The following is a 57671-nucleotide window of genomic DNA, read 5'->3' on the forward strand; positions in this document are numbered from 1 at the left end:
CAAGTTATAACGGTAGTTTGTCTACGGTCTGAAACCTTGCTGCGAGAGCAAGGTTTCATTACTTTATTAAATTAATCGCTTGAGCGTGCAATTAAGATAAATCTTAATAATTCTGCAACTGCAACAGCTGTTGAAGCTACATATGTCATTGCTGCAGCACTCAATACTTTGCGTGCATGTTTATATTCTTTGTCATTAACGATATGCAATGATTTGATATTATTCATCGCACGTTTACTTGCATCAAATTCTACAGGTAATGTGATGATTGAGAACAACACTGCAAATGCCATTAAGAAAATCCCAATCCATAACGCTGTAGAACCGATTGCCATTTGCATCGAAGTTAATACGATACCTGCCATAATTAAAATGTATGACAAGCTGCTACCGATATTAGCTAATGGGAACAATGCGTGTCTGAATCTCAAGTAGAAATAACCTTGAGCGTCTTGAATCGCATGCCCTACTTCGTGTGCCGCAATCGCTGTTGCAGCAACACTTGGACGATTGTAGTTCGCAGGAGATAAACGAATTACTTTTTTAGTCGGGTCATAGTGGTCTGATAAGAAACCTTGACCTTCTAGTACTTCAACATCATTGATACCATTGGCGTGTAATATTTCTTCAGCCACTTCTCGTCCAGTTTTACCACTTGTCGATCTGACTTGTGAATATTTTTCGTAGTTAGATTTAACTTTATGTTGTGCCCAAAGCGGCAAAATCATTAATATTGCAAAATAAATTATCATACTTACTAAAGACAAAATGCTCACTCCTTTATAACATTATTTTACTGAGAACGTAAACTTTGGTCAATTAATTTGCGTCGTATCAAAGGTTTTAAATAAAAATATAAAATGATGCATAGCGTACTTAATATAAACGCAATATATGCAACAAGTTCTAAATGCGTATCGATAAACGGATAGTATGGAAACTGCATAAAGACATAGTCTATTAAGTCATTATGGAATATCCAAATAATCGCAATGAGACCTGCACCTAAAGTGATTTTGAAGCGTGGATAAAATAATATGGCCTCAAATGCCATGATGCCATGTGACACTAATAACATCATCCCGCTGATTGTAATTTCATCGTATTGATAAAATAAAATCAAATTCATGATAACAGCCCATACACCATACTTGATGAGCGTCATAAATGCTAATGCTTCTATGATAGAACACTGTTTATTCAACAAGAACAACAAAATGGCAATACACAAAAAGAGCGAAGCTGTGGGACTATCTGGAATAAATATCCAATAATACCATGCAGCTTCTTTTAACTGACTGCCATACCATATGTAACCGTAAATTGTGCCTAAAATATTACAAACTAAAACTAATAAAAGAAATGGGCGTGCATATAACGCCCATCTCCACCACTGCAAGATACTCATCGCTTTCATTCCTTTGTTGGGAAATTATAAGATTTCGCTTTAATCGTATTTAATAAGTGAGACAGTCGATAGAAGTATTCAGGATCATTGATTTGCAAACTTAAATCTATTGTATTTTGTAGACGGTGAATCAATGATAATTCAGCTTGCGGTGTCGTTGTGACCGCATGCAGATCGCTCAAATGAGACGTATATTCTGGTGAAGTTAACAATTGTGCTAATAAAATTTCATCAATACGTATATCTCTTTTAGGGATATGAATTTTGATATCCAACACAGGCTTATCATATGCGATAAGACGGAAGATTTCATTGGTATTATGATACTGCTTCTGATCAAGCGTAAGTTTAATTCCAATACTTGAGGTTTCATTCACCGCAAGTTCAAGTGTATTACGATGTGATAATGGTTCATCTACAAAATATACGCTCTCTAAACGCTGAATATCAGACTTGATTAAATTCAATATCCATACGCTGATCCTAGATTTAAATTCATATTGAAAGAGTAAATAATCAATCAAGTTTTTCTTCTGCAGATTTAAACTTTCATAATCTCTCATTAAAATTCACCAACACCTTAATCGTATTGCAGTCGTTCAGCTTCTTGTTGCCATTCATCATTGTTTGGATCAAGTTCTAATAATTTAGGTAATAATTGTTTAGCTTGTGCAATTTGTCCTGTTTCAATTAAGAAGAAGTAATAATCTCCTAAGAAATCAGGATTATTTTCAAATGTAGGATAAGCGAGATCGAAGAAATGCTGCGCTTCTTTATCACGTTCTTCTGCTCCTAACGCATAAGCTAAGTTCCACATAAAGCGAGGATCTAAATCGTCTTCGCTCGCATATTGTAAGAGCGCGATAATCGATTCATTATCTTCTTTAGTACGATAATAGCTACTAAGTTCAATTAAAGGTTCTTGATAAGCGTTATCTACTTCTAATGCGTTAAGTAAGAGTTTTACCCCTTTTTCAGCATCTCCTTGATCTAATTCGAGTTTACCTGTTGATAACATTAGCTCTTTGTAGAAAACATTAAGTCGTAAACCTTCGTGACCGACTTCAATGGCTGACTTATAATCTCTTTGATGTAAATAAAGCTGTTGGAGATAAAAATAGCCTTGAATGTAATCAGGGTCTTTTTCCATTAATGTGCTCATAATTTTAATGGCTTCTTGAACTAATTCATTTTTTTCATATGCTAATGCTTTCTTCATATAGTCTTCTGGGGTCATGTCTTGCTCATGAATGTCGTCATATAGTTTAATTGCGTCGTCATAGTTACCGCTTTGTAAAGCACTATCTGCAAGTCGCGCATACAAGTTGACCCCGTTTACCATATATTCACCAGTTTCTAGAACTGTTTCATATTCTGCAGACGCACGTAAATATTGCCCATCGAAGTACATCAATTCAGCAAGGGCGAAATGCAGAACGGGATCATTCGGTTCTAACTCAATCGCTTCTTGGACTTTATCAATGGCTACTTCAAGCATATTAATTTGTTGATATAAATCTGCTTCTAACATTAAACGTTCTGTAGTCAGGTCTGCTTGGCTCAAATATTCTAAAGCTTCATCTGTCTTATCCTCAGAAATCAATCCATCAATGAAATAAATCAATAATTCTGGTTCGTTTGGATATTTATTATATAAGGCTCTAAATACTTCTAAACCTTGAGGAGTTAAACCATAGTTATAGAGTGTTTCTCCTAACATGAATAATGTATCGTCATCAGCTGTTGAAATTGCTTGCTCAACTCTGCTGTCTAAGTTATCTATTTTTTGCAGATGAATATCATCAATTAATTTTTGTGTATCTTCCATACTTTCAAATTATCCTTTCTGTGCTATCGATTTAAGTAAAGGTAAGAATTCTGGGAATGAAGTGTTGACTGAATCGAATCGTTTGATGTGAAGCGGTTCAGTTCCTAATAGTGACGCAATTGCCAAGGTCATTCCAATGCGATGATCAGTGTAAGAACTTACCTCTGCTGCATGTTCGAATGTAGATGGATGAATCACAAAACCATCATTGGTTGGATGAACTTCAAAGCCGAGTAAGCCGAGTTCATCTGAAGTTGTTTCAATTCGATTCGTTTCTTTGTATTTTAACTCTTCTGCATCTTTAATCACGCTTGAACCTTGTGCTTGTGTACATAACAAAGCAACGATTGGAATCTCATCGATTGCGCGTGTAATTAATTCGCCTGATATGTCGAGTGGTTTTAAATCGGGTGTGTATTTGATGCGTAAAGAAGCTGTAGGTTCCGCCCCTTCTGTCACATTGAAAATTTCAATGTTCGCATTCATTTTCTGTACTATATCTATAATACCAGAACGTGTCTCATTCATTCCTACATTATGAATTGTAATATCGCTGTCTGGTGTAATTAATGCTGCAACAATAAAGAAAGCAGCTGATGAAATATCACCCGGCACTTTAAAATCTCTGGCTTGAATAGAATCAATCGCACGTGGTGTCGTTTCAATTGTCATACCATCAGTTTTAATCGGTATTTGATAATGTGCAAACATGGTTTCCGTGTGGTTGCGTGTAATACCTATCTCGTGAGTTATAGAAGACGCATCAGAAAATAAGCTCGCAAATAGAATGGCACTTTTAACTTGTGCACTTGCTACTGGCATTTTATAATCGATGCCTTTAATTTGTCCTTTATTGATAATTAAAGGTGTATAATTGCCATCAATACCGCGAATTGCAGCGCCCATCTCAGTTAAAGGATCAATGACTCTGTTCATAGGTCGTTTGCCGATAGATTCGTCACCAGATAATACAGAATCAATTCCTAATCCACTAAGTAATCCAGCCATGATACGTGTCGTCGTACCTGAATTACCCGTATACAAGGTTTGATGTGGTGTAACGAATTTTTGATAACCTGGAGAATTTACAATTACTTTATCATCTTCAACTTTAAACTCAACACCAAGTTGGCGAAATATTTGAATTGTACGTAGGCAGTCTTCTGCCAATAAAGGTTTATAAATAGTTGATTGTCCTTCTGCTAATGAACTTAACATAATCGCACGGTGTGTCATAGATTTATCACCAGGTACTTCTATTTCACCGCGTAAAGGACCTTGAACATTGATTTCTTCAGTTTTACTCATTAGTTTCACTCACTTTAACAGGTTTTGTAGTTGTTCAAATGCATTTTTGAGCACAGTATTATCAACATGTGTCACCACTGGTTTGCCAATTTCAGACAAGAGCACCATCTGAACGCCATTTTGATCGTTTTTCTTATCTTTTAACATTAAATTTAATAAAGGTTGGAATTCAGCATTTAAAACAACATTAATCGGATATTCCAATTTTTGCATATAATCTACGAAGTGTTGGACATCATAATTTGTGTTTAAAATGAGATTAGAAACAATGAATTGATAAATGATACCAATCATTACTGCGTGACCATGTGGTATTTTCTCATGATATTCAACCGCATGTCCAAAGGTATGACCAAGATTTAAGAATTTGCGTTTCCCTTGTTCATGTTCATCAGCAACAACGATATTCAGTTTTGTTTCAATACCTTTAAGTAAGAAATCATCTAATTGGTTAAGTTCTGATAATGCAGTTTTATTTGGATAAGCTGCTTCAATTTCACTTAGCGCACTTTCGCCGTTCAATAATGCGTGTTTATATACTTCAGCATAGCCACTGCTGATTTCAACATAAGGTAATGATGTTAAAAAGTCTAAGTCATATATAACAGCTTTAGGACGATGGAAAGCACCTACTAAGTTTTTACCTTGAGACGTATTGATACCTACTTTACCGCCAACGCTTGAATCATGTGCAAGAATGGTTGTTGGTACTTGTATAAAATCTACGCCACGTAATAATGTTGCAGCTACAAATCCGGCAAAATCTCCAACCACGCCTCCCCCGATAGCGACTATACATGTATTACGTGTGATACCTGTTTCTAAAAGTTGTTCAAGCACAGACTCATAAACAGAAAAGGACTTCGTTTGTTCGTTTCCTTCTACTGAAATCATATGTGAAATCTGATTTGATTTGATAGCTGAAGTTGCTTGTTCTATTTTGGTTGGATGAAAACTTGCTACATTTTTATCAACAATGAAAGCGACATCTCTGTATTGTGACAAAAAAGTACTTAAATGAGTCATTGCATCATGCTGAATAATAATAGGATAGTTATTGTCTTGATATGTTGTCATCAGTTGCATCTTAATCACCTTTGATTTTAAAATTCAATGTTACGTTGTCTGCGTTCTTCTACTTGTGCTTGAAGTTGTTCCATATAGTTTGATTGGAATTCTTCTAATAATGATTTCGTAATTTCAAATGCTACTGCATGTTCACAAACGATACTTGCTGCTGGTACGGCGCAGCTGTCTGAACGTTCAATTGTAGCTTTGAATGGCTCTTTTGTTTCAATATCTACAGAAGCTAATGGTTTATAAAGAGTTGGGATAGGCTTCATCACACCGTTGACTACAATCGGCATACCATTGCTCATTCCGCCTTCTAAACCGCCGAGATGGTTCGAAGCACGTGTATAGCCTGTTTCTTCATTATAAAGAATTGGATCTTGGATTTGACTGCCTGGTTTTTCGGCTGCTTTAAATCCTTCGCCGAAGCTTACACCTTTAAAGGCATTGATACCGACTACCCCCTGAGCAATTCTGCCGTCTAATTTACGATCGTAATGAACATAACTGCCGACACCGACTGGCATATGATCAACAATTACTTGTACGACACCACCAAGTGAATCGCCGTCTTTTTTAGCTTGATCGATTTTATCTCTGATTGCTTGTGCTTTTTCTTCATTGACAACACGAACATCATTACTATCTTCATGAGATTTAATTGTTTCCAAATCATATTCAGCGTCATCTTTGATACCACCGATTTCAACGACACGGCTGTATATATCAATACCTAATTGTTTTAATAAAATTTTACATAAGGCACCGACAGCTACACGCGCAGCTGTTTCTCTTGCAGATGAACGCTCTAAGACGTTTCTTAAATCACGATGATTGTATTTAATACCGCCGACAAGGTCTGCATGACCAGGTCTTGGTTTTGAAATTTTACGTTTCATTTGTTCTTGTTCTTCTTCAGAAATAGGAGCAACACCCATAATATTTCTCCAATGTGTAAAGTCGTCGTTTGTCACTACAAAAGTAATTGGGCTTCCTAATGTATAACCATTACGCACACCAGAAACAATCTCTACTGCATCTTTTTCAATTTTCATTCGACGACCACGACCATAACCGCCTTGACGTTTAAACATTTCTACGTTGATATCTTCAGCTGTTACAGCTAAATTAGCTGGAACGCCCTCAACAATTACAGTCAGTTGCGGTCCATGGGATTCTCCAGAAGTTAAAAATCTCATTATGCAATCACTCCATCTCAAATTAGTAATAATAAGTATACCTACTATCATAGCACACGTGAAATACGGACAGAAACAATTAAAATGATTTAATAGTAAAATTTTTCTGACTATTATAGCGGGTAAAAAATAAAACCAGACTGAATAAGTAATTCAATCTGGTTTACATTGGATAAAATGAATTTAATTTGTATACTCTATATTATTATTCGTATAACCATTCTTCATTGTTGGCTGTGTAAACACTTAGTTCATTAGGTTCGAACCATAAGCTGATTTCTCTTTTCGCAGATTCTGGAGAATCTGAACCATGAATAACATTTCTGCCTACAGTTAAGCCTAGGTCACCTCTGATAGTACCTGGTGCTGCTTCAGTTGGATTTGTTTTACCAATCATATTTCTTGTTACTTCTACTACATTTTCACCTTCAACTACCATCGCAAATACTGGTGCTGAAGTAATAAATGAAACAAGACCTTCGTAGAATGGTTTATCAGCATGTTCACCGTAATGTGTTTCTGCTAATTCTTTGGAAACAGTCATAAATTTACCGCCAACGAGTTTTAATCCTTTTTTCTCTAAACGAGTGATGATTTCTCCAACGATATTACGTTGAACACCATCTGGTTTAATCATTAGAAAAGTTCTTTCCATTTCGCAAATCCTCCTGAAAATAGATGTGTATTTTTATGAATCTAAATAAATACATTTTTAGTTTAACAGTTTATTTAAGCGCTTTCAATATTTTGTGATTGTTTTTTATACATTTCTAGATTCCATACGCTTAATTAGCTTTTTAAACCATGTTGTAGCTGTGTTTTCTTCTAATTCATCTAACAAACGTACTGCTTTTTGTAAATAATGACGACTCACTTGCTTAGATTGGTCGATGCTGTCAGATTGTCTAATATAATTAACACAATAAATAAAATCTTCTTTTGGGCTATTTGGTTGTAATGCATCAATCTTTTGTTTGAATGATGGATTATTTCTGATTTCTAATAGCACTGGTAACGTTATATGACCATTCATTAAGTCGCTGCCAACTGGTTTACCTAGTTGTTTCTCAGTACTTGTAAAGTCTAGAATATCATCGACAATCTGAAAACTCATTCCAATATAATGTCCGATTCTTTTCATTTTATTAGCCGTTTTAGTATCTGCATGTGCAGATAATGCACCTAGTTCTGTCGCTAATTGAATCAACAAAGCTGTTTTGCGGTTAATTCGACGTAAATAATTTGTGACAGGTTGGTTGGAGTTGAATTGATCTTGGAATTGGAAGAGTTCCCCACGACATACATCTACAATAGCATGTGATAAAATTGTATGTATTCTTTTGTCTTCAATTGATGCAATGTGTTTTAATGCTAAAGCTAATAAGTAATTCCCTGTTAATATCGCTGTATCTTGATCCCATTTTTTACTGATAGTCAAACGGCCTCTGCGTTTATCACTTTTATCAATCACATCGTCATGCACTAAAGTTGCCATATGAATCAATTCTAACGAAACAGCAATCTTATAAGTATCTTTGTTTCTAGGTGAATCCCCATATTCACTGCTTAAAATAACAAAAGACGGACGCACACGTTTACCGCCTGATGAAAGTAAATGGTGTGCCGCCTCTTCTAATACAACATTATTGCTTTTTATTGTGTCCTTCAGTTGTCTTTCAATTTTTTTAACTTCTCTATTAATGTTCAGCTTATCCACATTAATCACCTTTTGCTGTTTCTTTTTCCTTATACCCTAAATGCATTGCGGCAACTCCGCCAGTGAAACTTTTAACTTCAATATCTCTGAACCCTGCTAATCGGAACAGCGCTTTAAGTTCATCACGATCTGGGAAGTTGAAAGCTGACTGTTGAAGCCATTCATATTCTTCTTTAGATTTAGCGAAAAACTTACCGAAAATCGGCATAACAAATTTAAAGTATAATTGATAAAGTTGTTTGAAAACTGGGATTGTAGGTTGGCTTGTTTCTAAGCAGACCACCATGCCACCTGGTTTTAAAACACGGTTCATTTCTTTAAGTGCAATGACATAATCAGGGATATTTCTTAATCCGAAACCAATTGTTACGTAATCAAATTCATTATCATCAAAAGGTAATTCCATGGCATCGCCTTGTACAAGTTGAATGTTAGCCATATTTTTAGTCTTTTCTTCTCCAACTTTTAACATGTTTTCACTGAAATCTAGACCAATGACTTCACCTGTAGGACCGACAGCCTTGCTTAATGAAATTGTCCAGTCCGCTGTACCGCAACAAACATCTAATGCTTTGCTGCCAGGTTTAACTTGCATTGATTTCATGACGCGTTTACGCCATACTTTGTGCTGTTCAAAACTGATAATATTATTGAGTCGATCATACTTAGTGGAAATGTTTTGAAAGACTTTGTGCACTTTTTCTTTATCTGCTTTATTTTTAGCCATATATATTACCTCTACTTTATTTTATATTACTGCGCAATTCATTAAAAATAGCTTCGAGTTCTGTTTCACTATAATCTTTAAGATACGCTGGATAATTTTCTGAAGCGTATTGAATTAAACTATCTTTTGCGTTGCTTAATTCAACATTTGGATTGAAATGCTGGATGGTAATTGCAGGGAAAATAGTTTCAATATATCGAACTGCGTCTTTTATCGCGTCATGAGAAAGCGTTTTGTAATGCAAAGCGGTTTTTAATTCGTTTACTTTAATGATTGCATTGCTCATAGCTTCTAGATATTCTGAATCATTGATAGATGCTGTCAACGTATAAAAATGTGCACTGATCAAATCCCCTATCAGAATCGCATTTTTAGAAAGATGACTACTCGTGATTGAATCAAGATGACTCATGGATGTATCAATTGCGAGGCATGCTAATTTTGCGTCAGGCAAAATATCTTGCGCATCAAGTACATGAGCCAATTGATGATTATACTGAATTGGTTCATGACTATGTATACCATTAAGCTTACGATCTATTTGGTTTTTTAATGTACTTAATGTTGAATCCATGTCTGCACCTCACGTTATTAATCAATAATCATCTTAACATTATATATAGAAAAATAAAATCACTTTTGTTCAACTGCTTGCAATATCTAGCAATTTCAGTCGTAAAAGTAATTCAATGTAAAAGTATGTAATAAAAAGAAAAGCCCCGAAAAGGGCTTTTCTGTTAAGTATTGAATTCATTATTTAACTGCATCTTTTAAAGCTTTACCAGCTTTGAATGCTGGAACTTTGCTTGCTGGGATGTCGATTTCTTTACCAGTTTGCGGGTTGCGACCTTTACGGGCTGCACGTTCGCGAACTTCAAAGTTACCGAAACCAATCAATTGTACTTTTTCACCGTTTGATAGTGAGTTTTGAATTGATTCGAATACAGCATCAACTGCTAAACCAGCTTCTTTTTTAGTTAATTCAGCTTGTTCTGCAACAGCATTAATTAAGTCTGTTTTGTTCATTATGAGTCACCTCCCAAGGGTTTGCTAATGATAACTTAATATCATTATGCTATGACTTTAACACAACGGCTCTTACTATCGCAATTATTTATAAGCATAAAACCGCGATTTATAAGGTTTTTTAGCCACCTATGTGTAAATATACAATAATAGTAAATTAATTTAATTTCTATTCTGACTTTTTGTCTCTATCCATTAATAATTTTAAACTTTTCTCTAGTGGCACATTTTCAAACAATACGCCATATAATGCAGATGTTATCGGCATATCAATGTGTTTTTCTTTAGCTAAATTATGCACAGATTCAGTTGTATAGAATCCTTCAGCAACCATGTTCATTTCTGAAAGTGCTTCTTCTACTGTTTTACCTTGGCCGATTTTATACCCAAGTGTATAGTTTCTTGAATGCGTTGAAGTACAAGTTACAATTAGGTCCCCGATACCGCCGAGACCTAAAAACGTCATCGGATCTGCGCCAAGTGCTTCCCCTAATCTGCTGATTTCAGCTAATCCACGTGTCATTAAGGCTGCTTTAGCATTATCGCCGAACCCCATACCAGCTACAATACCACTAGCCACGGCAATAATGTTTTTTAAAGCGCCTCCTAATTCTACGCCGACCAAATCGTTATTCGTGTATACACGCAGGTATTCATTCATAAATAAATCTTGTGTTAATTTACTGATTTCTGGGTCTTTAGAAGAAGCTGCAACAGTTGTTGGTTGTTGAATAACTACCTCTTCCGCGTGACTTGGTCCAGATAATACAGCAACACCGCCATTATGTTCTGGCGCTACAGAATCTTCAATCATTTCTGATACACGTTTGAATGTTGAGTTTTCAATTCCTTTTGCGACATGGATAAACACTTTTTTCGAATCTAATTTCTCATCGATTTGTTTAACTACTTCTCTAATAGCTTTTGTTGGTAACGCAATCAGATACGTATCTGAAAAATTGACAGCTTCTTCTAAATCAGAAGTGGCTTTAATTGTCTCTTCTAATTTAGCTTCGTTTAGATAGCGTGAATTTGTATGATAAGTATTGATTTCCTCAATGCTTTGTTTATTTTTACCCCACATTAAGACCTCGTGACCGTTTTGTGCGAGTACATTCGCTAATGCTGTACCAAAACTGCCCATACCAAAAACGGCAACCTTACTCATATACTTCATCCTTTCAATACTAATTTCGTTTTCTTGGAATTATTTTGATTGGTGTTCCTTCGAAACCAAATGCATCTCGAATCTGATTTTCTAAGTAGCGTTTATATGAGAAGTGCATTAGTTCTTCATCGTTAACAAATACCACAAATGTTGGTGGTTCAATAGCAACTTGTGTTGCATAGAACACTTTTAATCTGCGACCTTTATCAGTCGGTGTTGGATTCATTGCGATAGCATCTGTGATGACTTCATTCAATGTTGAGCTTTGAACACGTTTTTTATGGTTTTCGCTCGCTTCATTGATTAATGGGAACAATGTACGTAAACGTTGTTTTTCTTTCGCAGAAACAAATGCGATTGGTGCATAATCTAAGAATTGGAAGTTTTTACGAACTTCGTCTTCGAATTTTTTCATGGTTTTACTGTCTTTTTCAAGCGTATCCCATTTATTTACTACTATAACAATAGCTTTACCCTCTTCGTGTGCATACCCTGCAACACGCTTGTCTTGTTCAATAATACCCTCTTCAGCATCTAAGACAACAAGTACGACATTAGAGCGCTCTATGGCCTTTAATGCGCGTAATACAGAGTATTTCTCTGTTGATTCATATACTTTACCTTTTTTACGCATACCTGCTGTATCAATTAAGACATAATCTTGTCCTTCATAAGAATATTCTGTGTCAATGGCATCGCGTGTTGTGCCGGCGATATTAGAAACAATAACACGATCTTCCCCAAGAATTGCATTGACTAAGCTGGATTTACCAACATTAGGACGTCCGATTAAAGATAATCTGATAGTGTCTTCATCATAAAGATCATCGCCTTCATCTTTGAAGTGTTTAGCTACTTCATCTAACAAATCCCCTAAACCAAGTCCATGTGAACCTGAAATTGGGAATGGTTCTCCGAAACCAAGTGCATAGAAATCATAAATGTCTGCTCTCATTTCTGGATTATCAACTTTGTTGACAGCTAAAACGACAGGTTTATTTGTTTTATAAAGCATCTGCGCAATCATTTCGTCAGTTTGCGTTAATCCTTCACGTTGGTTAACCATGAAAATAATAACATCTGCTTCATCAATTGCGACTTCAGCTTGTGCTCTGATTTGTGTTTGGAATGGTGCATCAGATAATTCAATACCGCCTGTATCAATGATATTGAAGTCATGTGTCAACCATTCACCGCTAGAATAGATGCGGTCTCTTGTAACGCCGGGTGTATCTTCTACAATCGATACACGCTCTCCGACAATTCTATTGAATATTGTGGATTTACCGACATTCGGTCGACCTACAATAGCAATAACAGGTTTAGTCATAAGCTAACTTCCTCTCTTTCATATATCTAGTTAATTTTATCACATGACTTATTTAAAGCAAAAGAAATTTAGGCAATAAAAAAGTCAAGACTGTAAAGTGTGAAGTTAGGACACTTACTACAGTCTTGACTGATGTTAGCGAATTACTTATTAAAATTTAAGGTTTTTCAATTTGTCGCCGAACATTTCACCTAATGTTGGGTTATCATTGTCTTCTTCATCATGTTTACCTTCAACATAGTCACGTGATTCGTCATCGTCGATTTGAAGTACTTCTTCTTCAGCTGGTACAGCTGCTTTGATAGAAAGTGAAATTCTTTCATTTTCTTCATCAACGCTTAGTACTTTCACAGTAACTGTTTGGTTAGGTGCTAGTACATCGCTAGGTTTAGCGATATGTTTGCGACTGATTTCTGAAATATGAACAAGTCCTTGAACGCCAGCAGAAATTTCTACAAATGCGCCGAAGTCAGTTAATCTTACCACGCGACCTTCAATAACTGAATCCGCATGGATTTCACCTTTAATACTTTCGAATGGGCTTGGTAAAGTATCTTTAATTGAAAGTGAGATTCTTTCTGAGTCTCTTTCAACAGATTTTACTTTTACTTTAACTTTTTCGCCCACTGAAACAACGTCTTCCGGTTTATCAACGTGTTCGTGAGAAAGTTCAGATACGTGAACTAAACCATCAACACCGCCGATATCTACGAAAGCACCAAAGTTAGTTAAACGTGCGATTGTACCTTCAATTACATCGCCTTCATTAAGAGATTCTAGTAATTCAGCTTTTTTAGCTTCATTACGCTCTTGTTCAACTGCTTTACGGCTAAGGATGACGCGATTATTTTCTGGATCAAGTTCTTCAACACGTAGTTCTAAAACTTGTCCATCAAAGCTTGAAAAGTCTTCAATGAAATCAGTAGAAATTAATGAAGCTGGGACAAACCCTCTTTGTCCTACGTCTACAACTAAACCGCCTTTAACGACTTCAGTTACTTTTGCTTCGATAATTTCGTTATTTTCTTGTTTCTCTTGTAAATATTGATAAGACTTCTCTTGTTCTAATTGACGAATTGAAAGGATATATGCACCTGTTTCATTTTCTTCGTCATTTTCTACCTTAGTCACATAAGCTTCTACCGCATCTCCTTCTTTGACAACCTCATTTGGGCTATCAATATGATGAGTAGATAATTGACTAATCGGTACAATACCGCTAAATTTGCCACCGTCGACATCAACAATCACTTGTTTTTCTTCGACTTTTTGGACTTGTCCAGAGATTTTATCTCCTTCTTTAATTTCATTAATCATTGATTCATTGAATTCTTCAGTCATCTTGTATGCCTCCTTGTACACTACATAATTATAACATCTTACAAACTGACAGAATTGTCAAGAAATTCACCTCTATTCACAAAAAGTGAAGAATTCTCTCAAGTTCTGCAGTAAAAAAGTATTATTTTTACGTTCCAATGTACGTATTTATTCTCACTATAATATATACCACAAAAACTCATTTATTATTCACAGTATGGCATAATTATTTGAATCTGTTAGCATCGCCATAGAATGATTATGAATTTTTATAATCAAATTAATATAATTAACATCAGCCTAACATCTGAAATTATGACTGCTTGTTTTGTGTTTCACTGATAAGTTGATTAATTACTTCAGCTACTTCTTCGATAGATTTTCCAGTTGTGTTCACAGTAATTGCATCATCTGCTTGACGTAATGGAGATATTTCACGAGACATGTCGTAATCATCACGTGCTTTGATTTCTTTTTTTAATTGATCTAAAGAGGAAGGAATTCCGCTTGCTTCATTTTCTTTTTGTCTGCGTTCAGCACGTTCATCAACAGATGCAATCATATATACTTTTAATTCAGCATCTGGTAACACTACTGTGCCAATGTCACGTCCATCCATCACAATCCCTTTCTCAGCAGCTAATTGTTGCTGTACTTCAACCGCAAATGTTCTAACTGGTTCTTTAGATGCTACGTAAGAAACATTTTGTGTGACTTCGTTAGAACGTAAGAAATCTGTAATATCTTCATCATTTAACAACACACGTTGACCTTTCACATCATCATAAACCAATTTTAATGTTACATTTTCAATAAGAGATTGAAAGTCTTCTGGTTTACCTTCTTTTAAATATTTATAGGTAATTGCACGATACATCGCGCCTGTATCTACATAGATCATAGAATGGCTTTCAGCAACCTTTCGTGCAATGGTACTCTTGCCCGCTGCTGCAGGGCCATCAATAGCTATATTAATTAAACTCATATCTAGAAAACCTTCCCTTGTCGTTTATTCATATTTATTTTATCATAAAAACGTATTATAGAGATAGGAGCGATGACATTGAAAAAGATTTTAGTCATGCATACCGGTGGTACAATCAGTATGTCTGAAGATGAAAGCAATAAAGTAGTAGAAAATGAAGAAAATCCCATTTCAAAGCACCATGATATTATCAAACAATATGCAGACGTTACTGAGATTAACCCTATTAATCTGCCGTCTCCCCATGTGACAATTGCAGATGTTGTTAAGCTCAGGGATGTTATTGAAGAAAACAGCAAGCATGATCAATACGATGGTTTTGTAATTACACATGGTACAGATACTTTAGAAGAAACAGCATACTTATTAGATTTAATTACACAAACTGACAAACCTATTGTAATCACAGGTGCAATGCGCTCCTCTAACGAAATCGGTTCAGATGGATTGTATAATTTCATTTCAGCACTTCGTGTGGCTGCTTCAGATGATTCATCTGATAAAGGTGTAATGGTTGTATTTAATGATGAAATTCACACTGCGCGAAATGTAACTAAAACACATACATCAAATACGAATACTTTCCAAAGTCCTAACCATGGACCATTAGGTGTATTAACAAAAACGAGTGTACAGTTTCACCATAAACCATACAGACATAAAATTTTAGATAAAATCAATCCGAAATTAGATGTACCTATTGTTAAAGCTTATATGGATATGCCGAGTGATATTTTCTTGTTTTACAGTGAAAGAGCAGTTGACGGTATTGTAGTTGAAGCCCTTGGACAAGGTAATTTACCCCCTACTGCTTTAAAAGGATTAATGGCTTGTTTAGATAAAGGTATTCCTATAATCCTGGTATCAAGATCATTTAACGGTATTGTTGGTCCTATCTATGCTTACGAAGGTGGCGGATACGATTTAGCACAAAGAGGCGTCATCTTTTCAAACGGTTTGAATGGTCAAAAAGCACGTCTTAAGCTCCTTGTTGCGATGAGCAATCATTATGATAAAGAACAACTTAAAGCATACTTTGATGCACAAGTATAATTGGATATAACTAAAAACCGAGAAGCAGCTAGTACTGTTTCTCGGTTTTTTGAGTATTGAATTAAGATTCAAGCGGTGTTTGTTTTTTAGCAACAATATTTTGTGCAATAATGCCACCGTGGAACTTGCCATTTTCAATGAAAATAGTATTTGCATCATTACCAGCTGCAATAACACCTGCAATATAGCAATTTTCTACATTTGTTTCGTAGGTTTCTCTATCATACACAGGTGCAGTACCGAATTCATTTGTATTAATATCGATACCAATCGTTTGTAAGAAGTCATAGTCTGGATGATAACCGATCATCGCAAAGACATAATCGTTAGGAATTGTATAAGATTCGCCTTCTTGTTCAAATGTTAGGCTATCCTCATCAATCTTAGTCACGTTTGCATTAAAATGCATATCGATTTTTTCATGTCTTACTAATGATTCGAAGTTAGGTAAAATCCATGGTTTGATTGCTGATGAATAATCTGAGCCACGGTAAAGTACTGTCACATTTGCACCTGCTTTTTCTAGTTCAAGCGCCGCATCAACTGCTGAGTTTTTACCTCCAATGATCACAACGTTTTGGTCAAAATAAGGATGTGCTTCTTTGAAGTAATGGAAGACTTTTGGTAATTTAGCACCCTCTACTTCTAATTCGTTATGTTGACCGTAATAGCCTGTCGCAACAGTCAAGAAACGACATTGATACGTATCTTTGGTTGTTGTAATTGTGAAGCGTTTACCCATTTTTTTAACTGTAAGCACTTCTTCAAATGCATGAATATTTAATTGATGATACTTAACAACTTCTCTATAGTACACCAACGCTTGATTTCTTCTTGGTTTATACTCTTCAACGATGAATGGTACATCGCCGATACTTAATTTATCACTAGAAGAAAAGAATGTTTGATGCGTAGGGTAATTATAAATAGACTCTACAACATTCCCTTTTTCTATTACTAATGTTTCAATTCCTTTTTTCTTTTGTTCAATCGCAGCACTTAACCCACAAGGTCCGCCGCCGATAATGATACTTTCTACTGTTTGCATACAGTTGACCTCCTTCTTCACACCCCTAATATTATATCAGTCATACAAATTTTTAAAAGGTATTCATCTTTTTTCATCTAAGAAAGATTAGAAATTGTGAAGCATTAATGAAAGAAAAAACCTCACTACCATTTTGTAGTGAGGCTAATATCATTATTGTGGAATAACTAGTTGTTGTCCATTTGAAATATTATTGTTGCTTAAACCATTTGCACGTTTGATTTTTTCAACATTTTCTGGTGTACCTTCACCATAGTATTGGATTGCAATTCTATATAAGTTTTCTTTACCGTATACTGTATGTGTTTGGCCACCTTGATTATGTTGTTGTGCTTGTTGTGCTTGTTGGTTTTGGTTGTATTGATTGTTTTGTTGACCTTGCTGATTTTGATTATATTGACCGTTTTGGTTTTGTGCAGCGTTTTGTTGTTGATCATAAGCATTTTGGTCTTGATCTTGTGCTTGTGATTCGTCAGTTGCTTCTGAATCTGAAGCGGCATGATGTTTAGAATGATCGTGTTTTGCTTCATCAGATTTTTTATCTTTGTTTTTGTTTGCTGCTTTTTTATCTTTATCTTCATTTTTATCTTTAGCTGCATCTTTATTTTTGTCTTTATCCGATTTTTGTGCAACTTTGTTGTCGTCTTGTGCTTTATGACTGCCTTGTTCTGTTAATGCTAAACCAGCAAAAATTGCGATAGCTGCGATTAATAATAAGCCTAAAAGTAAAGGAAGTAATTTTTTTAATCCACCTTTATTCTTTTTAGGCGGTTCTCCGTCATTGCCAGCACTGCCGTTTCCGGAACTACCATTGCCAGAACCGCCATTACCTGCGCCTCCGTTTCCAGTACCTGCATGCGCTGATTTGCTTGCAGCAGCGCATGCAGGTACACCGGCTGCACCAGCAGCAGCAGCTTTTTTACCGGAGTTGTCTTTTTTCGCAGTGTCTTTCTCTTTAGGTTGTTCATCAGCTTTTTGTTTTTCGGCCTTTTTCTTATCAGAATGTTTTTGAGCGGCTTTACCAGCAGCAGCGCCTCCAGCTACACCAGCTGCACCGGCAGCAGCAGCTTTTTTACCAGAGTTGTCTTTTTTTGTTGTGTCTTTCTCTTTAGGTTGCTCTTCAGTTTTTTGCTTTTCATCTTTTTTCTTATCAGAATGTTTTTGAGCAGCTTTACCAGCAGCAGCACCTCCAGCTACACCAGTTGCACCAGCAGCTGCAGCTTTTTTACCAGAGTTGTCTTTTTCAGTATTTGTGGGTTCTTCTTTTTTGATATCTTTATCTTTCTTATCATCTTTAGATTCAGAAGCTTTTTCATGATTTTTTTCTAAATCTTTACCGATAATACCGCCGCCAACACTGCCTGCTGCTGTACCTGCAGCTTTTTTCTTGCCGTTTTGTTGACCTTTTACAGTTTCAGAAATATGACCTTTTGACTCTTTTTTCGTTGGTTCTTCTTCTTGGCTATGTAAGTCATTTGGTTTTTCTGTCTTTTCTTCACGTTGATGTGTTGCAGTAGCACGTCTTCTTTGACGTCTTTTATGCGCGTTTCTCGGTGGGAAATGTTGTTCCTGCTTTTCTTTTATAGGTTCTTCTTGATGATTTGTTTCTGTGTCAACTGACTCGTCTAAATGATCAGGCTTTTTATGAGATGGTTTAGGATCAATCGATTGACGGTTGCGTTCAAAATCATCTTTGAAATTGTTGTTTGACAACGTCATCATCCTTTCTATATTAAAAATATTTTTATTTACATATGTAGTGTTCATACCCTAAATGAAGAGGTTGAAAAACACATCTTGTAAGTTAATTATAACTTGCAATACATACTAAGCAAAGAGAATTATACCCTATCTGCAACTTGTTTTTCAAAATAAAGTATCCATTTAACTACGTTGTCACAAGTTTATATTATTTCTACTAATATCTCTAGGATGTAAGTGGTTATTCACTAACCATAACATTAAATCAAAGGATAATGATTAATATTAAGTAAATATTTGGTTTAATTTTTCTAAATAATCCATTTTTCTTGCGACTTTCTTTTTATTCAATACATTTATAGGTTGAATTGTATTATCATTGTCACAACATTTTTCTGTCGGAGTGATCGTTTCTCCGAAATATGACATTAAATAATGACGTCTGCAAGTTGTTAAGTTTTTGTATCCCATCATGGTTAATAACCCTTCTTTTTTGCGTTGTTCTGAGATTGAGAAAATCGTTTTTATTTGTTCGATTGTATATTGAGTTGCTAAAACATCAAGAATTTCTGCCTTTTGTTCAGGTAAGTTGGCACCTTGATCAAATGCATCAATATCAGCTTCAGTTATGATATCCGCAAAAAGAATAGTTTCTAATAAGAAATAGTCGTCTGGTTGATAAAGACTGATAGCTTGGCTAAGTTGTCCATCCCTTCCGGCACGACCAATTTCTTGAAGGTAACTTGAAGGGCTGACCGGTAAATGATAATGAATGACTGTGCGGATATCAGGTTTGTTAATTCCCATGCCAAATGCACTTGTTGCGACAATCATAGGAATTTTATTTTGTATGAATTGTTGTTGTACAGTTTGTCTTTCTTGATATGATAAATCACCATGGTATATGCCGGTAAGGTAACCTTCATCATAAATCATTTGCGCTAGTTCCCTACACTTTTTCTTTGAAGATACATAAATAATAGTTGGTCCTGAATGTTCTATGAAAGATTTTAACCATTCATTTTTCTCGGCGTTATTTTCAAAGTTGAGATGAGATAACATAATATTATCTCTGCTCATTTTGGTTTTGACCACCTTCAATTTTGTCTGTACGATACCTTCTATATCCTCTTGTAAATGTAATGGTGCAGTTGCAGTCAGTGCGAGCAATGTCGCTTTTGGAAATTTTTTAGTGATCCTGCCAATTAACGCGTAATGCGGTCTGAAATCATACCCCCACTCTGTAATACAGTGTGCTTCATCAAGCACAATCATACCCAAATCTATCGAATCAATCCATTTAATATTATCTTGATGCAAGATAAATTCAGGACTTAAAAAGATAAACTTTGATGATTTCAATTGTTTTAAATTCTTCATCTTTTCTTCATAACTCATACCAGAGTGAATGTAACTGACAGAACGCTCTCCGTTCTTTCGCATCTGCATAACTTGATCATCCATTAATGAAATTAGAGGAGAAATGATAAGTGTGGGTTTTTGTTTAATATAAGTCGGCAGTTGATAGCACAAACTTTTACCACTACCAGTAGGTAAAATGCCTAAAGTGTGCTGATGATTCAATACATTTTCGATAATAGGTTTTTGACCTTCTTTAAATGAATCAAAGCCAAACCATTTTTTTAAAGCTTCTTCCAGCATCAAATCCCCTCCCTCGCTAATATGGTAATCGCAAGTTTAATTTCGAAATAGCTCATATTAGGAAACGCTGCCTTAAAATTTCGTAATCGTTCTTCTTGGCGGTCAATATAAAATGTTTTAAATTCATTTAAATCTTCCTTATCCAAATACAAGCTGTAATCAGTAAAATATCCTTTAATATATAGCTCAATGATATGGTCTTCAATTGTATTTAATTTTACGCCTTCTTTTTGTGCAATTGCTTCTAACGATAAACCGTTATTTACTAACTTTAATGTATCTTTAGTATTGATAGAAAGCGCAGGTAAGATAATAGCTTGGTGCAAGGTAGGAAAAGTCTCTTGATCTTCCAATAAATGCATCATCTCGACTAAATCATTCATTTTAATGATGGCTAACTCTGACATTTTTAAATTTTCGATTAAGCTGACTTGTTGGTTCGTATACATGACTTCATCATAACCTTGTAAGAAATAATGCAATATAGAACGCGGCTGTGCTTGGTTTAATAGTTCGAAAAGCTGATATATCTCTGTTTTAAATGCATCTAAGCTTTGCTGTGCTTCAAGCTTAAAATAAATAGTTTTTACTCGCTTTTGTACTTTACTGATTTCTGAAACGGGTATAAAAGAAAGCGTGTGATGTTGTTTGAATGAAATGGTTTGTATTAACAACTGCAAAACTTGAAAAGTCTGTTGGATACTTTCAAAGGTATAACGTGTTGAAACTTTTAACGGAATTGATGATAAATCTTCGTTATTCTGATGATAGATTCGTTCGAATGACGTATATTTTAAATCAGGTTGACTATGATATAATGATAAAAGTTGTTGGCTACATGCATCAAAGTAGGTTTGATGCGTTTTAGCACCAATCAGTATATTGTAGATACTTTTGTCAGTTTTATAATGAAATGCATTTTTTTTTATGTATTGAATTATTTCGTTCAAATCCATCATCACCTATGACTTATAGTATTGAAAAAAGATAAACTGGTGTTAAAATATAAATTACGTTATCAGTGTAGCATTTTTAGAGAAGGAGGCGAAGTAAATTGGCTAAATATACGATTGTAGATATGGATACATGCATTGCTTGTGGCGCATGCGGTGCTGCAGCACCTGACATTTATGATTATGATGATGAAGGTATTGCATATGTTATCTTAGATGATAATGAAGGGACAGCGCCTGTTCCAGAAGAATTATACGAAGACTTAGAAGATGCAGACGAAGGTTGCCCAACAGATTCTATTAAAATTGCAGACGAACCGTTTGATGGTGATGCATTAAAATTCGAATAGTATCAATCGTGAGACCAGTTGGCTGTCTTCGCTTAACATAGATTGATAAAACAAGACAGATGATGTCTTAAAAAATCCCCCGGAAAAATATTTCCGGGGGTTTCGTTAGTTTGTTATTAATAACGCAGTGCTTTCTTTAATCGTTTATATAACAATAAGAAAACGATAGATACTACGATACCTTTAATAATATTGAACGGTATAATACCAGATACTATTATGATTTTTAAGTTTTTCATGACATCGCTTAAGTTCATAATCATACCGTAAAGCGGTAATAATACGAAGTAGTTTAAAACGCTTAATACCAATGTCATGACGATTGTACCTACAATGAGGCCAATGATGATATTGAAGCGGCTTTTAACGGCTTTGCTGACATAGTACGCAGTTAATAATAAACTTACTGCTGCTACAAAGTTTGCTAAAGGCCCAATTGGATCTCCCATGTTAAATAAGAAATTCAATAAGTTTTTAATCAATTCGACGATGATGCCTGCTATAGGTCCAAAAATAAAGGTTGCTAATAAAGCAGGTACATCACTAAAATCTAAAGTTAAGTACGGAGGCAAAAATGGTAAAGGAAATTTGATAAACATCAAAATAAAAGCAATTGCACTCAACATACTTATGACGATGAAACGTTTGTTGTTTTGTTGATTCATAAAGGCTCCTTCCATTCATCTACGTGAATAGGAGGATTTCATTGCACAACAAATAAACCCTCCATCTTCTCCCATCCAGACTATACTGTCGGCTCTAGAATCTCACTAGATCAGCCATATCTATCAATCGATAAATACAGGTCGCAGGCTTAAATTACTGCCGGTTGGGAATTGCACCCGACCCCGAAGATGAATTTCGTTAATATTTTATTTTCCTATTTATTGTAGCCGATTTATCTTAAAAGTTCAATCCGATTGCTTAACTAGGAAAATTAAAAAAACTTGGGCGAAACGCCCAAGTTAAATGATTATGCTTCATGATGATGTGGTTTTGGTAATTTAATAATGAACGTCGTGCCTTTACCTAATTCACTCGTTAAATTAATTGTACCTTCTTGTGCTTCAATAATCATACGACTGATGAATAGACCAAGTCCTGTTCCCTCTTTGCCGCGTTTTCTAGAAGCATCTACTTTATAGAATCTATCGAAAACTAATTCTACATGTTCAGGTGCAATACCACTGCCAGTATCTGAGATATATAAAATATCGTAATTATCATCTTCGCCAGTTGTGATTTTAATGGAATCTCCAGGACCAGTATATCTTGTCGCATTATCGACTAGGTTTGTTAGTACTTGTTCCATTCGATCCGAATCATAGAACCATAATTGGTTGTGTGTCTCTGGCGCGAGATCTATATCAATTTCTAATTCACTTGCTTGTTGACGATATTTCAACTGCATGCGATCAAGCAATTGGCTGATAGGTTGCACTTCTTTGTGAATAGATAAGCCTTCAGCATCCATTCTCGCAACATTTAACAACTCATTGACTAATCGATTCAAACGCTGTGTCTCATCTAAGACAATAGAAAGCGAATCTCTAATTTCTTCAGGTTCTGAAACTACACCGTCTACAATCGATTCCGTATAACCTTGCAATAAGGCAATTGGTGTTCTAAGTTCATGTGAAACTGTCGCAATAAAGTCTTTTTTCATTTGATCCAGTTTGTGTTCATTTGTCATATCTCGAATGATTGCGACAATACCACTGCTGCCGTTTGGTTGGAATTGATCAATATAACTCATAATTACCACATAATAACGGTTATTGACTTCATATTCTTCAAACTGTGTTTCCTTATCTGTGAAAGTATTATTCATTTGTTCAACGAATAATGCTTTGTTTTCTCCATCAAGCTCATTTTCCATTTGCTGAGCGAGTTGGTTAGATAGGATGATTTCCCTATTCTCATTAATACCCAATACACCTTCTACCATCGAATTGATTAAACTTTCTCTAATATTTTTAGAGGCTGAGATTTCATCAATATGACGTTGGATTTCATTGCTCATCAGGTTGAATGAGTGTGCGAGTTCACCTATTTCATCTTTTGTATGAATATCGTTCACTAAAGAATAATTGCCTTTAGAAACGCCGGTTGCTTGGGTTCTGAGTTGGCGAAGCGGTTTTGTGATTCGTGATGATAAGAAGAAAGCGAATACAGTGGTCACGATTAAGAAAATAACCGCTGTAACAAGTATGATAATGGTAATAACATTATTTGTATCATCGATGCTTTTTAGGTCTTGGTAAATAAAGACTGCACCATTAGGATGTGTGTTATCAACTTTTGTTGGATATCCTACTAAAACATACGTATGTTTTTGACCATCAACAGTCATTTTAATATGTTCAGATGCTTTTTGTTTATTGTCGAATACTTGCGCAAAGTCTTTATCTTTTTGAATCACATCCATCATTTGTTCTTTGAATTTTGAATGTGAGTTATAATATTCATCCTTTTTATTTTTCATTATAATCAAACCGCTTGGGCCTTCGATAAGCATTTTACTATGTTTGATAGCTAATGATTTATTATCTGACTCCTCAAGCAGATTACTGATACGATGTGCATCGTTGACTAAAGAATGTTCAGTATCTTGCGTATAATACTGTTGGATGAATGTGATTAATGCAGCACTAAGTAAAATTAAAACTGTCGTTACTATTAAAATAATAGTTAACCACAGTTTTATGACGACATTATTGAGTCGTTTCATCGTTGTTGTCGACCTCAAATTTATAACCAACGCCCCATACAGTTTGAATCATTTGAGCTGCATCTTTTGAGACACGGTTTAATTTTTCTCTGAGTCGTTTAACATGAGTATCTACAGTACGCAAGTCTCCATAGAACTCATAATGCCAAACATCTTTTAATAATTGTTCACGGTCGAATACTTTGTTAGGTGTTTTCGCTAAGAAAATTAATAATTCGTATTCTTTAGGTGTTAAATTGACTTGTGTACCATCTGCAAGTACACGGTGTGCATCATTATCAATAACCAAATGCTTAAATTCTATTAAATCTCTAGCATGTGGTTCATTTTGATCTGAAGTTGCTGTTAGCGTGCGTCGTAATAAAGCTTTTACTCTAAGTACGACTTCTCTTGGAGAGAATGGTTTGACGATATAATCATCTGCACCTGATTCAAATCCTTCTACACGGTTCGTTTCTTCCCCTTTTGCAGTTAACATAATGATTGGAGTTTCTTTGTACTCTCTCAAACGGTTTGCAACTTCAATACCATCGATTTCGGGAAGCATCAAGTCTAACAAGATACAAGCATAGTCATGATTTAAAGCTAAATCTAATGCTTCTTTGCCGTCTCGAGCTTCTTCGATATCAAAAGATTCTCGTTCTAAATATAATTTTAATAGTCTGCGAATTCTTTCTTCATCATCAACGACAAGAATTTTTGTCATAATTTTATGTACCTCCCATATGAGCATTCAACAATAGTTGTCCAATAAGAAAGACAGACAAGTCCTAAAACATCATAAACATCATGAATGATTTCCTGTATTGATAAAATATCTGTCATAACTTTCTCGGATTTAATAATTTGAGTATCGTCTTCGTATTTTTATTATATATAAAGGTTGTAAAAAAAGACGATTTTTCACTACAAAGCATATTATAACATAAGCATATATCAACAAGTTAATTGTAACCTTGTGAATAAAAATAGATTAACATAATTTGTGCATAATTTCACAAACTTTTATGCTGTTGCTACAAGTTTTAACCATTTGCGGCTAAATTGCGAAGTTTTTTCACTTCATGTGGCGTTAAGACACGTCCTTCTCCAGCGTTCAAGCCTTTTAATGTCAGACCACCCATTTCAATACGCGTCAATTTTGTTACTTCATGACCGAAATGTTCGAACATACGACGTACTTGTCGATTTCTACCTTCTGAAATTGTAATTTCAACAAGTGTTGTATTTTTTTCTTTATCTTGATTTTTAATTTTAACTTCTGCTGGATGTGTTTTTCCGTCTTCTAATTGAATTCCTTTTTCAAGTTGTTTCACTTCATCGCGCATCAAATAACCTTTTAATTTAGCTACATATTTCTTTTTAATTTTATAACGAGGATGTGTCATTAAGTTTGTAAACTCGCCATCATTAGTTAAGATAAGCAATCCAGATGTATCGTAGTCTAAACGGCCAACTGGATAAATACGTGTTTCTAAGTCCTCGAAATAATCAGTTACGACTGTTCTGCCTCGATCATCAGATACACTTGTGATAACTTGTGCTGGTTTGTAGAATAAAATATAAAGTTTGTCTTCTTGTTCTAATTTAACGCCTTCAACTTCAACATTATCTGAAGGTTTTACTTTAGTACCTAATTCAGTTACAATTTCCCCGTTCACTTTAACTTTACCTTCTGTAATTAATGTTTCTGCTTTTCTTCTAGACGTATAACCGCTATTTGCGATACGCTTTTGTAATCTCTCTAATTCTTTACTCATTATTATCTCCTTTTTGGTTAATTAAATTGTTGAAGAATGATTCTATTTCTTCTTCCTCTTCTTCGGTCGTTGGTAATTCATCTATATTTTTCATGCCGAATACATTTAAGAATAACGGCGTAGTATATAATTGTTGGCTTCTTGAATTGTCTTCATCTTTAGCTTCGATTAACCCTCTAGCAATCAATGTTTTGGCAGCACCATCAGAATTAATTCCTCGTATGACTTCAATATCACTTCTTGTGACAGGTTGGTTGTAAGCAATGATTGAAAGGACTTCCATGGCTGCTTGAGACAGTTTCATATTAGATTGTTGCTTCACAAGTTGTTCGATATAATCGGCTAATGCTTGTTTAGTTGTCAGAACTAATGTGTTTCCATATTGATGAATCATGAGTCCGGGTGATTCATAGTCAGCTACTAATGCAAGCAATTCTTCCTCAGAGACATCTAATATGTCTTGCAGCTGAGTTATTTCTAACCCCTCATCCCCTGCTGTATATAATAAACCTTCTAATATTCCGATTTGCTTAAGCGCCATAATTTACACCTCGAGTTATATTAATGTCTGCGAATTCTTTATCTTGTGTAATTTGAATAATGCCTGATTTAGACAATTCTAAAATTGCTAGAAAATGTGTAACGACATGCTCTGTTGTCTCTTTAAAAGTGAACAAACTGAAGAAATTAAATGACGTTGCTTTTGCCAAACGTTCAGACACTTGTGTTGACGCTTGTTCAATCGTAAATGTTTCTTTTTGGATAGTAACTTGTCTCGGCGTGTCAAATAAAGCTCTAGTCTTGATACGTTGATACGCCATAATTAATTCAGTCAGGTCAATCGTATGGTTTTCATCCCATAATTCTGCAGTTTCTAAATGACTTAAGTCAGTTGGATGTTTACTATAGTACTGTTCTCTTTGAACTTTCATTTCATTTAGAAATTCAGTATATTCTTTGTAGTTTTGATATTCTATTAATCTTCCTACTAGATCTTCACGAGGATCGTCTAAGTCTTCATCTTCTAGATCTGGTTGTTGCGGCAATAACATTTTGCTTTTAATCATAAGCAGCTCTGATGCTACAACTAGGTATTCACTTGCAATATTAATTTCTAATTGTTTCATCGCATGAATATAATTCATATATTGTTCGGTTAAAGCTTTCATGGGAATATCATAAATATCAATTTCATATTTATGTATCAAGTGTAATAATAAATCGAGCGGCCCATTAAAAGCATCTAGTTTAACTTCGTACATCCATTTGTATCTCCTTTAATTGCAAGTCGCATTTGTCATTCAGTACAATATTATACATCAATCATTATAAGAATTAAACGAGAAACAAGGAGCGCTTAACAGATGAAACAAGCATTAATCGAGTTTTACTATCAGTTCCACACTAAACAACATTATTTTTTGTGCCATGATATTTTAGAAGACGCATGGAAAGCTCAATCTCATTTCACGAAACAAGACGCTGTAGTGAGTTTAATTTTGTGTGCGACCGGATGCTATCACTATAGACGCGCAAATTATAAAGGTGCACATACATTATTTAATCGTGCTTATCGAGTTGCTCATGCGAATTATGCTAAATTAGATCAATTAGGATTAGAAAGCAGAAGTTATCTAATGTTATTACGTGAGTTAATTGAAAGTACTAATCAGGAGCTACTATTTAAACCAGTAGAATTACCTTTACTATCAACAATGAAAAAACAAATCAAACGCATTTATCCTGATTATGCAATCATGCATCAAATTAATACACTTCCTTATATCTGCGACCATCACTTGTTAAGAGATCGTCATGAAGTTGAACAAGCAAGATTAGAAGCATTAAAACAAAACCAATTGAAACATAAAAAATAGTGCATGAACCAAATGATCATGGCTCATGCACGTGGATGGAATTCGTTGTACATTTTTCTGATTTGAGATTTCGAAACATGCGTATAAAGTTGTGTAGTTGAAATATCAGAATGTCCTAACATCTCTTGAACTGCTCTTAAATCTGCCCCATTTTCTAGTAAATGTGTCGCAAATGAATGACGTAATGAATGGGGTGTCAGCTTTTTAGATATATTGGCTTGGACACCATATTGTTTAATGAGTTTCCATATTCCTTGTCGTGATAAAGGTTTGCCGTGCATATTTAAAAAGAGTACGTCCGTAACTGTACGCTTTAATAATTGCGGACGAACAGTTTCGATATACTTTTTCAAATAATCAATCACCGTTTCACCTAAAGGGATAATCCGCTCTTTGCTTCCTTTACCGAATACGCGGACAAAGCCCATAATCAGATTGACATCCTCGACTCTGACATGAATCAACTCTGTTACACGCATACCCGTTGCATAAAGAAGCTCTAGAATAGTTCTGTCACGATAGCCGTTGTTTTTTCCTAAATTCGGTGTTTCTAACAACGCTAAAACATCATCGACATCTAACACATCTGGTAATCTGCGTTCATATTTCGGAGTTTCAATTAAAACTGTCGGGTCTTTTGCGGCATAGCGTTCTCTGAGCGCAAATTGATGGAAGCTTCGAACAGTGGAGATAAAGCGTGCGATTGATTTTGCGGAATGACCCTCATCGTGTAAATATCCTAAACATTGTTGAATCGTTTCTCTATCAATAAAATCTATATGTTTAACCTTTTTTAATTCTAAATAGGCTTTATATTTATTTAAATCACGACGATAGGCCCCAATGGTGTTAACACTTAAACCTTTTTCAATTTGGATGAACTTTAAATATTCCTCAATAATATTTTGAAAATTCGTTTCCAATCCGTTCACCTTCTAACCTAAACTAACTCTCTTTTTTCTTTTGTTGGCACTCACGACAAATACCATGAAATGTCAAACGGTGGTCTAAAATTTTGAAATGAAATTCAGATTCTACTCTTTCTTCGACTTTTGGCAATAAGTCTTCGACAATTTCTTCAACTTTACCACATTCCATACATACAAGATGGTGATGGAAGTGCTTTTCGCCTTCTTTTTTCAAGTCGAAACGTGAAACGCCATCGCCAAAGTTGATTTTATCGACGATTTTAAGTTCAGCAAGCAGTTCTAAAGTACGATAGACAGTTGCTAAACCAATTTCTGGTGCTTTGTCTTTTACTTTTAAATAGACATCTTCTGCACTGAGATGATCTTCTTCGTTTTCAATAAGCACTCTTAACGTTGCTTCACGTTGTGGAGTTAATTTGTAGGATGATTTTTGTAACTGTTGCTTCACGCGTTTTAAACGTTCTTCCACGGAAGCCTCACTCCTCTACTAATAATTATTATCATTGTAATGTAACTTAATGACTCATTTATAAATTACCAGTATTTGAGGCAAATTGCAACACATTCTCATTTGTTATTTAGAATGATTATAATGTGATAATACGTGTTGTAACGCGATTAAAGTTTTGGCATCTTCAATTTTATGATTTTGTACTAAATCATTGATTTCATCGAGACTCAACTCTACTTGTTCAACAAATTCATCTGGGTCTAGATGGACCACGCCTTTTACTAAATCGTCAGTGAAATAAATAGCGATTTTCTCATTTGCGAATCCAGGAGAGGTATAAATATCAGCAATCAATTCTAAACTATTCGCTTTATAACCTGTTTCTTCCTCTAATTCTCGTAAAGCTGCTGATTTTGGTTCTTCCCCTTTTTCTAACTTGCCTGCTGGGATTTCTAACAATACTTGTTCAATCGGTTTACGATATTGTTTAACGAAAACTACTTTGTTTTCTTTAGTTAATGCACATACTGCAACTGCACCTGTGTGATTAACAATTTCACGTTTTGAAGTCTTGCCATTTGGTAATTGTACTTCATCTACATCTACTTCAATAATTTTACCTTTGTAGATAGTTTGTTTATTTAATGTTTTCTCTGTTAAATCCATTTGAATCACGTTCCTTTTAACTATATTGAAATACTGATAAACTAGCAGTGTTAGACAATTAAAGTGTATCGAAAGGAGTCACAACATGCAAAAGAATGTTTTGAATAGCGGTTTAGAGATTTCTGAATTAGGTTTAGGGTGTATGAGTCTTGGTACAGAAAAGAAACATGCACAAGCCATTATCGAACGTGCCATTGAATTAGGAATAACATATTTTGATACAGCAGACATGTATGACAAAGGCATCAATGAAAAGTTAGTAGGAGAAATTTTGAAACCGTATCAAAACTCAGAAGATATCGTTATCGGAACCAAAGTCGGTAACCACCTTCAACCAGATGGTACGACATTTTGGGATCCTTCTAAGAAACACATCAAAGAAAGTGTCAAACAATCATTAAAAAACTTAGGTGTCGATCAAATAGATTTATATCAATTACATGGCGGAACAATTGAAGATCCGCTTGATGAAACAATCAGTGCTTTTGACGAATTAAAACAAGAAGGATTAATTCGTGCCTATGGTATCTCTTCTATTCGCCCTAATGTTATTAAATATTATTTAGAGCACAGTCAAATTGACACTTGGATGGCACAGTATAATTTGATTGATAATCGTCCTGAAGATTTAATTCAACAAGCACATCAAAAAGGTGTTAAAATGCTCGCGCGTGGACCATTATTTAAAGGATTACTGACAGCTGAAAGCAATACAGCGTTAGACCAAAAATTTGCGGATGGTATTTTTGATTATAGTTATCAAGAACTTGGCAGTACAGTCGCATCGCTTAAAGAAATTGAAAATAATTTATCAGCACTCACTTTCAATTACTTATTAACACAAGACGTTTTAGGTTCAATTGTGGCAGGTGCTAGTAGTGTTGAACAACTAGAAGAAAACGTGAAGAATTATCAAACACATGTGGATTTAACACGTTTACATGCCGCAAAAGAACGCGTGAAAGATTTACATTATACAAATCATCTCAACTAAACCACTAAATCATAAATAGGAATATAAATGAATAAGACTTGTCATCTCCTCAAAATAACGTCACGTTGTTACTGAGAACGATTTTGGACGGATATGACAAGTCTTTTTATTATGAGTTTTTATTATTAAATAATTGCGGTGCCAACCTTTCAAGTGTTCTTGGTGATAATTGATAGATTTTCAAAAGTTTGTGCAACCATTTAGGGCGATTAACTTCAGCCTTTCCTTTTAACATCGCAGAAATGATATCTCTCGCTAGTACATTTGGATCTAACATAAACTTATCAACTTGTGCAGCATAATTTAGTGTAGGATCTGCTTTAGCATGAAATGGTGTACGTATCGGTCCTGCATTTACTACTGTCACTTGATAATCTGGCTGTTCCAATCTTAATGTGTTTAATACTTGATTAAATCCTGCTTTACTTGCTGCGTAGTGACCACTTGCTGTTTGGGTAGAAAAAGCTGCTAAACTACTGACACCGACTATAAAAGGATGTTGTGTAAAATAAGGTGCAAGTTGAGATAATAATAAGTTGAAATGAAGGACATTAATGGTATACGTTTCTATCATTTCCTGTTCACTATGTTGCAGTATAGGTTTAAAATATCCCAACCCTGCACTATGTATAAATCCATCGATTGGTTTTGAAAATGTGAGTTGATGAATATCTGTTGCATCATTTAAATCACAATACTTTGAATCTAATAAGTGTTGATTGACTGGAAAATGTGTTTCATTAAATTTTTCTATGTTTCTTACTAGTAAAGTCACATGAGCACCTTTAGCTAAAAGTTGTTGCGTAAGTGCATAGCCAAGTCCACTCGTGCCTCCAGTTACGATAAAATGCTTTCCTATTATCTGTTGCATTATAATCCTCCGCTCTGTATGAGTTGTATATCCGTTGAAATTATAGCCTTAAATTAACATTGTTGTGCAAAATGATTGATATTGCTATGATAAGTGTATCAATTATCAAAATATAGGGAGTGCTATTCAAAATATGAAAATTGTATTCTATGGTTCAGGCAACATGGCTCATGCTATTTTTGCAGGAATAATTGCATCTGAAGTAATCGATCCTAATGATATTTATATTACAAACCGTTCTAATGAAGCGGTCTTAAAAGGCTATGCTGACGAATTAGGCGTTAATTATAGTTATGATGACGCCGCATTATTAGCAGATGCTGACTTTGTCTTTTTAGGAACGAAACCCTATGATTTTGAAGCATTAGCTGATAGAATCCGTCCATATATTACAGATAAAAATAGATTTATTTCCATCATGGCTGGTATCTCGATACAGTATATCAGAAAACAACTTGACCATGATAACCCAATTGCACGTATTATGCCTAATACGAACGCACAAGTCGGTCATTCAGTCACAGGTATCAGTTTCTCAGAAAACTATAAGCAAGAAGATAGAAAACAAGTTATTGATATTGTCCATGCGTTTGGTTCAGAAATTGAAGTTCAAGAAGATGCGTTGCATCAAGTCACTGCGATTACTGGCAGCGGCCCTGCTTTCTTGTATCATGTGTTTGAACAATATGTAGAAGCGGGTGTCAGACTTGGTTTAGATAAAGAAGAAGTTGAAGAATCTATACGTAACTTGATAATCGGAACTGGAAAAATGATTGAGCGTTCTGATTTAAGTATGGAACAATTAAGACAAAACGTGACTTCTAAAGGTGGAACGACGCAAGCAGGCTTAGATGCTTTAGCTCAACACGATATTGAAAGTATTTTCGAAGATTGCTTCAATGCGGCAGTAAAAAGAAGTAAAGAGTTATCGAACGACGAATAAGTTAAAATTGATAAAAGAAATGCTGAGACAGTTAAATTATCTGCCTCAGCATTTTTATATTTCAAACGCATCAAAGTCTCTTACGAATTTAAATTTTAAATGTGGATAATGCTCTTGTAATTCAGCATACAACACATCGATATCACTCAGGTTATAACGGTTACTAATATGATTCAACAATGCTTGTTTCGCATGAGAATCTTCTAATAGTTTTAATACATCTGAAATATGGCTATGATGATGACTATCCGCTAATGTTCTATCACCATCAATATATGTAGCTTCATGAACAATCACGTCAACATCTTCAGCAAGTAAATATTCATTTTTACAAGGCATGGTATCGCCGAATATTGCGATTTTAGGACCTATTTTATCTGAACCTTTAAATTGTGATGAGTCATAAGTTTGATTGTTGAATACAAAAGTATTTTGTTCTTTGACTTCTTGGTATTTTGGTCCTGGTTCCATACCGATAGCTTTTAATGCAGCGACATCTATTTTACCAGGTGTGGTTGGTGCTTCAATACGATAGCCGAATGATGGTACACCATGATTCAAAGCATATGCACTGATTGTAAAACCTTCGTGATGGTAATGTAATTGTTCATCAATTTCTATAAATGTAATTGGATAATTTAATTTAGATAATGAGGCTTGTAATGTCATTTCAACATAGCTTTTAATACCTCTTGGCCCAATGATTGTTAAGGGTTTATCTTCCCCGCCTTGGAAAGAACGGCTTGTTAATAAGCCGGGTAAGCCGAATATATGATCACCATGCATATGGGTGATGAAAATATGGTCTACTTTTCCGAGTTTAATCGAATGATGCAAGATTTGATGTTGCGTTCCTTCTCCTACATCGAATAGCCATATTGAATTTGAATAGGGTTCTAAGTTGAGCGCTATTGCTTGTGTATTGCGTTCTTTGGTTGGCAACGCCGCTCCAGTACCTAAAAATGTAATTTCCATTATAACGCTCCTCTCTACACGTTAGTGTACCATATCTAAAATGACAAACACGAAGAAATTTAAGCATAAATGTGTTACATTAATTCTTCATAGTTTATAATAATAGCATATCTAATATAGAATTGAGGTTTTGAATCTTGAGTAATAAAAGAAAGCATATACCATGTTTGATTACAATTTTTGGAGCAACTGGTGATTTAAGTCATCGAAAGCTGTTCCCTTCACTATTCCATTTATACCAACAAGATAATTTAGATGAACATGTTGCAATCATTGGTATTGGCCGTCGTGACTATTCGAATGAGCATTTTCGCAACCAAGTTAAGTCATCTATTCAAGCTCATGTAAAAGATACAAAACACCTTGATCAATTTATGGAACATGTATTTTACTTCAAACATGATGTCAGCGAAGAACAAAGCTATGATGATTTATTGCAGTTTAGTAATCAACTCGATTCAGAATTCGGCTTACAAGGAAATCGTCTATTCTACTTAGCTATGGCCCCTAATTTCTTTGGTTTAGTTACGGATTACTTAAAATCATCTGGTTTAACTAAGACAAGAGGATTCAAACGCCTTGTAATTGAAAAACCATTCGGCAGTGATTTGGCTTCAGCTGAAAAATTAAACAAACAAATTAGAAAATCATTTAAAGAAAATGAAATTTACCGTATTGACCATTATCTTGGTAAGGATATGGTACAAAACATCGAAGTGTTACGATTTGCGAATGCGATGTTTGAACCTTTATGGAACAATAAATACATTTCAAATATTCAAGTGACTTCATCTGAGATTTTAGGTGTTGAAGACCGTGGAGGGTATTATGAATCTAGCGGTGCATTGAAAGATATGTTCCAAAACCATATGCTTCAAATGGTGGCGTTGTTAGCGATGGAACCGCCGATCAGTTTAAATAGTGCAGATATCCGTGCGGAGAAAGTAAAAGTGTTGAAGTCGTTGCAACCATTGGATTCTGAAGCGGTTCGTACAAACTTTGTACGTGGTCAATATGATGCTGGTGAAATTGATGGCAAGTATGTTAAAAGCTATCGTGAAGAAGATCGTGTCAGCGAAGACTCAATCACACCTACTTTTGTTTCAGGTAAAGTCATGATTGATAACTTCCGTTGGGCTGGTGTACCATTCTACATCCGTACTGGTAAACGAATGAAACGTAAATCTATTCAAGTCGTGGTTGAATTTAAAGAAGTACCTATGAATTTATATTACGAAAAAGATAAGCATTTAGATTCCAACTTATTGGTTATTAACATCCAACCTAATGAAGGTGTTTCTATTCATTTAAATGCGAAGAAAAACGTACAAGGTATTGAAACTGAACCAGTTCAACTATCATACTCAATGAGTGCACAAGATAAAATGAATACCGTTGACGCCTATGAGAACTTATTGTTCGACTGCTTAAAAGGTGATGCAACAAACTTTACACACTGGGAAGAATTAAAATCAACTTGGAAATATGTTGATGCAATTCAAGAAGAATGGGATCAAGTTGAACCTGACTTCCCTAACTATAAATCAGGTACTAACGGTCCATTAACAAGTGAATTGTTATTAAGTCGTGATGGATTCCACTGGTGGGACGATATACATTAATATCAGTTTAAATTTATGAAGACAAGACAGTGTCACAACATTGATACTGTCTTGTCTTTTTAACGTCTTTTTGTAGGAAAGTCATAGAAGAATACGGTATAATATAGGACAATAGTTATTTTAGGAGTGAGCAGTTTGGACGTTATCAAGCAAATACAACAGGCCATTGTTTATATTGAGGACCGTGTTTATGAGCCTTTTCATTTGCAAGATTTAAGCGATTACGTTGGCCTTTCTCCCATGCATCTAGATCAGTCTTTTAAAATGGTTGTCGGCTTATCTCCTAGTGAGTATGCAGAAGCTAGAAAATTAACGAAAGCAGCTGAAGATGTGATTGTAGGGGCTTTTCGTTTAGTAGATATCGCTAAAAAGTATCATTATGAAGATACAAATGATTTTGCTAATGCATTTAGTGATTATCATGGCATTTCCCCTATTCAAGCAAAGCTGAAGCAAGATGAGTTGAAAATGCAAGAAAGATTATATTTAAGAATAGCAACAACGGATCGTCCACCTTATACGTATAGATTAGAAAAACCTGAGGATCACGCATTAGTCGGTTATGCTAAATTTGTGAATACAGAGGACTTAAGCAATCCATTTCTTGTTGCTGATTTTTTAGAGGATTTATTAGTAGATGGTAAAATTAAAGAACTTGAACGTTATAACGATGTAAGTCCTCATGAACTATTTGTTGTAAAATGCCCACTGGAAAATGGTGTTGAATTGTTTATAGGTGTACCAAGCGAACGGTACCCCGCTCATTTAGAAAGTCGATTTTTACCCTCTAGACAATATGCTAAGTTTAATTTACAAGGTGAGATTGATTTTGCGGTCAATGAAGCATGGCACTATATTGAAACAAGATTGCAGCTGACGATGCCTTATGAAACTGAAGCTTTGTATGTAGAAGTTTATCCATTTGATATTTCCTTCGACAATCCTTTTACTAAAATTCAATTATGGTTGCCTGTTGATTTAGATGAATAATTAAAGTGAAAAGCACACTATCAGAAATGATAATCTGATAGTGTGCTTTTTATAGATTTATAAAATTATTTTTCTTCAGCCCAATGTGTATGGAATGTACCTTCTTGGTCTTTACGTTGATAAGTGTGCGCACCGAAGTAGTCACGTTGTGCTTGAATTAAGTTTGCTGGTAAGTTTTCTGAACGATAACTGTCAAAGTAATTAATGCTCGCAGCAAATCCAGGTGTAGGAACACCATTTGCAACACTTTCAGCAACAACATCACGTAATGCTGATTGATAATTTGTTACGATATCTTTGAAATAAGGATCTAATAATAAGTTTTGTAATTCTGGATTATTATCATATGCCTCTTTAATTTTTTGTAAGAATTGTGCACGAATAATACAACCTGCTCTCCAAATCATAGCTAAATCGCCAAGTTGTAAGTTCCATTCGTTTTCTTCACTTGCTTTACGCATTTGCGCAAAACCTTGTGCATATGAACAGATTTTACTCATATAAAGCGCCTTACGGATTTTTTCTAAGAACTCATCTTTATTACCTTCAAATTTTGGTGATGGGCCAGTTAATTCTTTAGAAGCAGCGACGCGCTCATCTTTCATTGATGAGATAAAGCGTGCGAATACAGATTCAGTAATAATTGTTAATGGTACACCTAGTTCTAATGCATTAATAGAAGTCCATTTACCAGTACCTTTTTGACCTGCTTTATCCATTACTTTTTCAACTAATGGGGAACCGTCTTCATCAAGTTTGTTGAAGATTTCACCAGTAATTTCAATTAAGTAACTTTCAAGTTCGCCTGCATTCCATTCTTTGAATGTATTTGCGATTTCAGTATGTGACATATGCAATGCATCTTTCATTAATGCATAACTTTCAGCGATTAATTGCATGTCAGCATATTCGATACCATTGTGTACCATTTTAACGTAATGTCCTGCACCGTCTGGACCAATGTATGTTACACAAGGCGCACCATCGTCAGCTTTAGCAGAAATTGCTTCTAAGATATCAGCAACTTTGTCATATGCTTCTTTTTGACCACCAGGCATGATTGAAGGACCAGTCAATGCGCCTACTTCTCCTCCTGATACACCTGTACCAATAAAGTTAATGCCGCTTTCTGCTAATGCTTTGTTACGACGAATCGTATCTTGATAGTTTGTATTACCACCATCGATTAAAATATCACCATCATCTAATAATGGTAATAAACCTTCGATTGTCGCATCCGTTGCCGGACCTGCTTTAACCATTAAAAGAATTTTACGTGGACGTTCAAGTGAATTCACAAATTCTTCTAAAGAATAAGTTGGGTGAATATTTTTGCCTTTTGATTCTTCGACCATTGTGTCAGTTTTTTCTTTTGAGCGGTTATAAACTGAGACTGTATAGCCACGAGATTCAATATTCCAAGCTAGGTTTTTACCCATTACGGCTAAACCGACTACACCAATTTGTTGCGTCATATTACTTACCTCTCTTTGATAAAATTTTCTATTTTATTGTATCACAATTAGCGTTCCTGCTCACTTATTCAAGCTTAAAATCAATCGCTAGTTAATTCTACAATTTTAAGTAGTTGTTCAGCTAATAAATTTAAAGATTGAATTTCCATTCTTTCTTCAGTTGTATGGATATTTTGATATCCGATACCAATAATCACAGTTGGAATACCTAATGCGTTGATAATATTTCCATCAGAGCCGCCTCCGGCAACCACTGTATTTCCACTTAATCCTAAACTTTGTGCACTTTTTACTGCATATTGTGTCACTTTAGCATCTTCAGCCACTTTAAAACCTTGATAACTTTTACTTGTAAATACATCAGCACTGCAACCATAAGCTTCAGCAGTTTCTTCAAATACTTGTTTCATATGGTTGATTTGGGCTTCGATTTTGTTATTGTCATGTGATCTGGCTTCTGCATGTAATGTGACTTCGTCAGCGACTATATTCGTTGCTGAACCGCCAGTAAAACTACCGATATTGGCAGTTGTTTCATCATCGATTTTACCTAACTTCATTTTACTGACTGCTTTCGCTGCAATATTAATAGCACTTACACCTTTATCCGGTGTGCTGGCATGTGCCTTTTTACCATGAATTACTGCACTAAGTTTCATCTGTGTAGGTGCACCCAATACAGTTGTTCCAATTGGTGCACTAGCATCTACTGCGTATCCAAATTGTGCATCTAATAATTCAGGATTAAGCGCCTTAGCACCTAGTAAACCAGACTCTTCACCTACTGTGATAACAAATTGAATTTGGCCATGTGGGATTTGATTTTCTTTTAATACTTGAATTAATTCAAGTAAAGCAGCAATCCCTGCTTTGTCATCTGCGCCTAGTACAGTTGTACCATCTGAATAGATATATCCATCATCTTTGACGATAGGTTTAACGCCAATACCAGGTGCAACTGTATCCATATGACTTGTAAAATAAATTTTTTGGGTTTTATTGTGATTTTCTGTTGCCGCAAGTGTACAGATTAAGTTGTTTGCACCTAAGTCGGGCTGTTCACCTGCATTATCTTCTTTTACTGTTAAACCTAAACTTTCAAATTTTTCTTTAAGAATTGGTTGAATGATTTCTTCATGACCTGTTTCTGAGTCGATTTGTACCAATTCTAAAAATGTTTCTAGTAAACGTTGTTCGTTAATCATGTTCTAACCCCTTCCTATACTATGTTTAGTGTATACGATTTATCTGCTTTGTAAAACATATATGTTCTAAAAAAATAGGTTAAAATCATGATATAATAATTTGTAAGCGTCAAGTTGAAAACATAACCATATTGATTTAAAATAAAGTACTATATTTATAATTAAGAAGAAAGTTTATCTGGAGGAGAATAACGTGTTTAAAGGCAAAGTCTCAAAAGTTGTTATCATCGTTATGTTGGTAGCAGTAATCGTTGCACTGATATTATCAAGTTTAGCACCATTGATGCAGTAATAAAAAATGAGGGTGATCTGTAAAAAAGATCACCCTCGTTTTTTTATATTTCATCGTATAATTTTAACGATCCAAAATGAGATTTAATTTGTAAATAACGTTCTAGTTCACTAACAATTTGTATTTCGTTTGCACGATTGATTAAGGCTTCTTTCGACTGAGGCAGAGATTGATCATAAAGATCAATATGTAAATCATAAAGTGAATACAGACGCATCGCAGTATAATCATTACTATTAACGTTCTTAGCTATTTCAGCAAACAAATTACCTAAACGATGCATCATTTTATCTTCTGATTTTATATTCTTCAGCAGGTGTTCAATACGCTCTATTATTTCCAATTGTTCTTCTCTCATATCAAAATAATGATAATAAGAGTTTTCGTTACGAACAAAGTGATTTTTTACGTCTCTGAACGCATAAGATTTCGCTTTTTGGATTTCGAGTTCAATGTTTTTGAGTGGCACATCTACTGGATAATCTAAATCAAAACATGATTTACTGAATGTATTGAAAGTCTCAGTAAACTGTTTCTCTATTTTATGTTTATATTCTTTTAATTGTTTATCTAGACTTGGCATAATTAAGTTCATAATAAAAGCGATACCTAAGCCAACGATTAACAGTAAAACTTCATTGATAAATAAATGTAAATCAATAACTTTAGCATTAAAAACATGTAGCAATATAACGCAACTTGTAATAATACCTTCTTGTACCCCTAATACTACTGTTAAAGGTATAAAGAATAATACGATTAAACCTAATACAATTGCATTTTGACCAAGCAAACTAAAAACGATAGATCCTAATATCAATATAAGAATACAGGATACAAAACGAGAAACAATTGCTTGTAGGGAATGTACTTTTGTATGTTTAATACATAAAACAACTAAAATGGCACTTGAAGAAAAATTATCTAAACCAATTAATTTGGCAATAATTATTCCAAGTGCCATTCCTACAGCAGTCTTTATCGTTCTAAATCCTATTTTATAGGGATTAAAACGCATCATCTGCTTTACCTCTTATCGTTCTTCACAATATTTTTCGAATAAATTTTGAAGCTGTGTAATAACATCCATAATGTCATGGCCTTCTATTTGATGACGTTCAATCATTTCAGCAATTTTACCATCTTTAACTAACGCAAATGATGGACTTGAAGGAGCATAACCTTCAAAATAATCTCTCGCTTGTTGTGTCGCTTCTTTATCTTGTCCTGCAAAGACTGAAACTAAGCGATCAGGTAGTTTATCATAATGTAATGAATGTTCAGCAGCTGGACGTGCAATACCTCCAGCACAACCGCAAACTGAGTTAACCATAACAAGTGTAGTACCGTCTTGTTTTAATACAGCATCTACTTCTTCAGGCGTTGTAAGTTGTTCATAACCTGCTTTTTCTATCTCGTTACGTGCTTGTTCTACAACATCGTTCATATATAAATCGAAATTTAAATCCATATCGAAATCACCTTTCAGTTCTTAATAACGTTCTATTTTATTCTACTAATTAATTTAGTAATCTTCAACAGGATTAACTTTAACATTAAGAACAGTTTAATAAATATGCGTATGTTCGATTGTAAATTGTTCTACTCTATTTTTGATTGTGTTCATGAAACGACCAGCTTGTAAGCCATCTAAAATACGATGATCAATCGAAATACATAAGTTCACCATATTACGAATTGCAATCATATCATCAATCACAACTGGTTTTTTTACAATGGATTCTACTTGTAAAATCGCAGCTTGTGGGTGGTTAATAATGCCCATCGAAGAGACAGAACCGAATGTTCCAGTATTATTTACAGTAAAAGTTCCACCCTGTAAATCAGCTTGTGTTAATTTATTTTGACGTGCTTTTTGAGCTAATTCATTAATTTCGCGTGCAATTCCCTTAATTGATTTTTCATCTGCATTGTGGATGACTGGTGTATATAATTTATCCTCTACAGCTACTGCAATTGAGATATTGATATCCTTATGAACTTTAATTTCAGAGCCTTGCCAACTACTGTTTAACATTGGAAACTCTTTTAATGCTTCTGCAACTGCTTTAACAAAGAATGCGAAGAATGTTAAATTATAACCTTCTTTTGCCTTAAATTGCTTTTTATGATGATTTCTAGTTTTCACTAAGTTTGTTGCATCAGCTTCTACCATCATCCATGCATGAGGAATTTCTGAAACACTTTGAACCATATGTTTAGCAATCGCTTTACGCACACCATTCACAGGAACAGAATCAGCTGGAACAGTTGATTGTTCTGTAGATGCAGAAGGTTGGATATTTTCTTTTTCAGCAGGTTTATTTTGAATTGGTGTTGACCCAGCTTGAGTTGAGACAGCTTCTGGGTGAGCAATTACATATTCAATATCTTTTTTTGTCACACGACCTTCAAATCCTGTCCCTTTAACTTGTGATAAATCAATTTGATGTTCAGAAGCTAGTTTAAATACAACAGGTGAATATCTACCATTATTTAGTGGTTTATCAGAGGTAGCGCTCTTAAAATTTTGTTTAGATTCAGATTGGGATTCTGTTGATGTATTTTCATTTTCGGATTTTTCTGTAGTTGCTGTTGATTCTGGTTTTGAATCAGATTCTGAACTCTCATCTGATGAACCTTCAGCTTCAATTTCACAAATTGGTGTCCCGACACTAATAGTTTCCCCAGCTTCAACTAGGATTTTGGTAATTGTACCAGCTTCAGTAGACGGTACTTCCGCTGTTACTTTATCTGTAATAACCTCACAAATAGGCTCGTATTCTTCAATAGTATCGCCGACTTCTACTAACCATTGTTCAATTGTACCTTCATGTACACTTTCTCCGAGTTTCGGCATTTTGATTTCCATTTGATAAGCCTCCTATAATTTAGAAACGCGCAAGTTCTAACATTTTTGCTTTGATTTTATCTGGATTCATCATGAATTCATCCTCTAATGGTGGCGAGAATGGCATAGATGGCACGTCTGGACCAGCAAGACGCATGATTGGAGCATCTAAATCAAACAAGCAATTTTCAGCGATGATTGCTGATACTTCTGACATAATGCTGCCTTCCAAATTATCTTCAGTTACAAGTAAAATCTTACCTGTACGTTTTGCACGTTCAATAATCGTTTCTTTGTCTAATGGATAAACTGTACGTAAGTCGACAACTTCTACATCTATACCTTCTTCTGCTAAAACATCTGCAGCTTGTAAGCTGTAATTAACACATAAACCATAAGTAAAGACTGTAATATCATTGCCTTCACGTTTTACATCCGCTTTACCTAGTGGGACTGTATAATATTCTTCAGGTACTTCCTCTTTAAGTAACCGATACGCTTTTTTATGTTCGAAATAAAGTACAGGATCATTCGATTCAACTGAAGCTAATAGCAGACCTTTCGCATCATATGGTGTAGATGGAATAACGATTGTTAATCCAGGTGTAGATGCAAAAACGCTTTCTATACTTTGAGAATGATATAAAGCGCCATGTATACCTCCACCAAAAGGTGCACGAATAGTGATTGGTGAACTCCAATCATTATTTGAACGGTAACGCATTTTTGCAGCTTCACTCATAATTTGGTTAGTCGCTGGTAAAATATATTCAGCAAATTGAATTTCAGCAATTGGGCGCTTACCTAACATAGATGCTCCGATAGCTGTACCAACGATATTTGATTCGGCTAATGGTGTATCGATGACACGTTCAATTCCGAATTTTTCTTGTAAGCCTTGAGTAACACCAAATACGCCACCTTTTTTACCGACGTCTTCTCCTAATACAAATACATCAGGGTCTTTTTCCATAGCCTGATAAATTGCTTGTTTGATAGCTGCTAAAAAAGTGAGTTTAGCCATTATTCAAGCCCTCCTTCTTCGTAAACAAATGTATATGTTTCACTTGGATCTGGATAAGGAGAAGCTTCTGCTTCTTTTGTTGCTTTGTTGACGATTGATTTATTTTCTTTTTCAATTTCGTCGAACCAAGCTTGATCCGCAATGCCTAAATCCATCAGATGTGCTTTAAATTTAATATTGCAATCTTGAGATTTTAAGCCTTCTCTGATTTCAGGACTACGATATTGGTCATCATCATCAGAAGAATGTGCAGTCATTCTAGTACACATTGCTTCTAATAAAGTAGAACCCTCGCCACTTAATGCTCTTTCGCGTGCTTCATGCATAGCTTTATACATTGCAATTGGATCATTTCCATCTACTCTTTCTCCGTGGATACCATATCCAAGCGCACGATCAGAAAGTTTTTCAGCAGCATATTGTAAGTGTGATGGGACTGAGATTGCATATTCATTGTTTTCAATCACACAAATAAATGGTAATTTTTGAACCCCAGCAAAGTTTAGTCCCTCATGGAAATCACCTTGGTTAGATGTTCCTTCACCTAGTGTTGCCATAGCAATATTAGGTTTGCGATCCATTTTTAATGCTAAAGCTGCACCTACACCTTGTAATACTTGCGTGCCTACTGGTGAACTTTGTGATAAAATATCGACAGATTTTTTACTGTAATGTGAAGGCATTTGTTTACCTCCAGAGTTGATATCTCCTTTTTTACCAAAAGCTGACATCATTGTTTCAGCAGGTGTAATACCGAGATATGTGATTAATGCTAAATCACGATAATAAGGTGCTGAAACATCTCCTTTTTCCATCGCAAACGCCATACCGATTTGTGCTGCTTCTTGACCTTGGCAACTAATTACGAAAGGAATTTTGCCTGCACGGTTTAAGAGCCACATTCTTTCATCTAATTTGCGGCCAAGATCCATCCATTTATACATTTCTTTTAAATCATTTTCGGTCAGACCGGCAGATTTATAATCCATCATTTTCTATTTCCTCCTCATATTACGCATGAACAGAGCGTTTTGCTGCTTTAAGTCCAGCTTCCATTAGAACTTCTGAAAGTGAAGGATGTGCATGTGTTGTTAGTCCTAATTCAAGCGTAGATCCATTCATAAATTGTAGTAAAGCAACTTCGTTGATTAGTTCTGTTACATGTGGACCTATCATACTTAATCCTAATACAGAATCTGTTTCTTGGTCTACTACTACTTCACAAAAACCATCTTGTTGATTAGCATCTTCAATCACAGCTTTACCAATAGCTTTAAAAGGAACTTTAAAACTACGTGCTTTTTTATAATCTGCGGCTTTAGCTTGTTCTACATCCATGCCGATTGATGCGATTTCAGGATAAGTATAAACACATTTTGGAATTGCATTATAATCAACTGGAATTACTGAGTCTTCAAACATTGCTTCTACTGCAGTTGTCCCTTCTTTAGAACCAGCGTGTGCAAGTTGTAATTTACCGATGCAGTCTCCAGCTGCATAAATATGTTGTTCTTGGGTTTGTTGTTTGTTATTAACTTCAATAAAACCTTTTTCGTCTAAATTAATTTTTGTATTGTTTAAGCCGATATCCTCTGTATTTGGTTTGCGACCTACTGCTAATAAAATTTTATCTACTTGCAGTGTTTCATTTTCTAGTTTGATTTCAGCTGAATCATCACTAATTTGAATTTGGTCTTCAGATAATTGAACATTTTCACGAATCTGCACACCTCTATCATTCAGGTGTTTTTTTAATGTTTGTGTAACTGATTTATTTTCACTAGGTAAAATGCGTTCACCTGCTTCTATAACTGTTACATCAACACCAAAATCATTTAATAATGAAGCAAATTCCATACCAATAACACCGCCGCCAATAATAGCAATGGACTGAGGAAGCTCTGTCATTTTTAAAATGTCATTGCTTGAAAGTACAACTTGGTGATCAAATGATAAGAAAGGTAATTCCGCTGGTCTAGAACCTGTCGCGATCAGCACATAATCATTCGGAATAAGTTCAGATGTACCATCTTCGTATTCAACAGATATTGTACCTGGTTGAGGTGAAAAAATTGATGAACCCAGGATACGTCCAGTGCCGTTGTAGATATCGATATGGTTGTGCTGCATTAAGTGCTTAACGCCAGTATGCATTTGTTCAACAATATCATTTTTTCGTTCATATACTTTATTATAATTCAAATTAAATTGTTCTGTTTCAATACCATATGCCGCAGCATGTTTAACTGTATGTAATACTTCAGCTGACTTTAACAAGGCTTTAGTCGGAATACATCCTTTATGCAGACATGTACCGCCGAGTAATTGATTTTCAACAATCGCGACTTTTTTGCCCAATTGAGATGCGCGGATGCCTGCGACATAACCTGCAGTGCCACCACCTAGAATAACTAAATCATATTGTTCTTCTGCCATGATTGATCTCCTAACTATATATTTTTACTTCTTCGCGTAAATTAACTGCTTCATAAACTTGATTTGCAAGAGCTTCCATCTCTAACTCGCCTGGATATACACTAACAGGAGCAATCCATTCTACATATTCTTGAATTTTATCCGTGATGAGTTGACTGTGTGCAATTCCGCCTGTTAAAAGAATTTGATCGATATCGCCTTTAAAAATAACAGCCCTTTCGCCAATTGTCTTCGCAATTTGATAAATCATTGCATCTAAAATTAAATGAGTTGTTTTATTTACGCTATATTCATTCACTAACTGTTTCATGTTATTAGTAGAACATAAATTAACGAGTCCTGCTTTCTTGCTAATAAAGTGTTGAAGTGCTTCAGGTGAATACCCACGCTCAACTCCAAATTGATAAAGCATATCATTCGGAATTGTGCCAGCACGTTCCGGACTCATTGGACCTTCGCCGTATAAGCCTTCATTCACATCCACAACTTTACCTTGTAAATGCGCACCTACTGTAATACCTCCACCCATATGAACCACAATAACATTGACTTTGTTATAAGGCTTTTGAATGGACTTTGCATATTGACGTGCAACTGCCTTTTGATTTAAAGCATGAAAAACACTTCTACGCTTAATATCCTTTATACCTGTTATCCTTGCGATATCAATTAATTCATCAACAACTACAGGATCAACAATAAATACAGGTATATTTAGTATTTCTCCTAATTTATACCCTATAATCCCACTTAAATTGGAAGCATGTACACCATATTTGAAAGATCTTAAGTCTTCATACATTTTAGAATTCACTGTATATGTACCGCCAGCTATGGGTTTAAGTAGACCGCCTCTACAAGTTATCGCATCGATACTTTGCATCCCTGGAGTCTTTTCTTTTATAAATGATTTTATGGAATCAATTCGATATGATTCTTGATCAAGTAAAGGCTTTTGTGAGATGTTCAAATCATGATGAATCGTTTCCATTGAAACACAATTTTCATCTTGATAAAAGCCTATTTTTGAAGAGGTACTACCTAAATTTATGACTAAAATATTGGTCATATATTTCACCTGCTTTATATTGCATTCATGATGCAGTATTCATGTTTTCTCAAAACTACCCTTTATATTTTACCTTAATCTAGTATTCAATTAAAAGTAATCCCCTATAAAAGTAATGACTTGTTACCCTCAAATAGTTATTTTGCAGTTTAAATCTCTAAAAACAAAATAAAAATACGACTTTCACTGACAAATGAAAATCGTACTTTTTAATTCATTAACCTTAAACGTTATAGAAACCTGAATATCACATAATAGATTTGTATGTCATGATTTAATTTTGATACAAAAGATTAGTTATGACGAAAACCTAATATGAATCTGAAAATGATGGATAACATAACTATGGCTATTCCAACAATTGAGAAATTGAATAGATTAGTAGGTTTCATTATAGAAGAAAACACCCAAGTTCCTAACGGCATAAATAGTATTGCAACTGAAAATATAATCCCAAAAACTCTTCCTAAATATATGTCTTCAACATTTCTTTAAGTATATGAAAAGATTTGTATGTTAAACATTGTTAAAAATAAATTGAAAATTAATGGTATGAGTAGAATCACAAAATAGATATGTAGTAATAAATATACAATTGGGCAAACACTTAATGAGGTTCCTGAAATTCCTAATAAAGTCATCAATTTCTGAATTGGTAGATCTTTTTTGATATTCTTATTATTTATGCGCCAATTATTTCACCAATAGCTTCAGCAGTTAAAAATGAACCATATAAACCTATTGCTATATCAGGAAATATTTGATTACTAAATGGCAGTAGTAAGTTATAAGCTGCAAGAAAAAGTTTACAAGTACAGAAAGTACAACTATCAAAAAAATCTCTTCATGGTGCAATAAATATTTAAAATCTGAAATTAAATCGTTAAAAGGATTTATTTGAAATATCTTTGCTTTTAAGAAAAATCGTACTTTATTCTGAGGAATTGATACTATTATTCATGAAAATAGGAACAGAAATGAATTTACTCATCCTGTTCCTATTTAGTAAAAAGTTAGATTTCAATGGAATTTTTCATATGTCTATTTTAATGTATGCAGTGCCAAAATAGCTGAATTAACTTTGTTTTGTATAGAATCTGCGCGAGACGTTAAAACAATCGGGAATTTCGATCCTAAAATTAAATTAGCCGTTTGGGCATTTGCAAAATAAGTTAATGATTTATAGAGTGTGTTGCCGACATCAAGATGTGGAACAATCAACGCGTCAACATCACCAGCGATTTCAGATTCAATACCCTTTTCAATTGCACTTTCTTTATCAATCGCGTTATCAAAGGCGAATGGTCCTTCAACCTTTAAAAAATTATGTTGTTTAAAGTGTGCGGCAATTTCTGCAGCATCTACTGATGAAGGAATTTTGGTTGTGGGATGCTCTAATGATGATAATAATCCCACATTTAAACTTTTATAACCAATATTCTTCGCAAAGCTTTCAATATTTTCAATCATATGAATACGATCATCTATGCTAGGCTTTACATTTAAAGCAACATCACTAATGATTAACATTTTGTGATATGAAGGAATATCGAAACATGATACATGATTTAAGAAACGTCGTTCATCCATAAATGACTTATGTTTTAGTACAAAAGATAAGATTTCTGATGATGGTAAGTTACCCTTCATTAAAACATGAGTTTGTTCTGAGTTTAAATCATCTGCACACTTCTTAAAGACATCCTCACGCTCGTGAAATGTTCGTAAGTGTATACGACTTAATAAGTCCCCTTCTATATTAAAAGAACGTATTAATTCAGTTGGATCTTTAGTACCGTAGAGCGTAACATGGCATTTTGTTTGTTTAAGCAATTGTACAATCGCAGCTATTGTTTTCTTGTCATTCGCAAATAAAACACCAATGTTACCTTGTAACTCTTTAGTATTAGAGATCAATGTTTCGAATTCCATAGTTAATCTCCCCTCATTTCAAATAGATTACAGCGCATGATTTTGCTCTATCATTTCTTTAGCATTTTCTCTTGTCAATTTCGTCACATTAGCACCAGAAATCATTCGTGCAACTTCATCTATACGATTTTCTCCAGTTAATTCTTCAACATGTGTTGTTGTTCTATCATCTTGTGATGCTTTGCTGATTAGTAAGTGATGATCACTCATAGATGCTACTTGTGGTAAGTGTGAGATACATATAACTTGAATATATTCAGAAATTGCACGCATTTTTTCAGCCATTTTTTGAGCTGCAATACCAGAAACACCAGAATCAACTTCATCAAATAGTATAGCAGTTTGACCTCTAGATTTAACAAAAATACTTTTTAAAGCTAACATGATACGAGATAATTCTCCGCCCGAAGCAATTTTAGCCAAGCTTTTAAGTGGTTCCCCTTTGTTAGGGCTGATTAATATTTCTATTTTTTCTATACCCTCTGCATTCGGTTCATCTAAAGGTTTGAATGAGATTTCGAGATTGGCATCTTTCATTTGTAAATTTTGAATTTCTTCTACAATATGATCTCTTAGTTCACGCGCCACTTTTCTTCTTTCTTTTGAAAGCATTTGACCTTCTTTATTTAATTGTTTTTGTAACTGAGTAATCTCTTCTTTTAAGTTTGCTGTACTTTGCTCATAATTTTCTATTTTGTTAATCTCATCATCTAGTTTAGCTTGATACTGAATTAAACTAGAAATATCTTTACCGTATTTTCTTTTAAGATTATTTAGTAAATTCATACGAGATTCTAGTTCATTTAAATACTGTTCATCAAATTCTGTATTTAATAATTCATCATACAACTCATGCTTAGCATCCTCTAACGTATAGTAAAATTGGTCGACTTGCTCTTTAAGTTCGGTGAACTTTTTAGGAATAATTTCATCAATGTTCGCAAGTTGCAGACTCAATTCATATAAACGATCCGGGATAGCTTGTTCATCTGTTAAAGTTGCATGTGCAGCATTTAAAGCCAAACTTAAATTTTCAGAATTCTGAATGCGTTTAATATCAGCTTCAAGTTGTTCAACTTCGCCTTCTTGTAAATTGGCTTCAGATAGTTCATCAGCTTGGAACTTCATTAGATCTAACCTTTGTAATAAAGCTTGATCAGCAGATTCCAACTCATCGAGTTCACGTGTTTTATCTTTAAAAGTTTGATACGTATTTTGATATTGTTTTAAAATATCATCATATTTGCCATCTGAATATGAATCAATCAGTTGAAGATGGTACTTTTGTTTTAACAGTGATTGTGTCTCGTGTTGACCATGGATATCAAGTAATTCTTGCATAATTAAACGTAAATCATGCAATGTTACTGTTTGGTTATTTACTTTGCACAAACTTTTACCTGAACTGAAGATCTCCCTTTTAACGATTAAGAAATCTTCATCAGCATCAACTTCTAATTCGTTCAAGGTTCTAATCACTTCGGGATTATTATCAATATCAAAGATACCTTCTATGGTTGCTTTTTTTTCGCCATGACGAACAAAATCTGAAGATGCACGCATGCCTATAAGTTGTCCAATAGCATCGATGATAATAGATTTCCCTGAACCTGTTTCACCGCTTAATACGGTTAATCCGTTTCCAAAGTTAATTTCTAATTCATCAATGATAGCAAACTGTTTAATTGTTAGTGTTTGTAACATGGCTTATCGCTTCCTTATAACAAATTAAAAATACGTGTTTTGATAGCATTTGCAGCATCCTCATCGTGACAAATGAGTAAGCAAGTATCATCACCACAAATAGTGCCGAGTACTTCATCCCAATCGATTTGGTCTAAGATAGCACCGATTGATTGAGCATTACCTGGAAGTGTTTTTAATACTAATAAATTACCTGTACCCTCAATATTTACAAAGGAATCCATTAAATAACGTCCAAGTTTCTCTAACGGATGGTATTTTCTATCATTTGGCAAACTATAAATATATTGACCTGTCGGGGCAGGTACTTTGATTAACTGTAATTCTTTAATATCTCGTGAAACCGTTGCTTGTGTCACATTCAGATCAAATGAATTTAAACGTTTTACTAATTCATCTTGAGTTTCAACCTGCTCAGTGGATATGATTTCTCTAATTTTTATGTGTCTTACTGATTTTTTAGCCACTTTTCTTACACCTCAAATTACGAATATTTATACATTCATAGTATCACATGTTCAAACAAAATGCTTTTATTTTCTTCTTATATCGCTTATTAATATCCAACAATAGTGCATATTTATAAAAGTTCATAAATAGAAATAAGCTAAGTCTAAATTGAATATTAGGACTCAGCTTATAATTTTAGTGATCACGTTTATAGAACAACTGTGTCAGACTTTCAAGCTCAGTTGTATCATATTGTTTATCAGATAATTGTTTCAAACATTGGTTCGCTTGCTCAACGTGATATTGAAGTCGTTGTTCTGTTTTTTCTAGACCAAGTAAAGTCACATAAGTGCTTTTATGATTTTTCTCATCGCTGCCAACAGGCTTACCTAATTTTTCAGCATCTCCATAGACATCGAGTAAATCATCTTTAATTTGGAAAATTAAACCTAAATGTTCACTATACGTATCAAGAATCTCGGATACTTCAGTATCAACTTTTGCGATTGTTGCTGCGGCATTGATTGCGAAAGACAGTAAAGCACCGGTTTTTTCACGATGGATTTGTTGTAAAGTCTCTAAAGATATTTTTTTATTTTCACTTTCCATATCTAATGTTTGTCCGCCAATCATACCTAAATGACCACTCGCATCAGAAAGTTGGGATGTTAAAGCTACTTTAGTTTCAGCATCAATTGCATTATCTGTGCTTATTAAGTTAAAAGCTTTTGTTAATAACGCATCCCCAGCTAATAATGCTTTCCACTCACCGTATACTTTATGATTTGTTAATTTGCCTCTACGATAATCGTCATCATCCATAGCAGGCAAATCATCATGTATGAGCGAGTATGTGTGCACCATTTCTAACGCTAATGCGGTACGAATACCCTTAGTGTAAGTATGGTTTTTAGACAGCATTTTTAAAGTTTCTAATAATAGGACTGGTCGTATACGTTTTCCTCCAGCTTCAAGAGAATAACGCATACTTTCTTCTAAATTAGTGCCGAGAGCTGAATCAGGAATTGTTTCTAGTAATTGTTGGTTGATTAGTTCAATCATTTTATTCATTTTCATTCTCAGCTGATGTCTCAGCTTGTTCTCCATCATTAGATTTCATGAGTTCATTTACTTTCTTTTCAGCATTTTTCAATGTTTCATCACAAGATGCTGAAAGCTTCATTCCTCTTTGATATAAGTCTAATGCTTCTTCCAAAGAAACTGTTTCATTATCTAATTTTTTTACGATGTTTTCTAACTCTTCCATCATATTTTCGAAACTTTGCTCATTACTCATCTTTATTGCACCTAACTTTCTTAACTATTGCATCAACTTCGCCATCTTTCATGGTTAAACTGATGTGGTCATTAGTTTTTAATGATTGCGTACTTGTAATAACTTGTTCATCTTTATTGACAATCGTGTAACCGCGCAACATTGTATTGGTTGGACTTAAATTATTTAAATTTTCTAATCGCTGTGTCAACATCGTTTTAGCATTACTCAAAATATTATTTATTGATTTGTTTAATACCTTATCAAGTTGAGATTTGTTTAAAATAGCTTGTTGCGTATGTTGTTTTAAATCTCTAACGTTTATGCGACTGTTTAGCAAATCAATACGTTGTCGTAAATGAGTCAAATGATTAGTCATCGCAAGACTTAGTTGTTTTTCTAATTCATCTCGTCGTTGGATTTGTTGATCATACAACAACGATGGCTGTTTAAATTTATAATAAGAAGCTACATGTTCTAAATGTTTTTTCTTATTATTAATTAATTGGACGATGTGTCTGGATAGACTTAACTCTATTTGTTTGATGTATTGTGTCAGCTCAACTTGATCAGGTGTTGCAATGACAGCAGCTTGAGTTGGTGTAGCAGCCCTTACATCAGCTACAAAATCGCTTAATGTGAAATCTGTTTCGTGACCTACTGCTGAGATAACAGGAGTTTGTGTATTAAAGATTGCTCGTACTACATCTTCTTCATTGAAATTCCATAAATCCTCAATAGATCCTCCACCACGTCCTAAAATGATGACATCTGCACCAAGAGTATCAGCATATTGTAATTTTTCTACAATATCATTTTTAGCTTGTTCGCCTTGAACTAATGTACTAATTTGAATTTGTTCTACTAATGGAAATCGACTGTTTATTGTAGAGTGAATATCTCGTATTGCCGCACCTGTACTCGCGGTAAGCACTGCAATTTTTTTAGGGAACTTAGGTATCGGCTTTTTGTGGCTCATATCAAATAAACCTTGCTTAGTTAAGGCCTTTTTAAGTTCTTCTAGACGTTGATATAAGTTGCCAATTCCGTCTAAATGCATTTTATTTACATAAATTTGATAATTCCCACGTCTTTCGTAAACACTCACGCGTGCTTCTATTAAAACTTCATCACCTTCTTTGGGTGTGAAATCTAGTTTATTAGCTTGTGCTTTAAACATCATAGCGTTTACGACGCTATTATTATCTTTTAAATTAAAATATAAGTGACCGCTACTATGACGTTTAAAGTTAGATAATTCACCTTTTAATAAAACTGATTGCAGATGCGGATCTTGGTCGAATTTATATTTGATATATTTAGTTAAGGCTGTAACGCTTAAATAATCGGACATACTTATCACTCTATCCTATTGATTTAAATTACTTAATACACCGTTGATAAAACGATAATGGTCTTCGTCACTAAATTGTTTAGCAAGTTCAACAGCTTCGTTAATAACCACTTTTGGTGGTGTATCACTATGCTCTAGTTCAAAAGCTGCAATTCTTAAAATGATACGGTCTGATTTCAATAAACGAGAGATTTTCCAATCTTTTAAATTCTCTTGGATTTTTTGATCGAGTACAGGTTCATGATCTTTTACGCCTGATACTAACCAATGAATAAAATCGAATTCTAAATCTGGGTAATCATCTTTAATAAAATTAATGGCTTCATCTATAGATAAATCTGTATTCTTCATTTCAAGTTGAAACAGTGCTTGAAATGCTTGGCTTCTTGATTCTTTACGACTCATTGAGCGTGCTCCTTTGTTACTTATTTCTTGTTATTTTCAACTTCAATATGCGTAATATGAACGTTGACTTGTTTAGGAACTATAGTTGTCATATTGCTGAGGGAATTGAAAATTGTTTGTTGAATTTTCAATGCTGTTTGAGAGATGTTGATACCATACTTAAACTCACAGAATACATCTATATAAATTCCATCTTCTTTTGTTTCAAGTTTAATACCTTTAGTTAAATTTTTACGATTCAACTTTTCAGGTGAAGCATTTTTGATTTCAGCAAAGTGTCCAGTTAATCCATCTATTTCAGATGTTGCAATACTTGCAATTGAGATTAGTACTTCTGGAGAAATTTCTACTCTGCCTAAATGTGCATGTGTATCTTTGGATACTTTAACCATGTGAATGCCTCCTTCTTAATCTTCTTTCATAATATCATTTTGCTCTAAGAATTTAGTGCTATATTGTCCACTATTGAAAATTTCGTTTTCTAATAAACGAATATGGAATGGTATTGTTGTGTCTATGCCTAATACTAAGAACTCGCTTAAAGCACGTAGACCTGCCATAATTGTTTCTTCACGTGTAGGTTCATGCACAATTAATTTAGCAACCATAGAATCGTAATAAGGTGGAATAGTATAGTTTGTGTAACAAGCTGATTCTATTCTTACTCCGTAACCGCCTGGTGCTAAATATTGTGTGATTTTACCTGGTGATGGCATAAAGTTTTTATAAGGGTTTTCAGCGTTAATACGAAATTCCATTGCATGACCATTGATTTTAATATCATCTTGAGTGAAAGGCAATGGCTCACCCATAGCAACTAATAATTGTAATTTGACTAAATCAATCCCGGTTACCATTTCTGTAACAGGGTGTTCAACTTGAATCCTAGTATTCATCTCCATGAAGTAATATTCATCAGTATCTAAGTCATAAATATATTCAATTGTACCTGCATTTTCATAGTTTACTGCTTTAGCAGCTCTGATAGATGCTTGACCCATTTCATGTCTTTTTTCAGGAGTTAATATAGGTGACGGTGCTTCTTCGACAAGTTTTTGCATTCTTCGTTGAATTGTACAGTCACGTTCTCCTAACTGAATCACATTACCAAACTGGTCACCAATAATTTGGAATTCGATATGACGGAAATTCTCAATGAATTTTTCAAGATAAAGTCCGCCATTACCAAAGGCAGTTTCTGCTTCTTGTTGTGTCATTTTGTAGCCATTTTCTAATTCTTTTTCATCTCTAGCTACACGAATACCTTTACCACCACCGCCTGCAGTAGCTTTAATGATAACGGGATAACCGATTTCTTCCGCTGTTTTCTTAGCGTCTTCGATTGAATCTACTAGTCCGTCACTACCTGGAACAACTGGTACGTTTGCGTTAATCATTTCATCTTTGGCTACGTCTTTGATCCCCATCTTTTGAATAGATTCGTAACTTGGACCAACAAACTTAAGTTGACACGCTTCGCATAATTCTGCAAAATCCCCATTTTCTGCTAAGAATCCATACCCAGGATGAACTGCATCGCATCCAGTAGAAGTAGCAATAGATAAGATATTTGGAATGTTTAAATATGAATCTTTAGATTGTGTAGGACCCACACAGTACGCTTCATCAGCAATTTGAGTATGTAGTGCTTCTTTATCCCCTTCAGAATAAATTGCAACTGTGTGTAACCCTAAGTCTTTACACGCTCTGATGATTCTAACGGCAATTTCACCGCGATTGGCAATTAAAACTTTTTTCATAATTATTTCACCTTAAATAACGGTTGGCCATACTCTACCATTTGTCCGTCTTCAACTAAGATTTCAGTAATTTCCCCAGAAACTTCTGCTTGAATCTCATTAAATAACTTCATAGCTTCTAAAATACATACTGTTGAATCGTTTGATACAGTATCCCCAACTTTTACATAAGCTTCTTCTTCTGGTGACGGTGATTTATAGAATGTTCCTACCATTGGTGCGTTAATTGTTTTCCCCTGATCAGCTTCTGAATTTGCAGCAGAAGAAGCTTCGCTGACAGCTGAATCATTTTGAACAGGTGCTGGCGCAGCTGCTTGTGCAGGGAAAGCTTGTTGAGAAATTTGTGGTGTAATGATTTCTCTTTCTTTCTCTTTCTTTAAATTAATGATACTTCCCTTGTTATCTTCTATATTAATTTCAGTAAGATTTGAATTATCTAGTATTTCAATTAATTCCTTGATTTCTTTAAAATTCATAGTACTGCTCCTTCAGATTGTTTTTACTCTTCTTGTATATTTTACTTGACTGAAATTATCAATTCAAGCATATCACTGTAACTTTAAACTTTCTCATCGTGTAATTTAACGATAATAAAATAAAAGAACCCCTTTCATTCATCGAATCCATCAGCATAAAATTGCTGATAATCATTAATGGATAGGATGTCAGAAAAGGGGTGATTTAAAATTTAGGCTCTTGAAACGTAACTGCCGTCGCCAGTGTTGATTACGAGAACGTCTCCTTCGTTAACGAATAGAGGCACGTTAAGCGTATATCCAGTCTCTACTGTAGCTGATTTAGTTGCACCAGTTGCAGTATCACCTTTAATACCAGGCTCAGTTTCTGTTACAGTAAGCTCAACAGTTTTTGGTAATTCTACACCAATCGTTTCGCCTTCATAAGTTTGGATTTGAACTTCCATGTTTGCTTTCAAGTATTTTAATGCTTCTTCTAAATAATCTCCAGGCAATTCAGTTTGTTCAAATGTTTGATTGTCCATAAATACATGAGTGTCACCATCTGCATATAAATATTGCATACGGTGGTTTTCAATCATTGCTTGTTCTACTTTTTCACCTGCGCGGAATGTTTTTTCTTGAATTGCGCCAGTTCTTAAGTTTCTTAATTTAGAGCGAACAAATGCTGAACCTTTACCTGGTTTTACATGTTGGAAATCAATAACTTTCCAAATACCATTATCAACAGATATTGTTAAACCTGTTTTAAAATCATTAACCGAAATCATTCAGTTTCCTCCTCATATACGCTTTCATTATAAAATAATAAGGTCTTTTGTGCATTTAGTAAAGACTTCATTACCATTTTCTGTGATTAAGATGTCATCTTCTATTCTGATGCCACCCAGTCCCTCTATATAGATACCCGGTTCTACCGTTACGCAATTATTTGGAACTAATACATAATCAGATTGTTTTGCAAGCATTGGTTGTTCATGAATTTCTAAACCAATACCATGACCTGTTGAATGTCCGAAATTATCTCCATAACCGTAACTTGCGATAATATCACGTGCGATAGCATCTGCCTCTTTACCTGTCATTCCTGCTTTAATTTGTGCGACTGCAGCTTTCTGTGCTTCTAATACAATATTATAAGCTTCTACTAGTTTAGGATCTGGTTGGCCAATTGCAAAAGTACGTGTGATATCAGATACATAACCATTATAATATGCACCAAAATCTAAAGTGATCAACTCGCCTTCTTCAATCACTTTATCGCTTGCTACACCGTGTGGTAAAGCACCTCGATATCCT

General features: G+C 34.6%; 59 protein-coding genes and 1 riboswitch (1 of these 60 running past the window's edge). Of the genes, 7 read left to right on the forward strand and 52 right to left on the reverse strand.

Annotation, left to right across the window (positions count from 1 at the left end):
* Positions 1 to 71: 71 nt before the first annotated feature.
* The 16 genes from HMPREF3031_RS04405 to cmk all read right to left on the reverse strand — a co-directional run bounded on the left by HMPREF3031_RS04405 (position 72) and on the right by cmk (position 15087).
* The gene (locus HMPREF3031_RS04405; RefSeq protein WP_096754697.1) at positions 72 to 752 is read right to left on the reverse strand and encodes a zinc metallopeptidase; all 681 of its coding nucleotides are present in this window, start codon (positions 750 to 752) and stop codon (positions 72 to 74) included.
* 41 nt (positions 753 to 793) lie between these two features.
* Positions 794 to 1408 (reverse strand): DUF1405 domain-containing protein, encoded by a 615-nt coding sequence (locus tag HMPREF3031_RS04410; RefSeq protein ID WP_002480966.1) that lies wholly within the window; start codon positions 1406 to 1408, stop codon positions 794 to 796.
* 5 nt (positions 1409 to 1413) lie between these two features.
* The gene (locus HMPREF3031_RS04415; protein ID WP_002480967.1) at positions 1414 to 1971 is read right to left on the reverse strand and encodes a YpiB family protein; all 558 of its coding nucleotides are present in this window, start codon (positions 1969 to 1971) and stop codon (positions 1414 to 1416) included.
* A gap of 17 nt (positions 1972 to 1988) precedes the next feature.
* A complete protein-coding gene (locus HMPREF3031_RS04420; protein ID WP_002480968.1) occupies positions 1989 to 3236 on the reverse strand; it encodes a tetratricopeptide repeat protein in 1248 nt (415 codons plus the stop codon).
* A 9-nt stretch (positions 3237 to 3245) separates the two neighbouring features.
* Positions 3246 to 4544, reverse strand: coding sequence for a 3-phosphoshikimate 1-carboxyvinyltransferase (gene aroA, locus HMPREF3031_RS04425; protein WP_002480969.1), 1299 nt, complete (start codon positions 4542 to 4544; stop codon positions 3246 to 3248).
* A 9-nt stretch (positions 4545 to 4553) separates the two neighbouring features.
* The gene (gene aroB, locus HMPREF3031_RS04430; RefSeq protein ID WP_002480970.1) at positions 4554 to 5630 is read right to left on the reverse strand and encodes a 3-dehydroquinate synthase; all 1077 of its coding nucleotides are present in this window, start codon (positions 5628 to 5630) and stop codon (positions 4554 to 4556) included.
* 17 nt (positions 5631 to 5647) lie between these two features.
* Entirely contained in the window at positions 5648 to 6814 is a 1167-nt protein-coding gene (gene aroC / locus HMPREF3031_RS04435; protein ID WP_002480971.1) for a chorismate synthase, read from the reverse strand.
* Between the two features lie 205 nt (positions 6815 to 7019).
* Positions 7020 to 7469 carry a nucleoside-diphosphate kinase gene (ndk, locus tag HMPREF3031_RS04440; RefSeq protein ID WP_002480972.1) on the reverse strand — a complete coding sequence of 150 codons (450 nt, stop codon included), beginning with the start codon at positions 7467 to 7469 and terminating at the stop codon, positions 7020 to 7022.
* A gap of 105 nt (positions 7470 to 7574) precedes the next feature.
* Positions 7575 to 8531 carry a polyprenyl synthetase family protein gene (locus HMPREF3031_RS04445; protein ID WP_002480973.1) on the reverse strand — a complete coding sequence of 319 codons (957 nt, stop codon included), beginning with the start codon at positions 8529 to 8531 and terminating at the stop codon, positions 7575 to 7577.
* A 1-nt stretch (position 8532) separates the two neighbouring features.
* Complete coding sequence (locus HMPREF3031_RS04450) at positions 8533 to 9258, reverse strand: demethylmenaquinone methyltransferase (protein WP_002480974.1); 726 nt, start codon at positions 9256 to 9258, stop codon at positions 8533 to 8535.
* Positions 9259 to 9274: 16 nt separating this feature from the next.
* Positions 9275 to 9832, reverse strand: a complete 558-nt coding sequence (locus tag HMPREF3031_RS04455; RefSeq protein ID WP_002480975.1) for a hypothetical protein — start codon at positions 9830 to 9832, stop codon at positions 9275 to 9277.
* 179 nt (positions 9833 to 10011) lie between these two features.
* Positions 10012 to 10284 carry an HU family DNA-binding protein gene (locus HMPREF3031_RS04460; protein WP_002480978.1) on the reverse strand — a complete coding sequence of 91 codons (273 nt, stop codon included), beginning with the start codon at positions 10282 to 10284 and terminating at the stop codon, positions 10012 to 10014.
* A gap of 169 nt (positions 10285 to 10453) precedes the next feature.
* Positions 10454 to 11452: an NAD(P)H-dependent glycerol-3-phosphate dehydrogenase gene (locus HMPREF3031_RS04465; protein WP_002480979.1), complete on the reverse strand. Its 999-nt coding sequence runs from the start codon at positions 11450 to 11452 to the stop codon at positions 10454 to 10456.
* A gap of 19 nt (positions 11453 to 11471) precedes the next feature.
* Positions 11472 to 12782 (reverse strand): ribosome biogenesis GTPase Der, encoded by a 1311-nt coding sequence (gene der, locus HMPREF3031_RS04470; RefSeq protein ID WP_002480980.1) that lies wholly within the window; start codon positions 12780 to 12782, stop codon positions 11472 to 11474.
* A 150-nt stretch (positions 12783 to 12932) separates the two neighbouring features.
* The gene (gene rpsA / locus HMPREF3031_RS04475; RefSeq protein ID WP_002480981.1) at positions 12933 to 14123 is read right to left on the reverse strand and encodes a 30S ribosomal protein S1; all 1191 of its coding nucleotides are present in this window, start codon (positions 14121 to 14123) and stop codon (positions 12933 to 12935) included.
* Between the two features lie 292 nt (positions 14124 to 14415).
* The gene (gene cmk, locus HMPREF3031_RS04480) at positions 14416 to 15087 is read right to left on the reverse strand and encodes a (d)CMP kinase (protein ID WP_002480982.1); all 672 of its coding nucleotides are present in this window, start codon (positions 15085 to 15087) and stop codon (positions 14416 to 14418) included.
* Positions 15088 to 15165: 78 nt separating this feature from the next.
* On the opposite strand from cmk, the gene HMPREF3031_RS04485 reads away from it, so the two are divergent.
* A complete protein-coding gene (locus tag HMPREF3031_RS04485) occupies positions 15166 to 16140 on the forward strand; it encodes an asparaginase (RefSeq protein WP_002480983.1) in 975 nt (324 codons plus the stop codon).
* Between the two features lie 61 nt (positions 16141 to 16201).
* Here the strand turns inward: HMPREF3031_RS04485 and ypdA are convergent, their stop codons facing one another.
* The 4 genes from ypdA to HMPREF3031_RS04505 form a co-directional block, all read right to left on the reverse strand.
* Positions 16202 to 17188: a bacillithiol disulfide reductase YpdA gene (gene ypdA, locus HMPREF3031_RS04490; RefSeq protein ID WP_002480984.1), complete on the reverse strand. Its 987-nt coding sequence runs from the start codon at positions 17186 to 17188 to the stop codon at positions 16202 to 16204.
* Between the two features lie 153 nt (positions 17189 to 17341).
* The gene (locus tag HMPREF3031_RS04495; RefSeq protein WP_002480985.1) at positions 17342 to 18901 is read right to left on the reverse strand and encodes a LysM peptidoglycan-binding domain-containing protein; all 1560 of its coding nucleotides are present in this window, start codon (positions 18899 to 18901) and stop codon (positions 17342 to 17344) included.
* Positions 18902 to 19174: 273 nt separating this feature from the next.
* The gene (locus tag HMPREF3031_RS04500) at positions 19175 to 20551 is read right to left on the reverse strand and encodes a RecQ family ATP-dependent DNA helicase (protein ID WP_070724636.1); all 1377 of its coding nucleotides are present in this window, start codon (positions 20549 to 20551) and stop codon (positions 19175 to 19177) included.
* The gene (locus tag HMPREF3031_RS04505) at positions 20551 to 21507 is read right to left on the reverse strand and encodes a helix-turn-helix domain-containing protein (protein WP_002480987.1); all 957 of its coding nucleotides are present in this window, start codon (positions 21505 to 21507) and stop codon (positions 20551 to 20553) included. Before HMPREF3031_RS04505 ends, HMPREF3031_RS04500 begins: the two co-directional genes overlap by 1 nt.
* Positions 21508 to 21605: 98 nt before the next feature.
* On the opposite strand from HMPREF3031_RS04505, the gene HMPREF3031_RS04510 reads away from it, so the two are divergent.
* The gene (locus HMPREF3031_RS04510; RefSeq protein ID WP_002480988.1) at positions 21606 to 21854 is read left to right on the forward strand and encodes a ferredoxin; all 249 of its coding nucleotides are present in this window, start codon (positions 21606 to 21608) and stop codon (positions 21852 to 21854) included.
* 116 nt (positions 21855 to 21970) lie between these two features.
* On the opposite strand, the gene HMPREF3031_RS04515 is transcribed toward HMPREF3031_RS04510, so the two are convergent.
* From HMPREF3031_RS04515 to HMPREF3031_RS04540, 6 genes are all read right to left on the reverse strand, one after another.
* The gene (locus HMPREF3031_RS04515; RefSeq protein WP_002480989.1) at positions 21971 to 22519 is read right to left on the reverse strand and encodes an ECF transporter S component; all 549 of its coding nucleotides are present in this window, start codon (positions 22517 to 22519) and stop codon (positions 21971 to 21973) included.
* A 59-nt stretch (positions 22520 to 22578) separates the two neighbouring features.
* Positions 22579 to 22714: riboswitch (FMN riboswitch) on the reverse strand.
* A gap of 113 nt (positions 22715 to 22827) precedes the next feature.
* Positions 22828 to 24585: an ATP-binding protein gene (locus HMPREF3031_RS04520; RefSeq protein ID WP_002480990.1), complete on the reverse strand. Its 1758-nt coding sequence runs from the start codon at positions 24583 to 24585 to the stop codon at positions 22828 to 22830.
* Positions 24569 to 25291 (reverse strand): response regulator, encoded by a 723-nt coding sequence (locus HMPREF3031_RS04525; protein ID WP_002480991.1) that lies wholly within the window; start codon positions 25289 to 25291, stop codon positions 24569 to 24571. Before HMPREF3031_RS04525 ends, HMPREF3031_RS04520 begins: the two co-directional genes overlap by 17 nt.
* Positions 25292 to 25610: 319 nt before the next feature.
* A complete protein-coding gene (locus tag HMPREF3031_RS04530; RefSeq protein ID WP_002480992.1) occupies positions 25611 to 26345 on the reverse strand; it encodes a pseudouridine synthase in 735 nt (244 codons plus the stop codon).
* Complete coding sequence (gene scpB, locus HMPREF3031_RS04535) at positions 26338 to 26886, reverse strand: SMC-Scp complex subunit ScpB (protein WP_002480993.1); 549 nt, start codon at positions 26884 to 26886, stop codon at positions 26338 to 26340. The genes HMPREF3031_RS04530 and scpB overlap by 8 nt, the downstream gene beginning before the upstream one ends.
* A complete protein-coding gene (locus tag HMPREF3031_RS04540; protein ID WP_002480994.1) occupies positions 26876 to 27607 on the reverse strand; it encodes a segregation and condensation protein A in 732 nt (243 codons plus the stop codon). Before HMPREF3031_RS04540 ends, scpB begins: the two co-directional genes overlap by 11 nt.
* Before the next feature lie 102 nt (positions 27608 to 27709).
* Between HMPREF3031_RS04540 and HMPREF3031_RS04545 the strand changes: the two genes are divergently transcribed.
* Positions 27710 to 28222: a DUF309 domain-containing protein gene (locus HMPREF3031_RS04545; RefSeq protein WP_002480995.1), complete on the forward strand. Its 513-nt coding sequence runs from the start codon at positions 27710 to 27712 to the stop codon at positions 28220 to 28222.
* 23 nt (positions 28223 to 28245) lie between these two features.
* Here HMPREF3031_RS04545 and xerD read toward each other — a convergent pair whose 3' ends face one another.
* The 3 genes from xerD to HMPREF3031_RS04560 all read right to left on the reverse strand — a co-directional run bounded on the left by xerD (position 28246) and on the right by HMPREF3031_RS04560 (position 30268).
* Positions 28246 to 29145, reverse strand: a complete 900-nt coding sequence (gene xerD, locus HMPREF3031_RS04550) for a site-specific tyrosine recombinase XerD (protein ID WP_002480996.1) — start codon at positions 29143 to 29145, stop codon at positions 28246 to 28248.
* Positions 29146 to 29167: 22 nt separating this feature from the next.
* The gene (locus HMPREF3031_RS04555; RefSeq protein WP_002480997.1) at positions 29168 to 29620 is read right to left on the reverse strand and encodes a ferric iron uptake transcriptional regulator; all 453 of its coding nucleotides are present in this window, start codon (positions 29618 to 29620) and stop codon (positions 29168 to 29170) included.
* 105 nt (positions 29621 to 29725) lie between these two features.
* On the reverse strand, positions 29726 to 30268 hold the full coding sequence (locus HMPREF3031_RS04560; protein ID WP_002480998.1) for an NUDIX hydrolase: 543 nt from the start codon (positions 30266 to 30268) through the stop codon (positions 29726 to 29728).
* A gap of 85 nt (positions 30269 to 30353) precedes the next feature.
* On the opposite strand from HMPREF3031_RS04560, the gene HMPREF3031_RS04565 reads away from it, so the two are divergent.
* A complete protein-coding gene (locus tag HMPREF3031_RS04565) occupies positions 30354 to 31262 on the forward strand; it encodes an aldo/keto reductase (protein WP_002480999.1) in 909 nt (302 codons plus the stop codon).
* A 109-nt stretch (positions 31263 to 31371) separates the two neighbouring features.
* On the opposite strand, the gene HMPREF3031_RS04570 is transcribed toward HMPREF3031_RS04565, so the two are convergent.
* Positions 31372 to 32133: an SDR family NAD(P)-dependent oxidoreductase gene (locus HMPREF3031_RS04570; RefSeq protein WP_002481000.1), complete on the reverse strand. Its 762-nt coding sequence runs from the start codon at positions 32131 to 32133 to the stop codon at positions 31372 to 31374.
* Between the two features lie 133 nt (positions 32134 to 32266).
* Here HMPREF3031_RS04570 and proC point away from each other — a divergent pair, with 133 nt between their 5' ends.
* Complete coding sequence (proC, locus tag HMPREF3031_RS04575; protein WP_002481001.1) at positions 32267 to 33076, forward strand: pyrroline-5-carboxylate reductase; 810 nt, start codon at positions 32267 to 32269, stop codon at positions 33074 to 33076.
* A 54-nt stretch (positions 33077 to 33130) separates the two neighbouring features.
* Here the strand turns inward: proC and rnz are convergent, their stop codons facing one another.
* Entirely contained in the window at positions 33131 to 34051 is a 921-nt protein-coding gene (rnz, locus tag HMPREF3031_RS04580) for a ribonuclease Z (RefSeq protein ID WP_002481002.1), read from the reverse strand.
* A 137-nt stretch (positions 34052 to 34188) separates the two neighbouring features.
* On the opposite strand from rnz, the gene zwf reads away from it, so the two are divergent.
* A complete protein-coding gene (gene zwf, locus HMPREF3031_RS04585) occupies positions 34189 to 35673 on the forward strand; it encodes a glucose-6-phosphate dehydrogenase (RefSeq protein WP_002481003.1) in 1485 nt (494 codons plus the stop codon).
* 135 nt (positions 35674 to 35808) lie between these two features.
* Positions 35809 to 36663 carry an effector binding domain-containing protein gene (locus HMPREF3031_RS04590; protein WP_002481004.1) on the forward strand — a complete coding sequence of 285 codons (855 nt, stop codon included), beginning with the start codon at positions 35809 to 35811 and terminating at the stop codon, positions 36661 to 36663.
* Between the two features lie 65 nt (positions 36664 to 36728).
* On the opposite strand, the gene gndA is transcribed toward HMPREF3031_RS04590, so the two are convergent.
* The 21 genes from gndA to HMPREF3031_RS04700 form a co-directional block, all read right to left on the reverse strand.
* A complete protein-coding gene (gene gndA, locus HMPREF3031_RS04595) occupies positions 36729 to 38138 on the reverse strand; it encodes an NADP-dependent phosphogluconate dehydrogenase (RefSeq protein WP_002481005.1) in 1410 nt (469 codons plus the stop codon).
* 80 nt (positions 38139 to 38218) lie between these two features.
* Positions 38219 to 39343 (reverse strand): M20/M25/M40 family metallo-hydrolase, encoded by a 1125-nt coding sequence (locus HMPREF3031_RS04600; protein ID WP_057510486.1) that lies wholly within the window; start codon positions 39341 to 39343, stop codon positions 38219 to 38221.
* A gap of 335 nt (positions 39344 to 39678) precedes the next feature.
* On the reverse strand, positions 39679 to 40656 hold the full coding sequence (locus HMPREF3031_RS04605) for an aromatic acid exporter family protein (protein WP_002481007.1): 978 nt from the start codon (positions 40654 to 40656) through the stop codon (positions 39679 to 39681).
* Between the two features lie 12 nt (positions 40657 to 40668).
* A complete protein-coding gene (gene brxB / locus HMPREF3031_RS04610) occupies positions 40669 to 41106 on the reverse strand; it encodes a bacilliredoxin BrxB (protein ID WP_002481008.1) in 438 nt (145 codons plus the stop codon).
* Between the two features lie 96 nt (positions 41107 to 41202).
* Entirely contained in the window at positions 41203 to 42507 is a 1305-nt protein-coding gene (locus tag HMPREF3031_RS04615; protein WP_070724638.1) for a dihydrolipoamide acetyltransferase family protein, read from the reverse strand.
* Between the two features lie 19 nt (positions 42508 to 42526).
* Positions 42527 to 43510 (reverse strand): alpha-ketoacid dehydrogenase subunit beta, encoded by a 984-nt coding sequence (locus HMPREF3031_RS04620; RefSeq protein WP_002481010.1) that lies wholly within the window; start codon positions 43508 to 43510, stop codon positions 42527 to 42529.
* Entirely contained in the window at positions 43510 to 44502 is a 993-nt protein-coding gene (locus tag HMPREF3031_RS04625) for a thiamine pyrophosphate-dependent dehydrogenase E1 component subunit alpha (RefSeq protein WP_002481011.1), read from the reverse strand. The genes HMPREF3031_RS04620 and HMPREF3031_RS04625 overlap by 1 nt, the downstream gene beginning before the upstream one ends.
* A gap of 19 nt (positions 44503 to 44521) precedes the next feature.
* Positions 44522 to 45946, reverse strand: coding sequence for a dihydrolipoyl dehydrogenase (lpdA, locus tag HMPREF3031_RS04630; RefSeq protein ID WP_002481012.1), 1425 nt, complete (start codon positions 45944 to 45946; stop codon positions 44522 to 44524).
* 10 nt (positions 45947 to 45956) lie between these two features.
* Positions 45957 to 47015 (reverse strand): butyrate kinase, encoded by a 1059-nt coding sequence (gene buk, locus HMPREF3031_RS04635; RefSeq protein ID WP_002481013.1) that lies wholly within the window; start codon positions 47013 to 47015, stop codon positions 45957 to 45959.
* 1041 nt (positions 47016 to 48056) lie between these two features.
* A complete protein-coding gene (locus HMPREF3031_RS04645; RefSeq protein ID WP_070724640.1) occupies positions 48057 to 48947 on the reverse strand; it encodes a phosphate acyltransferase in 891 nt (296 codons plus the stop codon).
* A 27-nt stretch (positions 48948 to 48974) separates the two neighbouring features.
* Positions 48975 to 50651 (reverse strand): DNA repair protein RecN, encoded by a 1677-nt coding sequence (gene recN, locus HMPREF3031_RS04650; protein ID WP_002481016.1) that lies wholly within the window; start codon positions 50649 to 50651, stop codon positions 48975 to 48977.
* A gap of 14 nt (positions 50652 to 50665) precedes the next feature.
* Positions 50666 to 51118, reverse strand: coding sequence for a transcriptional regulator AhrC/ArgR (gene ahrC / locus HMPREF3031_RS04655; protein WP_002481017.1), 453 nt, complete (start codon positions 51116 to 51118; stop codon positions 50666 to 50668).
* Between the two features lie 178 nt (positions 51119 to 51296).
* On the reverse strand, positions 51297 to 52172 hold the full coding sequence (locus tag HMPREF3031_RS04660; RefSeq protein ID WP_002481018.1) for a polyprenyl synthetase family protein: 876 nt from the start codon (positions 52170 to 52172) through the stop codon (positions 51297 to 51299).
* Positions 52165 to 52398 carry an exodeoxyribonuclease VII small subunit gene (locus tag HMPREF3031_RS04665; RefSeq protein ID WP_002481019.1) on the reverse strand — a complete coding sequence of 78 codons (234 nt, stop codon included), beginning with the start codon at positions 52396 to 52398 and terminating at the stop codon, positions 52165 to 52167. The genes HMPREF3031_RS04660 and HMPREF3031_RS04665 overlap by 8 nt, the downstream gene beginning before the upstream one ends.
* Positions 52391 to 53731: an exodeoxyribonuclease VII large subunit gene (xseA, locus tag HMPREF3031_RS04670; RefSeq protein ID WP_002481020.1), complete on the reverse strand. Its 1341-nt coding sequence runs from the start codon at positions 53729 to 53731 to the stop codon at positions 52391 to 52393. The genes HMPREF3031_RS04665 and xseA overlap by 8 nt, the downstream gene beginning before the upstream one ends.
* Before the next feature lie 15 nt (positions 53732 to 53746).
* Positions 53747 to 54136 (reverse strand): transcription antitermination factor NusB, encoded by a 390-nt coding sequence (nusB, locus tag HMPREF3031_RS04675; protein ID WP_002481021.1) that lies wholly within the window; start codon positions 54134 to 54136, stop codon positions 53747 to 53749.
* A gap of 20 nt (positions 54137 to 54156) precedes the next feature.
* Complete coding sequence (locus HMPREF3031_RS04680) at positions 54157 to 54528, reverse strand: Asp23/Gls24 family envelope stress response protein (RefSeq protein ID WP_002481022.1); 372 nt, start codon at positions 54526 to 54528, stop codon at positions 54157 to 54159.
* Positions 54529 to 54543: 15 nt separating this feature from the next.
* A complete protein-coding gene (gene accC / locus HMPREF3031_RS04685; protein WP_002481023.1) occupies positions 54544 to 55896 on the reverse strand; it encodes an acetyl-CoA carboxylase biotin carboxylase subunit in 1353 nt (450 codons plus the stop codon).
* Between the two features lie 2 nt (positions 55897 to 55898).
* Positions 55899 to 56372 carry an acetyl-CoA carboxylase biotin carboxyl carrier protein gene (accB, locus tag HMPREF3031_RS04690; RefSeq protein ID WP_002481024.1) on the reverse strand — a complete coding sequence of 158 codons (474 nt, stop codon included), beginning with the start codon at positions 56370 to 56372 and terminating at the stop codon, positions 55899 to 55901.
* 212 nt (positions 56373 to 56584) lie between these two features.
* Complete coding sequence (gene efp, locus HMPREF3031_RS04695) at positions 56585 to 57142, reverse strand: elongation factor P (protein WP_002481025.1); 558 nt, start codon at positions 57140 to 57142, stop codon at positions 56585 to 56587.
* A 27-nt stretch (positions 57143 to 57169) separates the two neighbouring features.
* A protein-coding gene (locus HMPREF3031_RS04700; RefSeq protein WP_002481026.1) for a M24 family metallopeptidase crosses the window boundary here: on the reverse strand, positions 57170 to 57671 show its 3' end. 557 nt of this gene lie beyond the right edge of the window; 502 of the gene's 1059 nt are visible here — the last part of the coding sequence; its start codon lies off the right edge, out of view; the stop codon is at positions 57170 to 57172.

Source organism: Staphylococcus sp. HMSC072B07, from assembly GCF_001815505.1.
In the GTDB taxonomy this organism is placed as follows: Bacteria; Bacillota; Bacilli; order Staphylococcales; family Staphylococcaceae; genus Staphylococcus; species Staphylococcus simulans.

Bases quoted from the DNA above. Each gene is read 5' to 3' on its own strand.
- HMPREF3031_RS04415 (WP_002480967.1), bottom strand. From the start codon at position 1,971: ATGAGAGATTATGAAAGTTTAAATCTGCAGAAGAAAAACTTGATTGAT.
- HMPREF3031_RS04565 (WP_002480999.1), top strand. From the start codon at position 30,354: ATGCAAAAGAATGTTTTGAATAGCGGTTTAGAGATTTCTGAATTAGGT.
- HMPREF3031_RS04525 (WP_002480991.1), bottom strand. From the start codon at position 25,291: ATGACAAAAATTCTTGTCGTTGATGATGAAGAAAGAATTCGCAGACTA.
- xseA (WP_002481020.1), bottom strand. From the start codon at position 53,731: ATGTCCGATTATTTAAGCGTTACAGCCTTAACTAAATATATCAAATAT.
- HMPREF3031_RS04625 (WP_002481011.1), bottom strand. From the start codon at position 44,502: ATGATGGATTATAAATCTGCCGGTCTGACCGAAAATGATTTAAAAGAA.
- rnz (WP_002481002.1), bottom strand. From the start codon at position 34,051: ATGGAAATTACATTTTTAGGTACTGGAGCGGCGTTGCCAACCAAAGAA.
- HMPREF3031_RS04680 (WP_002481022.1), bottom strand. From the start codon at position 54,528: ATGGTTAAAGTATCCAAAGATACACATGCACATTTAGGCAGAGTAGAA.
- HMPREF3031_RS04645 (WP_070724640.1), bottom strand. From the start codon at position 48,947: ATGGAATTCGAAACATTGATCTCTAATACTAAAGAGTTACAAGGTAAC.
- HMPREF3031_RS04465 (WP_002480979.1), bottom strand. From the start codon at position 11,452: ATGAGTAAGGTTGCCGTTTTTGGTATGGGCAGTTTTGGTACAGCATTA.
- cmk (WP_002480982.1), bottom strand. From the start codon at position 15,087: ATGAGTTTAATTAATATAGCTATTGATGGCCCTGCAGCAGCGGGCAAG.
- HMPREF3031_RS04605 (WP_002481007.1), bottom strand. From the start codon at position 40,656: ATGATGCGTTTTAATCCCTATAAAATAGGATTTAGAACGATAAAGACT.
- efp (WP_002481025.1), bottom strand. From the start codon at position 57,142: ATGATTTCGGTTAATGATTTTAAAACAGGTTTAACAATATCTGTTGAT.
- recN (WP_002481016.1), bottom strand. From the start codon at position 50,651: ATGTTACAAACACTAACAATTAAACAGTTTGCTATCATTGATGAATTA.
- HMPREF3031_RS04450 (WP_002480974.1), bottom strand. From the start codon at position 9,258: ATGGCTAAAAATAAAGCAGATAAAGAAAAAGTGCACAAAGTCTTTCAA.
- HMPREF3031_RS04505 (WP_002480987.1), bottom strand. From the start codon at position 21,507: ATGGATTTGAACGAAATAATTCAATACATAAAAAAAAATGCATTTCAT.
- HMPREF3031_RS04660 (WP_002481018.1), bottom strand. From the start codon at position 52,172: ATGAATAAAATGATTGAACTAATCAACCAACAATTACTAGAAACAATT.
- HMPREF3031_RS04455 (WP_002480975.1), bottom strand. From the start codon at position 9,832: ATGGATTCAACATTAAGTACATTAAAAAACCAAATAGATCGTAAGCTT.
- brxB (WP_002481008.1), bottom strand. From the start codon at position 41,106: ATGGATTTAAATTTCGATTTATATATGAACGATGTTGTAGAACAAGCA.
- lpdA (WP_002481012.1), bottom strand. From the start codon at position 45,946: ATGGCAGAAGAACAATATGATTTAGTTATTCTAGGTGGTGGCACTGCA.
- gndA (WP_002481005.1), bottom strand. From the start codon at position 38,138: ATGACGCAACAAATTGGTGTAGTCGGTTTAGCCGTAATGGGTAAAAAC.
- HMPREF3031_RS04530 (WP_002480992.1), bottom strand. From the start codon at position 26,345: ATGAGTAAAGAATTAGAGAGATTACAAAAGCGTATCGCAAATAGCGGT.
- HMPREF3031_RS04665 (WP_002481019.1), bottom strand. From the start codon at position 52,398: ATGAGTAATGAGCAAAGTTTCGAAAATATGATGGAAGAGTTAGAAAAC.
- aroA (WP_002480969.1), bottom strand. From the start codon at position 4,544: ATGAGTAAAACTGAAGAAATCAATGTTCAAGGTCCTTTACGCGGTGAA.
- scpB (WP_002480993.1), bottom strand. From the start codon at position 26,886: ATGGCGCTTAAGCAAATCGGAATATTAGAAGGTTTATTATATACAGCA.
- aroC (WP_002480971.1), bottom strand. From the start codon at position 6,814: ATGAGATTTTTAACTTCTGGAGAATCCCATGGACCGCAACTGACTGTA.
- rpsA (WP_002480981.1), bottom strand. From the start codon at position 14,123: ATGACTGAAGAATTCAATGAATCAATGATTAATGAAATTAAAGAAGGA.
- buk (WP_002481013.1), bottom strand. From the start codon at position 47,015: ATGACCAATATTTTAGTCATAAATTTAGGTAGTACCTCTTCAAAAATA.
- der (WP_002480980.1), bottom strand. From the start codon at position 12,782: ATGACTAAACCTGTTATTGCTATTGTAGGTCGACCGAATGTCGGTAAA.
- HMPREF3031_RS04500 (WP_070724636.1), bottom strand. From the start codon at position 20,551: ATGCTGGAAGAAGCTTTAAAAAAATGGTTTGGCTTTGATTCATTTAAA.
- HMPREF3031_RS04420 (WP_002480968.1), bottom strand. From the start codon at position 3,236: ATGGAAGATACACAAAAATTAATTGATGATATTCATCTGCAAAAAATA.
- HMPREF3031_RS04620 (WP_002481010.1), bottom strand. From the start codon at position 43,510: ATGGCTAAACTCACTTTTTTAGCAGCTATCAAACAAGCAATTTATCAG.
- HMPREF3031_RS04545 (WP_002480995.1), top strand. From the start codon at position 27,710: ATGAAACAAGCATTAATCGAGTTTTACTATCAGTTCCACACTAAACAA.
- HMPREF3031_RS04600 (WP_057510486.1), bottom strand. From the start codon at position 39,343: ATGATTAACGAACAACGTTTACTAGAAACATTTTTAGAATTGGTACAA.
- HMPREF3031_RS04540 (WP_002480994.1), bottom strand. From the start codon at position 27,607: ATGTACGAAGTTAAACTAGATGCTTTTAATGGGCCGCTCGATTTATTA.
- nusB (WP_002481021.1), bottom strand. From the start codon at position 54,136: ATGAGTCGTAAAGAATCAAGAAGCCAAGCATTTCAAGCACTGTTTCAA.
- HMPREF3031_RS04615 (WP_070724638.1), bottom strand. From the start codon at position 42,507: ATGGAAATCAAAATGCCGAAACTCGGAGAAAGTGTACATGAAGGTACA.
- aroB (WP_002480970.1), bottom strand. From the start codon at position 5,630: ATGCAACTGATGACAACATATCAAGACAATAACTATCCTATTATTATT.
- ndk (WP_002480972.1), bottom strand. From the start codon at position 7,469: ATGGAAAGAACTTTTCTAATGATTAAACCAGATGGTGTTCAACGTAAT.
- ypdA (WP_002480984.1), bottom strand. From the start codon at position 17,188: ATGCAAACAGTAGAAAGTATCATTATCGGCGGCGGACCTTGTGGGTTA.
- HMPREF3031_RS04405 (WP_096754697.1), bottom strand. From the start codon at position 752: ATGATAATTTATTTTGCAATATTAATGATTTTGCCGCTTTGGGCACAA.
- HMPREF3031_RS04515 (WP_002480989.1), bottom strand. From the start codon at position 22,519: ATGAATCAACAAAACAACAAACGTTTCATCGTCATAAGTATGTTGAGT.
- HMPREF3031_RS04560 (WP_002480998.1), bottom strand. From the start codon at position 30,268: ATGGATTTAACAGAGAAAACATTAAATAAACAAACTATCTACAAAGGT.
- HMPREF3031_RS04520 (WP_002480990.1), bottom strand. From the start codon at position 24,585: ATGAAACGACTCAATAATGTCGTCATAAAACTGTGGTTAACTATTATT.
- accB (WP_002481024.1), bottom strand. From the start codon at position 56,372: ATGAATTTTAAAGAAATCAAGGAATTAATTGAAATACTAGATAATTCA.
- HMPREF3031_RS04460 (WP_002480978.1), bottom strand. From the start codon at position 10,284: ATGAACAAAACAGACTTAATTAATGCTGTTGCAGAACAAGCTGAATTA.
- HMPREF3031_RS04570 (WP_002481000.1), bottom strand. From the start codon at position 32,133: ATGCAACAGATAATAGGAAAGCATTTTATCGTAACTGGAGGCACGAGT.
- proC (WP_002481001.1), top strand. From the start codon at position 32,267: ATGAAAATTGTATTCTATGGTTCAGGCAACATGGCTCATGCTATTTTT.
- HMPREF3031_RS04410 (WP_002480966.1), bottom strand. From the start codon at position 1,408: ATGAGTATCTTGCAGTGGTGGAGATGGGCGTTATATGCACGCCCATTT.
- accC (WP_002481023.1), bottom strand. From the start codon at position 55,896: ATGAAAAAAGTTTTAATTGCCAATCGCGGTGAAATTGCCGTTAGAATC.